The organism is Thermodesulfobium narugense DSM 14796 (genome assembly GCF_000212395.1).
Classification (GTDB): Bacteria; Thermodesulfobiota; Thermodesulfobiia; order Thermodesulfobiales; family Thermodesulfobiaceae; genus Thermodesulfobium; species Thermodesulfobium narugense.
The window spans coordinates 452,843-510,138 of record NC_015499.1 but is presented as its reverse complement, the minus strand read 5'-3'; the positions used below and the strand labels follow the sequence as shown (position 1 = coordinate 510,138).

Annotated in this window: 69 protein-coding genes, 1 tRNA gene, 1 pseudogene and 1 riboswitch (2 of these 72 running past the window's edge); of the genes and pseudogenes, 20 read left to right on the top strand and 51 right to left on the bottom strand. The window is 35.2% G+C overall.

Annotated elements, in window-relative coordinates; translation table 11 throughout:
• The 38 genes from rplN to xseA all read right to left on the bottom strand — a co-directional run.
• Positions 1-241, bottom strand: the 5' portion of a protein-coding gene (gene rplN, locus THENA_RS02595; RefSeq protein ID WP_013755882.1) for a 50S ribosomal protein L14. 128 nt of this gene lie to the left of the window's left edge; only the first 241 of its 369 coding nucleotides appear in the window; the start codon lies at positions 239-241; its stop codon lies off the left edge, out of view.
• Positions 216-491 carry a 30S ribosomal protein S17 gene (rpsQ, locus tag THENA_RS02590; RefSeq protein ID WP_013755881.1) on the bottom strand — a complete coding sequence of 92 codons (276 nt, stop codon included), beginning with the start codon at positions 489-491 and terminating at the stop codon, positions 216-218. Before rpsQ ends, rplN begins: the two co-directional genes overlap by 26 nt.
• Positions 491-706: a 50S ribosomal protein L29 gene (gene rpmC, locus THENA_RS02585; protein WP_013755880.1), complete on the bottom strand. Its 216-nt coding sequence runs from the start codon at positions 704-706 to the stop codon at positions 491-493. Before rpmC ends, rpsQ begins: the two co-directional genes overlap by 1 nt.
• On the bottom strand, positions 703-1,131 hold the full coding sequence (gene rplP, locus THENA_RS02580) for a 50S ribosomal protein L16 (protein WP_013755879.1): 429 nt from the start codon (positions 1,129-1,131) through the stop codon (positions 703-705). Before rplP ends, rpmC begins: the two co-directional genes overlap by 4 nt.
• Positions 1,118-1,855: a 30S ribosomal protein S3 gene (rpsC, locus tag THENA_RS02575; RefSeq protein WP_013755878.1), complete on the bottom strand. Its 738-nt coding sequence runs from the start codon at positions 1,853-1,855 to the stop codon at positions 1,118-1,120. The genes rplP and rpsC overlap by 14 nt, the downstream gene beginning before the upstream one ends.
• Positions 1,856-2,215 carry a 50S ribosomal protein L22 gene (gene rplV / locus THENA_RS02570; RefSeq protein WP_013755877.1) on the bottom strand — a complete coding sequence of 120 codons (360 nt, stop codon included), beginning with the start codon at positions 2,213-2,215 and terminating at the stop codon, positions 1,856-1,858. It lies immediately after the preceding gene.
• Between the two features lie 22 nt (positions 2,216-2,237).
• Positions 2,238-2,516 carry a 30S ribosomal protein S19 gene (rpsS, locus tag THENA_RS02565; RefSeq protein ID WP_013755876.1) on the bottom strand — a complete coding sequence of 93 codons (279 nt, stop codon included), beginning with the start codon at positions 2,514-2,516 and terminating at the stop codon, positions 2,238-2,240.
• A 25-nt stretch (positions 2,517-2,541) separates the two neighbouring features.
• Positions 2,542-3,372 carry a 50S ribosomal protein L2 gene (gene rplB, locus THENA_RS02560; protein WP_013755875.1) on the bottom strand — a complete coding sequence of 277 codons (831 nt, stop codon included), beginning with the start codon at positions 3,370-3,372 and terminating at the stop codon, positions 2,542-2,544.
• Between the two features lie 14 nt (positions 3,373-3,386).
• Positions 3,387-3,680 carry a 50S ribosomal protein L23 gene (gene rplW, locus THENA_RS02555; protein ID WP_013755874.1) on the bottom strand — a complete coding sequence of 98 codons (294 nt, stop codon included), beginning with the start codon at positions 3,678-3,680 and terminating at the stop codon, positions 3,387-3,389.
• A gap of 6 nt (positions 3,681-3,686) precedes the next feature.
• Complete coding sequence (rplD, locus tag THENA_RS02550; protein WP_013755873.1) at positions 3,687-4,298, bottom strand: 50S ribosomal protein L4; 612 nt, start codon at positions 4,296-4,298, stop codon at positions 3,687-3,689.
• Complete coding sequence (rplC, locus tag THENA_RS02545) at positions 4,295-4,921, bottom strand: 50S ribosomal protein L3 (protein WP_013755872.1); 627 nt, start codon at positions 4,919-4,921, stop codon at positions 4,295-4,297. The genes rplD and rplC overlap by 4 nt, the downstream gene beginning before the upstream one ends.
• A gap of 19 nt (positions 4,922-4,940) precedes the next feature.
• On the bottom strand, positions 4,941-5,249 hold the full coding sequence (gene rpsJ, locus THENA_RS02540; RefSeq protein WP_108310286.1) for a 30S ribosomal protein S10: 309 nt from the start codon (positions 5,247-5,249) through the stop codon (positions 4,941-4,943).
• 9 nt (positions 5,250-5,258) lie between these two features.
• Positions 5,259-6,476, bottom strand: a complete 1,218-nt coding sequence (gene tuf, locus THENA_RS02535; protein WP_013755870.1) for an elongation factor Tu — start codon at positions 6,474-6,476, stop codon at positions 5,259-5,261.
• A 78-nt stretch (positions 6,477-6,554) separates the two neighbouring features.
• Positions 6,555-8,633 (bottom strand): elongation factor G, encoded by a 2,079-nt coding sequence (fusA, locus tag THENA_RS02530; protein WP_013755869.1) that lies wholly within the window; start codon positions 8,631-8,633, stop codon positions 6,555-6,557.
• Between the two features lie 29 nt (positions 8,634-8,662).
• The gene (rpsG, locus tag THENA_RS02525; protein WP_013755868.1) at positions 8,663-9,133 is read right to left on the bottom strand and encodes a 30S ribosomal protein S7; all 471 of its coding nucleotides are present in this window, start codon (positions 9,131-9,133) and stop codon (positions 8,663-8,665) included.
• A 22-nt stretch (positions 9,134-9,155) separates the two neighbouring features.
• Positions 9,156-9,530: a 30S ribosomal protein S12 gene (gene rpsL, locus THENA_RS02520; RefSeq protein ID WP_013755867.1), complete on the bottom strand. Its 375-nt coding sequence runs from the start codon at positions 9,528-9,530 to the stop codon at positions 9,156-9,158.
• 153 nt (positions 9,531-9,683) lie between these two features.
• Positions 9,684-10,667 carry a thiamine-phosphate kinase gene (gene thiL / locus THENA_RS02515; protein ID WP_013755866.1) on the bottom strand — a complete coding sequence of 328 codons (984 nt, stop codon included), beginning with the start codon at positions 10,665-10,667 and terminating at the stop codon, positions 9,684-9,686.
• Positions 10,661-11,959 (bottom strand): phosphomethylpyrimidine synthase ThiC, encoded by a 1,299-nt coding sequence (gene thiC / locus THENA_RS02510; protein WP_013755865.1) that lies wholly within the window; start codon positions 11,957-11,959, stop codon positions 10,661-10,663. Before thiC ends, thiL begins: the two co-directional genes overlap by 7 nt.
• Positions 11,960-12,967, bottom strand: a complete 1,008-nt coding sequence (gene thiE, locus THENA_RS02505) for a thiamine phosphate synthase (RefSeq protein ID WP_013755864.1) — start codon at positions 12,965-12,967, stop codon at positions 11,960-11,962.
• 48 nt (positions 12,968-13,015) lie between these two features.
• Positions 13,016-13,119, bottom strand: a riboswitch (TPP riboswitch).
• 192 nt (positions 13,120-13,311) lie between these two features.
• Positions 13,312-14,295: a thiamine pyrophosphate-dependent enzyme gene (locus tag THENA_RS02500; protein ID WP_013755863.1), complete on the bottom strand. Its 984-nt coding sequence runs from the start codon at positions 14,293-14,295 to the stop codon at positions 13,312-13,314.
• Positions 14,296-14,310: 15 nt separating this feature from the next.
• A complete protein-coding gene (locus THENA_RS02495) occupies positions 14,311-15,498 on the bottom strand; it encodes a transketolase C-terminal domain-containing protein (protein WP_013755862.1) in 1,188 nt (395 codons plus the stop codon).
• Positions 15,499-15,509: 11 nt separating this feature from the next.
• The gene (locus THENA_RS02490; protein WP_013755861.1) at positions 15,510-15,869 is read right to left on the bottom strand and encodes a 4Fe-4S binding protein; all 360 of its coding nucleotides are present in this window, start codon (positions 15,867-15,869) and stop codon (positions 15,510-15,512) included.
• Positions 15,866-16,441, bottom strand: a complete 576-nt coding sequence (locus THENA_RS02485) for a 2-oxoacid:acceptor oxidoreductase family protein (RefSeq protein ID WP_013755860.1) — start codon at positions 16,439-16,441, stop codon at positions 15,866-15,868. Before THENA_RS02485 ends, THENA_RS02490 begins: the two co-directional genes overlap by 4 nt.
• Positions 16,442-16,636: 195 nt before the next feature.
• Positions 16,637-17,791 (bottom strand): homocitrate synthase/isopropylmalate synthase family protein, encoded by a 1,155-nt coding sequence (locus tag THENA_RS02480; RefSeq protein WP_013755859.1) that lies wholly within the window; start codon positions 17,789-17,791, stop codon positions 16,637-16,639.
• A gap of 1 nt (position 17,792) precedes the next feature.
• On the bottom strand, positions 17,793-18,809 hold the full coding sequence (locus THENA_RS02475) for a Gfo/Idh/MocA family protein (protein ID WP_041437910.1): 1,017 nt from the start codon (positions 18,807-18,809) through the stop codon (positions 17,793-17,795).
• A gap of 42 nt (positions 18,810-18,851) precedes the next feature.
• Positions 18,852-19,769 (bottom strand): AMIN domain-containing protein, encoded by a 918-nt coding sequence (locus tag THENA_RS02470; RefSeq protein ID WP_013755857.1) that lies wholly within the window; start codon positions 19,767-19,769, stop codon positions 18,852-18,854.
• Between the two features lie 378 nt (positions 19,770-20,147).
• Positions 20,148-21,104 (bottom strand): ABC transporter permease, encoded by a 957-nt coding sequence (locus THENA_RS02465; protein WP_013755856.1) that lies wholly within the window; start codon positions 21,102-21,104, stop codon positions 20,148-20,150.
• Positions 21,050-22,177: a DUF1385 domain-containing protein gene (locus THENA_RS02460; protein WP_013755855.1), complete on the bottom strand. Its 1,128-nt coding sequence runs from the start codon at positions 22,175-22,177 to the stop codon at positions 21,050-21,052. The genes THENA_RS02465 and THENA_RS02460 overlap by 55 nt, the downstream gene beginning before the upstream one ends.
• Complete coding sequence (gene argH / locus THENA_RS02455) at positions 22,155-23,615, bottom strand: argininosuccinate lyase (RefSeq protein WP_013755854.1); 1,461 nt, start codon at positions 23,613-23,615, stop codon at positions 22,155-22,157. Before argH ends, THENA_RS02460 begins: the two co-directional genes overlap by 23 nt.
• Positions 23,599-24,801 (bottom strand): argininosuccinate synthase, encoded by a 1,203-nt coding sequence (locus THENA_RS02450; RefSeq protein WP_013755853.1) that lies wholly within the window; start codon positions 24,799-24,801, stop codon positions 23,599-23,601. The genes argH and THENA_RS02450 overlap by 17 nt, the downstream gene beginning before the upstream one ends.
• Before the next feature lie 9 nt (positions 24,802-24,810).
• Positions 24,811-25,152: a S1 RNA-binding domain-containing protein gene (locus THENA_RS02445; RefSeq protein ID WP_013755852.1), complete on the bottom strand. Its 342-nt coding sequence runs from the start codon at positions 25,150-25,152 to the stop codon at positions 24,811-24,813.
• A 6-nt stretch (positions 25,153-25,158) separates the two neighbouring features.
• Entirely contained in the window at positions 25,159-25,422 is a 264-nt protein-coding gene (locus tag THENA_RS02440; RefSeq protein WP_041437908.1) for a hypothetical protein, read from the bottom strand.
• 34 nt (positions 25,423-25,456) lie between these two features.
• Positions 25,457-25,681, bottom strand: coding sequence for a S4 domain-containing protein (locus tag THENA_RS02435; RefSeq protein WP_013755850.1), 225 nt, complete (start codon positions 25,679-25,681; stop codon positions 25,457-25,459).
• A complete protein-coding gene (gene mazG / locus THENA_RS02430; protein ID WP_013755849.1) occupies positions 25,668-26,471 on the bottom strand; it encodes a nucleoside triphosphate pyrophosphohydrolase in 804 nt (267 codons plus the stop codon). The genes THENA_RS02435 and mazG overlap by 14 nt, the downstream gene beginning before the upstream one ends.
• 22 nt (positions 26,472-26,493) lie before the next feature.
• On the bottom strand, positions 26,494-27,723 hold the full coding sequence (locus tag THENA_RS02425) for a peptidyl-prolyl cis-trans isomerase (protein ID WP_013755848.1): 1,230 nt from the start codon (positions 27,721-27,723) through the stop codon (positions 26,494-26,496).
• Positions 27,724-27,832: 109 nt separating this feature from the next.
• Complete coding sequence (locus THENA_RS02420; RefSeq protein WP_013755847.1) at positions 27,833-28,735, bottom strand: manganese-dependent inorganic pyrophosphatase; 903 nt, start codon at positions 28,733-28,735, stop codon at positions 27,833-27,835.
• A 180-nt stretch (positions 28,736-28,915) separates the two neighbouring features.
• The gene (gene xseB / locus THENA_RS02415; RefSeq protein WP_013755846.1) at positions 28,916-29,113 is read right to left on the bottom strand and encodes an exodeoxyribonuclease VII small subunit; all 198 of its coding nucleotides are present in this window, start codon (positions 29,111-29,113) and stop codon (positions 28,916-28,918) included.
• Positions 29,106-30,485 (bottom strand): exodeoxyribonuclease VII large subunit, encoded by a 1,380-nt coding sequence (gene xseA, locus THENA_RS02410; RefSeq protein ID WP_013755845.1) that lies wholly within the window; start codon positions 30,483-30,485, stop codon positions 29,106-29,108. The genes xseB and xseA overlap by 8 nt, the downstream gene beginning before the upstream one ends.
• Before the next feature lie 94 nt (positions 30,486-30,579).
• Between xseA and pckA the strand changes: the two genes are divergently transcribed.
• Both pckA and THENA_RS02400 read left to right on the top strand, forming a co-directional pair.
• Positions 30,580-32,091: a phosphoenolpyruvate carboxykinase (ATP) gene (gene pckA / locus THENA_RS02405; protein WP_041438259.1), complete on the top strand. Its 1,512-nt coding sequence runs from the start codon at positions 30,580-30,582 to the stop codon at positions 32,089-32,091.
• Entirely contained in the window at positions 32,060-32,539 is a 480-nt protein-coding gene (locus THENA_RS02400; RefSeq protein ID WP_013755843.1) for a hypothetical protein, read from the top strand. The genes pckA and THENA_RS02400 overlap by 32 nt, the downstream gene beginning before the upstream one ends.
• Here the strand turns inward: THENA_RS02400 and THENA_RS02395 are convergent.
• The 6 genes from THENA_RS02395 to THENA_RS02370 all read right to left on the bottom strand — a co-directional run bounded on the left by THENA_RS02395 (position 32,532) and on the right by THENA_RS02370 (position 37,625).
• Positions 32,532-33,119 carry a hypothetical protein gene (locus THENA_RS02395; RefSeq protein WP_013755842.1) on the bottom strand — a complete coding sequence of 196 codons (588 nt, stop codon included), beginning with the start codon at positions 33,117-33,119 and terminating at the stop codon, positions 32,532-32,534. The genes THENA_RS02400 and THENA_RS02395 overlap by 8 nt on opposite strands.
• Positions 33,107-33,361 (bottom strand): FmdB family zinc ribbon protein, encoded by a 255-nt coding sequence (locus tag THENA_RS02390; RefSeq protein WP_013755841.1) that lies wholly within the window; start codon positions 33,359-33,361, stop codon positions 33,107-33,109. Before THENA_RS02390 ends, THENA_RS02395 begins: the two co-directional genes overlap by 13 nt.
• Positions 33,362-33,376: 15 nt before the next feature.
• On the bottom strand, positions 33,377-34,225 hold the full coding sequence (locus THENA_RS02385) for a fructose 1,6-bisphosphatase (protein ID WP_013755840.1): 849 nt from the start codon (positions 34,223-34,225) through the stop codon (positions 33,377-33,379).
• 58 nt (positions 34,226-34,283) lie between these two features.
• Positions 34,284-35,630, bottom strand: coding sequence for an SH3 domain-containing protein (locus tag THENA_RS02380; protein WP_013755839.1), 1,347 nt, complete (start codon positions 35,628-35,630; stop codon positions 34,284-34,286).
• Entirely contained in the window at positions 35,627-36,541 is a 915-nt protein-coding gene (locus THENA_RS02375; protein WP_013755838.1) for an NAD(P)/FAD-dependent oxidoreductase, read from the bottom strand. The genes THENA_RS02380 and THENA_RS02375 overlap by 4 nt, the downstream gene beginning before the upstream one ends.
• 76 nt (positions 36,542-36,617) lie before the next feature.
• On the bottom strand, positions 36,618-37,625 hold the full coding sequence (locus THENA_RS02370; RefSeq protein WP_013755837.1) for a M23 family metallopeptidase: 1,008 nt from the start codon (positions 37,623-37,625) through the stop codon (positions 36,618-36,620).
• A 65-nt stretch (positions 37,626-37,690) separates the two neighbouring features.
• Here THENA_RS02370 and THENA_RS02365 point away from each other — a divergent pair.
• From THENA_RS02365 to THENA_RS02310, 12 genes are all read left to right on the top strand, one after another.
• A tRNA-Arg gene (locus tag THENA_RS02365) sits at positions 37,691-37,767 on the top strand.
• A gap of 399 nt (positions 37,768-38,166) precedes the next feature.
• Complete coding sequence (locus THENA_RS02360) at positions 38,167-38,520, top strand: ArsR/SmtB family transcription factor (RefSeq protein WP_013755836.1); 354 nt, start codon at positions 38,167-38,169, stop codon at positions 38,518-38,520.
• Positions 38,521-38,539: 19 nt separating this feature from the next.
• On the top strand, positions 38,540-38,791 hold the full coding sequence (locus THENA_RS02355; protein WP_013755835.1) for a sulfurtransferase TusA family protein: 252 nt from the start codon (positions 38,540-38,542) through the stop codon (positions 38,789-38,791).
• 1 nt (position 38,792) lies between these two features.
• The gene (locus THENA_RS02350) at positions 38,793-39,188 is read left to right on the top strand and encodes a hydrogenase iron-sulfur subunit (RefSeq protein WP_013755834.1); all 396 of its coding nucleotides are present in this window, start codon (positions 38,793-38,795) and stop codon (positions 39,186-39,188) included.
• Positions 39,189-39,205: 17 nt separating this feature from the next.
• Positions 39,206-41,791, top strand: coding sequence for an FAD-dependent oxidoreductase (locus tag THENA_RS02345; protein WP_013755833.1), 2,586 nt, complete (start codon positions 39,206-39,208; stop codon positions 41,789-41,791).
• Positions 41,788-43,509 (top strand): CoB--CoM heterodisulfide reductase iron-sulfur subunit A family protein, encoded by a 1,722-nt coding sequence (locus tag THENA_RS02340; protein ID WP_013755832.1) that lies wholly within the window; start codon positions 41,788-41,790, stop codon positions 43,507-43,509. Before THENA_RS02345 ends, THENA_RS02340 begins: the two co-directional genes overlap by 4 nt.
• On the top strand, positions 43,509-43,751 hold the full coding sequence (locus THENA_RS02335) for a winged helix-turn-helix domain-containing protein (protein ID WP_013755831.1): 243 nt from the start codon (positions 43,509-43,511) through the stop codon (positions 43,749-43,751). Before THENA_RS02340 ends, THENA_RS02335 begins: the two co-directional genes overlap by 1 nt.
• Position 43,752: 1 nt before the next feature.
• Positions 43,753-44,055: a 4Fe-4S dicluster domain-containing protein gene (locus THENA_RS02330; RefSeq protein ID WP_013755830.1), complete on the top strand. Its 303-nt coding sequence runs from the start codon at positions 43,753-43,755 to the stop codon at positions 44,053-44,055.
• A gap of 4 nt (positions 44,056-44,059) precedes the next feature.
• Positions 44,060-45,022, top strand: a complete 963-nt coding sequence (locus THENA_RS02325; RefSeq protein WP_013755829.1) for a (Fe-S)-binding protein — start codon at positions 44,060-44,062, stop codon at positions 45,020-45,022.
• A gap of 24 nt (positions 45,023-45,046) precedes the next feature.
• Positions 45,047-45,409: a DsrE family protein gene (locus tag THENA_RS02320; RefSeq protein ID WP_013755828.1), complete on the top strand. Its 363-nt coding sequence runs from the start codon at positions 45,047-45,049 to the stop codon at positions 45,407-45,409.
• A gap of 34 nt (positions 45,410-45,443) precedes the next feature.
• Positions 45,444-45,806, top strand: coding sequence for a DsrE family protein (locus tag THENA_RS02315; RefSeq protein ID WP_013755827.1), 363 nt, complete (start codon positions 45,444-45,446; stop codon positions 45,804-45,806).
• A 45-nt stretch (positions 45,807-45,851) separates the two neighbouring features.
• The gene (locus tag THENA_RS02310) at positions 45,852-46,214 is read left to right on the top strand and encodes a DsrE family protein (protein ID WP_013755826.1); all 363 of its coding nucleotides are present in this window, start codon (positions 45,852-45,854) and stop codon (positions 46,212-46,214) included.
• Positions 46,215-46,269: 55 nt separating this feature from the next.
• On the opposite strand, the gene THENA_RS02305 is transcribed toward THENA_RS02310, so the two are convergent.
• Positions 46,270-47,439: an iron-containing alcohol dehydrogenase gene (locus tag THENA_RS02305; protein ID WP_013755825.1), complete on the bottom strand. Its 1,170-nt coding sequence runs from the start codon at positions 47,437-47,439 to the stop codon at positions 46,270-46,272.
• Positions 47,440-47,637: 198 nt separating this feature from the next.
• Here THENA_RS02305 and THENA_RS02300 point away from each other — a divergent pair, with 198 nt between their 5' ends.
• Positions 47,638-48,432, top strand: a complete 795-nt coding sequence (locus tag THENA_RS02300) for a COG4705 family protein (RefSeq protein WP_013755824.1) — start codon at positions 47,638-47,640, stop codon at positions 48,430-48,432.
• On the opposite strand, the gene THENA_RS09570 is transcribed toward THENA_RS02300, so the two are convergent.
• Complete coding sequence (locus THENA_RS09570; protein WP_013755823.1) at positions 48,413-49,513, bottom strand: geranylgeranyl reductase family protein; 1,101 nt, start codon at positions 49,511-49,513, stop codon at positions 48,413-48,415. The genes THENA_RS02300 and THENA_RS09570 overlap by 20 nt on opposite strands.
• Positions 49,514-49,919: 406 nt before the next feature.
• Here THENA_RS09570 and THENA_RS02290 point away from each other — a divergent pair, with 406 nt between their 5' ends.
• The 4 genes from THENA_RS02290 (at position 49,920) to rbr (ending at position 52,775) form a co-directional block, all read left to right on the top strand.
• A complete protein-coding gene (locus THENA_RS02290; RefSeq protein ID WP_013755822.1) occupies positions 49,920-50,348 on the top strand; it encodes a hypothetical protein in 429 nt (142 codons plus the stop codon).
• 7 nt (positions 50,349-50,355) lie between these two features.
• Positions 50,356-51,888 carry a Vgb family protein gene (locus THENA_RS02285; protein WP_013755821.1) on the top strand — a complete coding sequence of 511 codons (1,533 nt, stop codon included), beginning with the start codon at positions 50,356-50,358 and terminating at the stop codon, positions 51,886-51,888.
• A 140-nt stretch (positions 51,889-52,028) separates the two neighbouring features.
• Positions 52,029-52,190 carry a rubredoxin gene (gene rd / locus THENA_RS02280; protein ID WP_013755820.1) on the top strand — a complete coding sequence of 54 codons (162 nt, stop codon included), beginning with the start codon at positions 52,029-52,031 and terminating at the stop codon, positions 52,188-52,190.
• Positions 52,191-52,202: 12 nt separating this feature from the next.
• Positions 52,203-52,775: a rubrerythrin gene (rbr, locus tag THENA_RS02275; protein WP_013755819.1), complete on the top strand. Its 573-nt coding sequence runs from the start codon at positions 52,203-52,205 to the stop codon at positions 52,773-52,775.
• A 48-nt stretch (positions 52,776-52,823) separates the two neighbouring features.
• Here rbr and THENA_RS02270 read toward each other — a convergent pair whose 3' ends face one another.
• Positions 52,824-54,101 carry a diguanylate cyclase gene (locus tag THENA_RS02270; protein WP_169309407.1) on the bottom strand — a complete coding sequence of 426 codons (1,278 nt, stop codon included), beginning with the start codon at positions 54,099-54,101 and terminating at the stop codon, positions 52,824-52,826.
• 18 nt (positions 54,102-54,119) lie between these two features.
• Positions 54,120-54,617, bottom strand: coding sequence for a bacteriohemerythrin (locus tag THENA_RS02265; RefSeq protein WP_013755817.1), 498 nt, complete (start codon positions 54,615-54,617; stop codon positions 54,120-54,122).
• A 197-nt stretch (positions 54,618-54,814) separates the two neighbouring features.
• On the opposite strand from THENA_RS02265, the pseudogene THENA_RS02260 reads away from it, so the two are divergent.
• A pseudogene (locus tag THENA_RS02260) lies at positions 54,815-55,126 on the top strand (TrpB-like pyridoxal phosphate-dependent enzyme); the annotation flags it as partial.
• On the opposite strand, the gene THENA_RS02255 reads toward THENA_RS02260, so the two are convergent.
• The 3 genes in view from THENA_RS02255 to THENA_RS02245 are tightly spaced (each overlapping or abutting the next) and all read right to left on the bottom strand, a layout consistent with a single transcriptional unit that may run on beyond the window.
• Positions 55,123-55,908 (bottom strand): MBL fold metallo-hydrolase, encoded by a 786-nt coding sequence (locus tag THENA_RS02255; protein ID WP_013755816.1) that lies wholly within the window; start codon positions 55,906-55,908, stop codon positions 55,123-55,125. The pseudogene THENA_RS02260 and the gene THENA_RS02255 sit on opposite strands and share 4 nt — an antisense overlap.
• Positions 55,905-56,813: a ribonuclease HIII gene (locus THENA_RS02250; protein ID WP_013755815.1), complete on the bottom strand. Its 909-nt coding sequence runs from the start codon at positions 56,811-56,813 to the stop codon at positions 55,905-55,907. Before THENA_RS02250 ends, THENA_RS02255 begins: the two co-directional genes overlap by 4 nt.
• A protein-coding gene (locus THENA_RS02245) for a 4-vinyl reductase 4VR (protein WP_013755814.1) crosses the window boundary here: on the bottom strand, positions 56,813-57,296 show its 3' portion. It continues 56 nt past the right edge of the window; the window shows 484 of its 540 coding nt (coding positions 57-540); the start codon falls outside the window, past its right edge; it ends in the stop codon at positions 56,813-56,815. The genes THENA_RS02250 and THENA_RS02245 overlap by 1 nt, the downstream gene beginning before the upstream one ends.

Here is a 57,296-nt window from a genome sequence, read left to right as displayed (position 1 = left end):
CATCAAATCTTATTACAGAACCATCAGGTCTTTTAATCTCTTTATGAGTCCTCACAATAACAGCCTTAACAATATCAGACTTTTTAACCATACCATGAGGTTGAGCAACTTTTACCACACCAACTACTACATCTCCTACTCCAGCATATTTTCCCAAACTCTTTCCCATTATTCTTATAATCATAACCTTCTTGGCACCTGTATTATCAGCTACATTAAGTCTCGATTGAACGCAAAGCATCGTTATTTTCCTCCTTGCTCGAAACAATTTCAACGACACGCCAATGTTTTTCCTTACTAATTGGCCTACATTCCTCTATTACAACTGTATCTCCAACTTTGCAAGCATTAGTCTCATCGTGTGCTTTGAATTTAGCAAATACTTTAATGGTTTTCTTATAAAGTGGGTGTTTCTCATTTTCGATTACTTTTACTATTACAGTTTTGTCCATTTTATCTGAAATTACTTCACCTTTTAAACGTTTTTTCATTATCTGACACCTCTTTTCTTTTCGGCCAAGAGGGTTAAAATTCTTGCAATTCTTCTTTTTACGTCTTTTATTTTAGAAGTGCTAGTCAATTGTCTGGTTGCTTGTTGAAATCTAAAGTTAAACAACTCACGTCTTGCCTCTAAAAGTTTTTTCTCCAAAGTCTCAACATCCATAGAAGAGAGTTCTTTAATTTCTTCAGATTCTTTATAGCTCATGAGTTGTCACCACCTTTATCTGCCTCTATAATCTTAGTCCTTATAGATAATTTATATTGAGCTTGTTTAAGAGCTTCTTTAGCAACAGATGGTTCAACTCCTCCACCCACTTCAAACATAACTTTACCAGGATCTACTACAGCTACCCAAGTTTCAGGAGAACCTTTTCCTCCGCCCATCCTGACTTCTTCTGGTTTAGAGGTAACTGCCAACTGAGGAAATATTCTAATCCAAACCTTACCTACTTTTTTAAAGCTTCTAGCTAAAACCCTACGAGTTGCCTCAATTTGGTTAGCAGTGATAAAACCACCTTCTAAAGCAACCAAACCATAATCACCGTGCAACAATGTTTTGCCTCTTTTAGCCACTCTTCTAGGGTGAAAAAGATGAGGTTTTCTCCATTTTGTCCTTTTAGGCATCATCATGGCCAATTTCTCCTTCCTCTAAGGGCAAATTCTCATGTTTTACACTTGCAGGAACAGGTATTATAGGCGAGGCAAATTTTGCGTGTTCAGCAAAATCGTTAACATAAAGCCATACCTTAACTCCAATTATGCCATATATGGTGTGCGCCTCAGCAAAACCGTAATCTATATCAGCCCTTAGCGTCTGAAGGGGCACTCTTCCTTCTCTAAGCCACTCACTTCTTGCCACTTCAGCTCCGCCTAATCTACCGCCTACCATTATCTTTATTCCTTTGGCACCAGAACGCCTTGCTCTAAAAATAGCCTGTTTCATTGCCCTTCGAAAAGTTACACGCTTTTCTATTTGTGAAGCTACATTCTCAGCAATTAGCTGTGCATCAAGATCTGGTACTGGAATATCCTCCACGTCTACTTCTATGTTAGACTTGAATTCGTCAACAAGCTTTTTTCTCAATATTTCTCTGCCCTGTCCTCCACGACCAATTACCATACCTGGTCTTGCTGTTCTTACTATTACCTTTATTTTTTCTTGACCCTTAGAGCCTCTTCTCTCAATCAATACTTTAGAAACAAAGGCAGAGCTAAGCTCTTTTTTTATAAATTGTCTTATTTTAAAATCTTGTACAAGATCAGGACCAAAATTAGATTTTGGGGCAAACCAATGTGTAATATGATCCTTTGTTATTCCAACTCTTAACCCATTTGGATGTACCTTTTGACCCACTTATTGTTTGCCTCCTTTTTGTTTAGATTCAGCAGTAGCTACTACTACAGTAATATGTGAGGTTCTTTTCAATATTGGAAAAGCACGCCCATATGCTCTTGGGGTAAATCTTTTCATGCTTGGCCCTTTATCAGCAAAAGCTTTAGAAACTATTAAATCTTTCCTATCCAGATTGAAATTATTCTCTGCATTTGCTACAGCGGATTTTGTAACCTTATAAAGAATACGTGCAGCTTTATGAGGCATAACACTCAAACTATTCAAAGCAACGTCAACTTGCTTGCCAGGAAGCAGATGAATAATTTCTTGTACCTTCTTTGGTGATATTCGAACATATTTTGATACAGCTCGAACTTCCATAATTTCCTCCTATACCTAAATATCAAGAACGTTCTGCTGCACTATGACCAGGATGACCTTTAAAAGTTCTTGTTGGGACAAATTCTCCCAAACGATGACCAACCATAGCCTCAGTCAGATAAATCGGAACGTGTTTCTTTCCATTATGAACTGCAAAAGTATGACCAACCATTTCTGGAATAATAACAGAAGCTCTTGACCACACTTTTATAACCTTTTTTTCTCCTGTTCTGTTCATCTCATCCACTTTCTTCAAAAGCTTTGGGTGGACATAAGGACCTTTTTTACTTGAACGTCCCATAACTATCCTCTCCTTATATAAAACATTATTTATTTCTCCTGCGAAGGATATATTTGTCTGATGGTTTATGTCTTTTTCTTGTCTTATGGCCCAAAGTTGGCTTGCCCCATGGAGTTAATGGACCTGGATGCCCAATAGGAGCCTTGCCTTCTCCACCACCATGTGGGTGATCTACTGGGTTCATTGCCGATCCTCTATTATGAGGTCTTCTTCCTAACCATCTTTTTCTTCCTGCTTTGCCAATAGAAACGTTTTCATGATCCAAATTACCAACTTGTCCAATAGTAGCTTTACAATTGCTATTGACAAATCTTACTTCACCCGAAGGCATCCTTAAGCTAACTAGATTACCTTCTTTAGACATAATTTGTGCACCTGCTCCTGCAGAACGAACTAGCTGAGCGCCTTTCCCGGGATAAATTTCCACATTATGAACAATAGTACCAAGTGGGATATATTTCAGCGGAAGACAAGATCCTACTGTTATATCTGCTTCAGGACCAGAAAGCACAGTTTGTCCTACTTTTAGACCCTCAGGAGATATAATATATCTCTTTTCACCATCTTTATAACTCAGAAGAGCAATCCTTGCACTTCTGTTCGGATCGTATTCTATAGAAACTACCTTTGCCTCTATTCCATCTTTATCTCTTTTAAAATCGATCTGCCTATACAAACGTTTATGACCGCCACCACGGAACCTTGATGTAATTCTTCCAAAATTATTTCTCCCTCCGGTTTTGGTCAAACCCTTTATAAGCGATTTCTCTGGTCTATCTTTTGATAGGTCATCAAAAGAAGAAACAGTCATGAATCTTCTGCTTGCTGTATATGGTTTATAACTCTTAACAGGCATATTCCTTAACCTCCCTATTGAACGCCTTCAAAGATCTCAATCTTATTTCCCGGCATCAAAGTTATTATGGCTTTCTTAAAAGAAGAGGTTAAACCGACATTTCTTCCCATTCTTTTAGGTTTACCCTTGACGTTAATTATTTTAAGATCCTTTACCTTAACCTTGAAAATTTCTTCTATAGACATCTTAATAGACGTTTTATTAGCATCTTTACTAACAATAAAAGTATATTGATTGTATTTTCCAGCCAAATCCGTGCTCTTTTCGGTAACAACAGGCTTAATTACATAGCGATATGGGTCAAACATCTCTTATCACCTCCAGGTCTCTAGGCACTCTAAAGCCTCGGGAGTCAAAATTACTCTTTGAGACCAAAGAATGTCGGCTACCTTTAAATTATTGACGTCAACTATTTTAAAATTAGGGAGGTTTGCAAAAGCGCGCATAACGTTTTCGAAGTAATCGTCTATAACTATTAAACTTTTACAATTTTCTCCAGGAAGTTTTTTTACAAAATTAGAAGCAAACTTCGCTTTTGGTTCAATATTTGAAAGATTCTCCACTACAATAAATCTATCTTGATCAATAAGATTTTTAAGTGCAATGTTTCTGGAAAGCTTTATAACTTTTTTAGGCAGGGAAAAACTATATTTTCTGGGTTTTGGCCCAAATGTAATTCCGCCCTTTCTCCATATCGGAGATCGAATTGATCCATGTCTGGCTCTACCGGTATGTTTTTGTGCATAAGGTTTTTTCCCTCCGCCTCTTACCTCTCCGCGCGTCTTGGTGCAAGCGCTGCCAGATCTCATTCCTGCCAATTCTCTTACAACCTGCATATAAACAACGTGCGAATTGTCTTTAATACCAGTTAAATTGGATTCAATTTCTTTAACTTTATTTCCCTCTAAATCATATACAGAAATCATGCATTTCCTCCTTTGTACAGAATAACAAAGGAGTTTTTGTGTCCAGGAATAGAGCCTTTAAGAATTACCAGATAGTCTTCAGGCATAAGATCAACTACTGATATGTTCTTAACAGTTCTTTTAACATTGCCCATATGACCTGGCATTTTCTTTCCTTTTATTATCTTGCTCATTCCTGTCCCTACTCCTGTTGAACCGATTTTCCTAATGTTCTTCGAACCGTGGCTCATTGGCCCTCTTTGGAACTTCCACCTTTTGATAGTACCAGCAGTACCGAAACCTCTTGTAATTCCTGTAACGTTAATGCTGTCACCAACTGAAAACATAGATATATCTAAGGTATCTCCAACATTCAAATTGCTGTTCTGGAATTCTACAATCTTTTTATGAGGTTTTATAGAAGCTTTTTTAAAAAGTCCAAGCTCAGGTTTATTTATTTTTCTTTCAGAGCACTCTTGAAAAGCTACTCTAATTGCCTCATATCCATCCTTTTCAATCGTTCTTTTGTCAGCAACGGTTCCCTTTATAGCCTGCACAACTGTCACCGGTATTACGCCTGATGGTGTAATATAACTCGTCATGCCTATTTTCTTTCCAACTAAACCCATAAACATCTTACCCATTGCGAGTTTTCCTCCTCTCTTACACCTTAACCTCTATATCAACTCCTGCGGGTAGATCTAGGTCTCTTAAAGCGTCCATAGTCCTAGGTGTAGGATCAACTATATCGATTAGTCTTTTGTGAGTTAAAATTTCGAAGTGTTCTTGTGAATCCTTGTCTATATGAGGAGATCTAATCACACAAAACAGCTCGCGCCTTGTAGGAAGCGGAATTGGACCATGCACTACAGCTCCTGTTCTTTGAACAGTATCAACAATCCTTTTTACCGACTGGTCCAACGTTCTGTGATCGTATGACTTTATCTTAACTCTAATTTTTTGACGCATTATCATCACCAACTATTCGAGTGTCTTAGTGACAACGCCAGCACCTACAGTTCTGCCGCCTTCACGTATTGCAAAACGAAGTCCTTCTTCAATTGCTACTGGAGATATAAGCTCTACAAGCATGTTTATGTTGTCTCCAGGCATTACCATCTCTACGCCTTCTGGAAGTTTTATTGTACCTGTTACGTCTGTGGTTCTGAAGTAGAACTGTGGACGATATCCGTTGAAGAATGGGGTATGACGTCCGCCTTCTTCCTTTTTAAGGACGTATACCTCTGCGTTAAACTTTGTGAAGGGCTTGATTGAACCTGGCTTTGCAAGGACTTGTCCCCTTTCTACCTCGTCCTTGTCAATACCTCTTAGAAGACACCCTACATTGTCTCCTGCTATGCCTTCGTCTAATATCTTTCTAAACATCTCTACAGATGTACAGACTGTCTTTTTTGGTTGCATGGAAAATCCTACTATCTCTACTTCATCTCCTGGCTTTATGCGGCCTCTTTCAATACGGCCTGTTACTACTGTTCCTCTACCTGTGATTGTGAAGACGTCTTCAATTGCCATGATGAATGGCTTATCTATGTCTCTTTGTGGGTCTGGGATGTAGGAGTCTAGAGCATCTGCAAGCTCCCATATCTTGTCTACCCATTCATTTTGTCCTCTTTGAAGAGAGCTGTTTGCTTGAAGGGCTTCAATAGCTTTTAGTGCAGAACCTCTTATTATAGGTATTTCGTCTCCAGGAAATTCATAAGAAGAGAGAAGGTCTCTTGTTTCCATCTCTACTAGATCAAGGAGTTCAGGGTCATCTACCATATCAATCTTGTTCATAAAGACTATAATAGATGGCACTCCTACCTGTCTTGCAAGAAGAATATGTTCTCTTGTCTGAGGCATTGGCCCATCGTTTGCTGCTACTACAAGAACTGCTCCGTCCATCTGGGCTGCACCAGTAATCATGTTCTTGATGTAGTCCACGTGTCCTGGGCAGTCTACGTGTGCATAGTGTCTCTTTTCTGTTTCATACTCAACGTGAGCAATGTTAATCGTAATGCCTCTTGCCTTTTCCTCAGGAGCAGAGTCAATATCCTCATATCTCTTTGCCTGAGCCTTTCCTGCAGCAGCAAGAGTCATTGTAAGAGCTGCAGTCAAAGTAGTTTTTCCATGATCAATATGACCAATGGTACCAACGTTAAGGTGTGTCTTTGTTCGGTCAAATTTCGCTTTTGCCATTTCTTTACCCTCCAAAAACTTTTTTTATTAATTTTTATTTAAGTAATTTGAAACTCCACACATTAAAAAACTTAAAAACTATCCCTTTTTTGATGCAATAATTGCTTCGGCTACGTTCTTGGGAACCTCTTCGTAGTGATCGAATTCCATAGTATATGTTCCTCTACCCTGGGTCTTGGATCTCAAATCAGTTGCATAGCCAAACATTTCAGAAAGAGGTACAAGTGCGTTGATAATATGTACGCCATTTCTAGTAGTCATACCGTCAATCCTACCTCTTCGAGAATTAATATCTCCAAGAACTTCACCAAGATAATCATCTGGAACTACAATTTCAATGCTCATAATTGGCTCAAGCAAAACTGGTTTTGCTTTTGACATAGCTTCTTTAAATGCCATTGAACCAGCAATCTTGAATGCCATTTCAGAAGAGTCTACATCGTGATATGAACCATCAAAAATTGTAACCTTGAAATCTACAACAGGATATCCCGCCAAGACTCCAGATTGCATAGCTTCTCTTATTCCAGCCTCTACCGCAGGAATGTATTCCTTTGGAATCGCTCCGCCAACAATCTTGTTCTCACATACAAATTCAGAACCCTGCTCAGTAGGAGTTAGTTCTATCCAAACATGCCCATATTGACCTCTACCGCCAGACTGACGTATAAATTTTCCTTCAGCTTTGACGGGCTGCCTAATAGTTTCCCTATAAGAAACTTGCGGTTTTCCAATCTTTGCTTCTACTTTGAATTCTCTTAAGAGCCTATCGATAATTATTTCAAGGTGTAATTCTCCCATTCCCTGAATAATAGTTTGACCCGTCTCATGATCAATGCTCACCCTAAAGGTAGGATCTTCTTCGGATAACTTTTGGAGAGCTACGGAAAGCTTTTCTTGATCTGCTTTAGTCTTGGGCTCTATAGCTACCGATATAACAGGTTCTGGTACATGAATTGATTCCAAAATTATTGGCTTATCTTCTTGGGCAAGTGTATCACCGGTAACAGTATCCCTAAGACCCACTACCGCACAAAGGTCTCCAGCATAAACTGCAGGTATCTCTTCTCGATGGTTCGCGTGCATCTGAAGAAGCCTTGCGACCCTTTCTTTAGACCTTTTGTTAACATTGTAAATGTAAGAACCTGCTTTTATTTCGCCAGAGTATACCCTTATATATGTTAACCTGCCAACATACGGATCCGACACAATCTTGAAAGCAAGAGCTGCTATTGGCTCATCTTCCGATGGAAGTCTTATTTCGGTTTCTTCAGTTTTTGGATTGATTCCCTTGACAGGAGGTATATCACTTGGAGATGGCAAGTAGTCAACTACAGCATCCATAAGCTGCTGAATGCCTTTATTCTTAAACGCAGTTCCACATAAAACTGGTATAAGCTTATTTTCAATTGTAGATTTTCTGATACCAGTTTTAATCTCCTCAAGGGAAATCTCTTCACCGTTCATATATTTGTCCAGAAGAGCCTCGTCGTTTTCCACAACGTGTTCAACAAGTTTTTCTCTACAATCTTCTACTATTTTTTTGTATTCATCAGGCACATCGGAAACTTCATAATCTCTTCCACTTTTATCTCCAATCCACATATATGCCTTTCTTTCAATTATATCTATTACTCCTAAGAAATTATCCTCTGCTCCCATCGGAACTTGAATAGGAACCACTGGAGCCCTAAGCTTTTCTCTCATGTCAGCTACCACTCTGAAAAAATCCGCTCCTACCCTATCCATCTTGTTTACAAATACGATTCTTGGGACTTCATATCTAGTAGCTTGTCTCCATACAGTTTCAGATTGGGGTTGAACGCCCTCAACAGCAGACAGTACAACTACGACTCCGTCTAATACTCTTAGTGAACGTTCTACTTCGATGGTAAAGTCCACGTGGCCTGGAGTGTCAATAATATTAATTCTACAACCCTTCCATTCCACAGTAGTTACTGCCGAAGTTATCGTTATTCCTCTTTCTCTCTCCTGGGGCATCCAGTCCATAGTTGCAGTACCTTCATGAACTTCACCAACCTTGTGGATTCTGCCAGAATAAAACAGAATCCTTTCAGTTGTAGTAGTTTTGCCCGCATCTATATGCGCTGCAATACCAATATTTCTTAATTGTTCAATAGAAAAACCTCGTTTCATAAACACTCCATCCTTAATTTGTTAATTTATTACCACCTATAATGTGCAAAAGCCCTGTTTGCTTCTGCCATCTTATGCATATCTTCTCTCTTTTTAATACCTGTACCGGTACCTCTATATCCGTCTATAATCTCTTGAGCAAGATTTTCCTTCATAGACTTACCTGTTCTTGCTCTTGCAGCATCCACAATCCATCTAATTGCAAGAGCCAAACCTCTTCTCGGTTCTACTTCAATAGGTATTTGATATACAGCACCGCCAACACGCCTTGGTCGTACCTCTAAGATCGGGGTAATATTTTGTATTGCTTTTTCTAAAACCTGTACTCCAGGTTCTCCAATAGTTTTTTCTACTATATCAAGTGCTCCATACATTATACTTTCCGCTTTGCTCTTTTTCCCATCCCACATTATTTTATTAATAATTTTAGTTACAACTGTACTACCGGTAACAGGATCGGGCATAACTTGCCTAACTTTTACTCCTCCACGTCTAGGCATAACTTTTTATCTCCTTTTTAGCTTATTTCTTAGGTTTTTTAGAGCCATATTTTGAACGGCCCTGAGCTCTATTTTGAACACCGGCTGCATCTAAAGCCCCTCTTACAATATGGTAACGAACACCAGGAAGATCTTTTACACGACCTCCCCTTACCAAAACAACGGAATGTTCTTGTAAATTATGTCCAATACCAGGTATGTAAGCCGTTACTTCGTAACCATTAGTAAGTTTTACACGTGCGACCTTTCTTAGTGCAGAGTTAGGTTTTTTTGGCGTGGTAGTGTAAACCCTTGTACAAACCCCTCTTCTTTGAGGACAAGATTGCAAAGCTGGTGATTTTGATTTTTTAACTAGTTTTTCTCGTTCATATCGAACTAATTGATTAATTGTGGGCATACTATAGTCCCTCTTTTAGAGGTTCACCTCCTAATAAAAAATTTTTAAATTATAGACAAAATGCTATCATACCAATAAATAAAATATCTGTCAAATACTTAATCATTTGTAAAAGATAATTTTATCTTAATCTTTTAATTCTACTTTTAATTTTTAAAATTGAACATAGCCTGTTTTTTTTATTTCAAGAAAACTATTATCCAATCTCCTAAGAACTATCTTCCTTTCCTGAGTTATTTCTCCTATTATCTTTACATTATTATTAATCAGCGATTTTTCTAAAAAAGTAGACAAATCTAAAAAGCCATCTCTTCTTACAACTGCTACAAGTCCAAAATCTTCCCCCCCATTAAACACAAAATCAAGATAATCTCTATTTGTAATTTCTGCAATAGCCTTTAGTTTTTCGTCAAAAAGCTCTTCTTCAAAAAGAATAGCTCCAAAGCCGTTCTTAATAACCAAATTTTCAATACAACTAGCTAGACCGTCAGAATTATCCATCATTACGCGAACTAATTTTGAGTGTGCTAAAATACGTCCTGCAACAACCTGAGGATAAGGGTAAAGAAAAACTTTTGCCTGTTCATCAAAGCCGTCAAGCTTATTTTTAATTACCTCCAATCCTGCTCCAGAATAACCAAGGGGTCCTACAGAAACAATAAGGTCCCTATCTTCTATCTTTCCCTCTCTCTTTATTGCAACAGATTTCTCAACATAACCTATCAATGTAATAGATATAATTGTTTTATCAGATTTAATTGTATCTCCACCAGCTAGATTAGTATCAAATTGTTCAGCAAGATAGTTCAAACCTCTATATATATCTTTCACATAACCAAAATCTCTTTCGGGGTTTATGCCAAGAGATACAAAATAAAATTTCGGTATAGCTCCCATTGCTGCAATATCAGATAAATTTGCACACATAGATCTGTATCCAATAGCAAAAGGATCAGTATCAGCAAAAAAGTGAGAGCCTTCTACCAAAATATCTGTGGTAACAGCTATGTCGAATTCCTCATGGGGAGAAATTATTGCAGCATCATCTCCAATGCCTACTTTGAGATCGTCTACTGTTTTTCCTAGCTTTATACTATCTATAAAGCCAAATTCTCCAAGCTCTTTTATCTTTAGCATTTGTTAACTTCTACATCTAAATATTCAGAGACAATCTTCATTGCACAATACTTGCCACACATACTACAACCCTGTTCCTCAGATGATTTTCTGCTGTTATAAATCTTAGAAGACTTTTCTGGATCTACAGAAAGTTCAATTTGCTGTTTCCAATCAAGAGCTTTCCTTGCCTTAGCCATTTTTATATCCCAGTCAAGAGACCCTTTGACCCCTTTCGCAATGTCAGCTGCGTGCGCAGCTATTTTTGATGCAATCACTCCTTCCTTTACGTCTTCTAAGGTTGGCAAACCAAGGTGTTCTGCAGGAGTTACATAACACAAAAAGTCAGCTCCATACATACCTGCAATTGCCCCACCAATTGCTGAAGTTATGTGATCGTAACCTGGAGCAACGTCAGTTACTAAAGGCCCTAGTACATAAAATGGAGCTCCCTGGCACAGGGACTTCTGGATCTTTATATTGGTTTCTATTTGGTCAATTGGAACATGACCAGGTCCTTCTACCATTACTTGAACCCCATTGTCAAGAGCTGTTTTTGTTAGCTCTCCCAAAGTTATCAATTCTTCAATCTGACACCTGTCGGTTGCGTCTGCAAGGGCTCCCGGTCTCATTCCATCTCCCAAAGAAAGCGTCATGTCATATTTCTTTGCAATTTCCAATAATCTATCATAATTTTCATAAAGAGGATTTTCTCTGTCATTGTGTAAAATCCAAGCGGTTAAAAATGACCCGCCTCTACTTACTATATCTGCTATCCTTTTTTGTTTTTTTAACCTCTCAATAGAAGACCTGGTAACGCCGACGTGAACTGTTATAAAATCGACTCCTTGCTCGCCTTGTTTTTCTATAACTTCAAAAATGTCATCAACTTTCATCTTTACAATTGCACCATATTTCTCAAGAGCATTAACAGCAACTTCATATATAGGCACAGTACCAAATGGCACTCTGCACTTTGCCAAAAGTCTTTCTCTAATTTTTGTCAGATCGCCACCAGTTGAAAGATCCATTACCGCATCTGCACCACTTTTAATAGCAACTTCTAGTTTTGCAAGTTCTTCATCTATATTTGGATAATCACTTGAAGTTCCTATATTAGCATTTATTTTTGTTTTTAAACCTTTTCCAATTCCTCTATAAGACATAGACTTGTGATTTATGTTTGCAGGAATACAAACTGTTCCTAAAATAAGTTGTTCCATAATATATTCAACGCTTAAGCCTTCATACTCTGACACGCATTTTATAGCATCAGTAGCAATACCTTTTATAGCAAACTCCCTCTGGGTCATCTAATTTTCCTCCTCACTCGAAATGTGAATTAATCTTTTTATCTCTTCAATTCTATCCTTAGCATGCCAAAAACCGCTTCCCACACAAATTCCATCAGCACCAGCATTAAAAACTTCTTTAGCATTTTTTGAGTTTATACCGCCAATAGCATATATGAAAGTCGTAGTTAAAGCTCTTATTTTTTTTAAGAATTCTATACCGTTTAATTGACAATCTGGTTTAGTAGTAGAAGGATATATAGCGCCAACACCAATATAGTCTACTCCAGCTATCTGAGATAGTCTAAGATCTTCAACGTTATGAACTGTAGCTCCCACTACATTATTTCTCATTAAATCTCTCACAACATCAAATGGCAATTCGTCCTCTCCAACATGAACGCCGTAAGACTTTAATGCAAGTGCTACTTCAACTTTATCGTTAATTATCAGCTTTAGATGCGGAAAAAACTCAATTATCTTAAGTCCTAGTTCGTAGAGCTTTTTGGTAGAAAATTTTTTTGCTCTTAGTTGAACTATTCTCACATTATTATCTAAGAGAATTTTTAAACCGTCAAAAAGGTCCGATTCACTTTCTACTAGACCTACATCTGCTAATATATAGATTTTTTCAAGATCTTTATTAGATAATAGCCTCTTTTCTACTTCATAAAACCTAAATCTTATATTCATTATGCGATCGCTAATTGAAGTATCAATATATCTTGTAAACTCTTCTAAAACCCTCAGGCTTTCCTTAGTCCTTGATAAATTGGCTCTTAAAACTTGATCTATTCGAGTATAGGAGTTATGTAAATTATTTTTTCCTATATCAGAATTTACATCTCTTGCACCAACTATGTCAAAATCCAAAATTTTTGATATTTCGTGTCTGATATCTCTAATTGCAGAAGCATTAATTGAGTCATTTCTTATAAATCTTAAATAATCTTCAACAACCCTTAAACCTTCAATACACCTATTGCGATTAGCATCTATAACCCTATCAATCTCAGTTTTAAAAAACATTTTCCTTACCTCTCTAAATATTTAATAAAATAAAAAACTCCCGACCTTGGGAGTTATTAATTTCTCTCCCTTCGTCGGTATTACCCGATTCAGGTTCAGCGGGTCAGGCATATAGCCTTTCTCAGCCCTTTCGAGCTCCCCGGGAAAATTTATTCAGTTAAACAAAACTCATTTTTTTATAACTAAAATATATTTTAAACAAATTATAAGAAAAATACAAATTACAAACTCTAGACAAACTCATAAAAGTTTTATATTCGAACATATAGAAATATATATATAAAAAAGGGAACTGATTCTCTCAGTTCCCTTTAACTTTAAAACTTTTAGTAAATTAAAATAAGTTATACTTCCGGCAATGCACAGCGACCAAAAATGTTCATCTCACAACCCTTTGTAGCTTCTGCCATATGATTAATATAATTAAGTTTGTATTGTACAAGTTCTTTAATGTGTTCAATAACTTGTTTCCCTTCTTCTGATTTAAACAAATGAGCATATCTTCCCTGAGTCTTCAAAAATTCTTCCAAGGGCTTAAGTTCTCTTGGCTTAAAGGTAACATTCCATTGACCATTGTCTACTTCATAAAGTGGCCAAAAGCCTGTTTCTACTGCAAGTTTTGCAATGTTTACTGTCTCTGAGGCAGGAAATCTCCAACCCCTTGGGCAAGGCGCAAGTACTGTAATAAAACTTGGTCCATCATAAGAAAGAGCCTTTTGTACTTTTCTCATAAAATCATTCCAGTGCGACAAAGAAGCCTGAGCAGCATACGCAATATCATGAGCAGCCATTATAGCTACTATATCTTTCCTTAAGCTTGCACGCACGTTACCAGGTCTTACCTTTCCTACATGACAGGTTGTTGTCCAAGCTCCCAATGGAGTAGCGCCTGACCTTTGAATTCCTGTGTTCATGTATGCTTGGTTGTCCATGCAAATATAAAGCATTCTGTGTCCTCTTTCCATAGCACCAGAAAGCGCCTGAAAGCCTATATCATATGTTCCACCATCGCCACCAAAGGCTATAAAGTTGATTGGTTCCGTAACCTTACCTCTTTTAGAAAGCGCTTTATAAGCTGCTTCCATACCTGAGGTAATAGCAGCAGCGTTTTCAAAAGCATTATGATACCAGTTTACGTTCCAAGACGTATATGGGAAAATACAAGATGAAACTTCAAAGCAACCTGTAGCCTCACCAACGACAACTGGTTCATTTGACGCTAATATAGCTTGTTTTATTATCATGGGTTCAGGACAACCAGCACAAACTCTATGTCCTGAAGTTATTGGCAACTCTTTGCTTGGTAATTCAGTTAACTTTAAGGCCATATAATTATCCCTCCTTTATCCTTTCACGCCTATATACTGTCTCAAATCTTTTACCTCTCCTTTATTAACTTTAGCCACTATATCCTCAAAAATACTTTTCATATCTTTGATTTTTACGTCTCTTCCGCCCAAACCAATTACATAGTTGGCCATTAGAGGCATCTTCTTTTTATTTGCACAAGCACCAGACAATTCTGAAAAAATAGGTGCACATGCTGCTCCATAGGCATCTGCCCTTTCTACAACAGCTAAACCTTTCAAATTAGAAATAGCCTCATATAATTCATCAGCGGGAAATGGTCTAAAGAGTCTAAGTCTTATAACACCTGCTTTAATCCCCTTAGATCTCAGTTCATCAGCTGCAAGCATTGCAACGCCCGTTATTGATGACATAGCCAATATAGCATACTCGGCATCTTCCATCTTATAAGTTTCCATAATAGCAGGAACATTTCTTCCAAACTTCTTGTTATACTCTTCATGAATTTCTACAATTACCTTTTTTGAATTTTGGATAACCTCCTGAAGTTTTCTTCTTGCCTCCATATAGTAATCTGGCAAAAAGTAAGCACCCACACTTACTGGATATTTCAAATCCAAAAGCGAATAAGGTGGATTAAACTCTCCAACAAAGTCTTTTACCTCTTGATCATCTAAAAGTTCTATCCTTTCAGTGTTATGAGAAATGTTAAAAGCATCAAGACCTACAATAACTGGCAGGTAAACATTTGGATTTTCAGCAATTCTTGTTGCTATAATAGTTGAATCGTATGCCTCTTGGCCGTTGAAACAATAAAGATGAATCCAGCCAGCATCTCTTGAACCCATAGTATCGCTGTGATCGCCGTGAATGTTAATAGGAGCAGAAAGTGCTCTATTGACATCTACCATTACGATTGGATGTCTATTTCCTGCTGCTATATATAAAATTTCATGCATAAGAGCAAGACCCTGTGAAGATGTACAAGTCATTGTTCTAGCTCCAGCAGCCGACGCTCCACAACATGCTGAAAGTGCTGAATGTTCTGATTCTACAGGAACAAATTCAGTATGAACAATACCGTCAGCCACAAATTCTCCAAACTTTTCAACTATCAAAGTCTGAGGCGTAATAGGATAGACTGCAACTACATCTGGATCAATTTGTCTCATTGCTTCTGCTACTGCATAATCTCCAGTTAAACCAACACTTTTTCTCGCCATATGACCCTCCATTATCTCAAAAATGGCTTTTCAGTATTTTCAAAATCAGATCCTAATACCATTTCAATAGCATTTACAGGACAAACCTTACTACAAACTCCACAACCCTTACAGTGCACAGGATCAAATCCAAGCATCTCATATTTATTGTTCTTTTTTTCGACAACAATTGACATATCTGGACAAAAGAGCCAACAAGTCATGCAATTTGTACATTTCTCCTTATTTACTGTAGGATGTTGAACTCTCCAGGTGCCTGTTTTCAAACACTCAGAGTTAGCACCCCCTACTAAAGTATTTCCAAGGGGCATCTCTTCCCAAACTAACTTCTCTTCACATGGCACTTCAATTCTCTTTATATCTTTGTTCATCCCTGCTTCACCTCCTCATATGCTCTTCTAATAGCATTAACGTTGGCATCAATAATTTCTTGCTTGAACTTACCGCTAAAGCTTCTTATCATTTCATTCACAACATCTTCAAAATTGAGTATTCCTGTCGCCTTAACCAGTGCACCTGCCATAGTGGTATTGGTTATAGGCCTCTTTAATGTTTCCAAAGCTATCTTTGTTGCATCAACCGTAAAAACTTTTATCCCGGGAGGAATTTTTAACTCTTCCCTAAGCTGCTTAGGATCACCAGGATAATTGACTATTAAATATCCGTCACTCTTAAGACCGTTTAAAAAGTTTACCTGGGAAAATAAAGTAGGATCGAGAACTACCACAGCATCTGGTTCCTCTATTTGGGAATAATTTTTTATTGGCATATCAGAAATTTTAGTATACGCTACAATGGGAGCTCCTTCTCTTTCGGCTCCAAATTCAGGAAAGGATTGAAAATATTTATTAACGCTTAGTGCAGCTGATGCCAGAAATTGAGAGGCTGTCCATGCCCCCTGTCCTCCTCTTGCATGCCAACGAATTTCCCAATAACTTTTCATTATCAGACCTCCTTTTATATGTGAAAACAATTTAAAAAACTAAGCTAAATACTTAAGAATAACCTATAAACATTATAAATGTATTGTATTCAATTTTTTAAAAAAACAAGTATACCAAATGTTTTGAAATGTCAGAATAAATCAAATATTTAAATTAAATTAATAACCAAACGCTCACAAAAAGTTGAAGAAATATTAACTATTAAAAGTTTCCTTGTAGATCAACATTAATTCTTTGTCAAAAAGAGGTCTTGATAATTCTGAAACTTTACTTTTAATTTTCGGCAAGATAATATTTATCTGTTCGTCATTCAGTTGAATGCCAAATTCTTCAAATTTATTTTTCACTGCTTTAGGACCAGAATGTTTACCAATTACTAGTTGCTCTACCAACCCAAGATCTTGAGCTGAAAAAGCTGAAATCTTTTTGCCCATCTTTCTAGCATCCAATGAAATTCCAGATTCAGTACTAAAAAGCTTCTTGCCAATTATGGGTCTAAAATCAGGTATTTCGACGCCAGATTTCTTACTTACATAATTTGACAAAGAAATCATCTTTTTGAAGTCGAATCCCAGGTCTACTCCCCATAGAAACTTCAGCGCCGCAATAACTTCTTCCAAAGATGCGTTTCCAGCCATTTTTCCCAATCCTAAGACAGTAACGCTTGCAAATTCGCTGCCTGACGCAACACCAACAAGGGTATTTGCCGTAGCCATACCAAAGTCGTTATGCATGTGGACTTCTAAAGGTATACCTACTCTTTCAGACAAATAAGTTACCGTTTCATAAACTTTAAACGGGTCCATTACGCTCGAAGTGTCACAAATTCTAAGCCTATCAGAGCCGGATTCCTTTGCCATAAGAGCAAATCTTACCAAAAAATTTCTTGGAGCCCTCCCCGCATCTTCCATGTGAGTAGAAACATAAAGACCATGTTTTTTTGCATAATTTATTGCTTTATCAGTTAATTTTAGAGCCTCATCAAACTCTAACCCCAGTTTAAAGTGAAGGTGAATAGGAGAGATTGGACAGGAAATTCCAACAGAATCCACACCTGCTTTCAAAGACGTGTCAATATCAGACAAAACAGGTCTATTCCAGGACATTATCCTTGATTTCAAACCAAGTTTAGCAATAGCCGAAACGGCTTCAAACTCCTCCCCCATCATAGCAGGTATTCCCGCTTCAATTTGATAAACGCCTAAATCACTTAATTCTTTGGCAATTTTAACTTTATCCTGTTTATTGAAAATAACCCCCGCTGTTTGTTCCCCATCTCTCAAAGTCGAATCAACAATTTTGATGTTGTTTAAGATAGCTTCACTAGGACTTAAAGCATGAAAAAACACTTTATATTAGAACGCCCTTTTTAGATTTGTAGGACAACTTAACAGGAGCGCCTTTCTTTAATATTGATTCCTCTGCAGCCTCAAGAATTTCAAGAATTCTTAAACCCTGCATACCCTCAGTTATAGGATCCTTTTTGTATATAATTGACTCGATGAAAGACCTACACTCGTTTTTCAACGGTTCACTTTGTTCAAAGTCGACTATCTTCTCTCCACCAGAATTTAAAAACGGTTTACCATTAATGATTTTAGCTCCTTTATTGTAGAGAATCAGTTTATGAGGAGCCCTGTCATCAAATATAGCCATTTTCTTAGTCCCTATAACTACTGTTTGTTGAATTTTTCGAGGATGCAACCAAGAAACAAAAATATTTCCAAAAATATCTTTAAATTCAAGTGTTACATGGGCAATGTCTACCCTATCTTCGCTCAAAAAACTGTGTCCTGTACTAGATACTACAATATCCCCTTCAAGTCCAAGCAAGTAGAAGAATATCGACAAGTCATGCGGAGCCAAATTCCACAAAACTGACTCATCAAAAGAAACCTTTCCCAAATTCAATCTGCTCGAATGGATATAGTGTATATCTCCAAGCTCGCCTTCCATAACTAATCGGTGAAGAGTTTGAACGGCAGGATGATATAAAAGGACGTGACCTACCAACAATCTCAAATCCTTAGCTCTAGCTAACTCAACTAACTCCTCGCCTTCCTTTGCATTCAAAGCCATTGGTTTCTCTACAAAGACATGTTTTCCACTATTAAGAGCTTTTTTCGCCAATGAATAATGAAAAGACGAAGGGGTAGAGATCACAACAGCATCTATATCCTTAGAAGAAAATATTTCATCTGGATTTGTCACACAGTTTACACCTTTATACTGACTCTCTACTTTTATCAGCTTTTCGGGATCCAGATCACACACACTATGGAGATAACCTAATTCGAAAAAATTTCTAATTAAGTTTATACCCCAATCTCCTGCACCAATTACAGCAACATTTACACTCGTTTTAATTTCACCTCTCCAAACTATTATAGAATAATTATATTATATATATCAATTTTTGCCACTACTGACTGAAGTATTAGCTGCAGTGTTTAAACTATTAACATTTGTATCTTGACTAGTCTTTTCATTCTTTTTCAGGGTAGATTCAAGAGAAGGAACTTCAAAAGCTATTTCTAACTTTTTGGGGTCATCAGTTTTCAAAACTGTATACTTTGGGGCATCTGGAAAAGTCAAGACAATTCTTGAAGATTTTAGTATATCAGAATCAAAATTTTGAATTCTTACCATGTTTACATAGTTTAACCCCTGAGGATTAAATTGACCTGTCTTAACAGATTTATCTAGAAAGATATTTGGAATATCTATAATAACTTGATCTGGAAATGCATACTGCTTAATATCAGCTTGTGTAAAAGGAACCGTACTTTCTAAAAGAAGCACAACTTTTGTACCATCATTAAATAGTTTCACATTATCGATAAATTGATCTTTCATTAGATTTACTGGTGGATATTCTCCATCAGTAATTTTAACACATCCCGCAGAATTCAAAGGTACTCCAGTAGAACTTGAATTATTATTCTGTGCTCCTGTAGAAGTTGGATTATTAACCGCTTTGACACTCGTATTTTGTTTAGTTTCTTCTTGTTTGTTTGAAGTATTGGTTGGGATTGAAGCAGATGAATTGGACTTAACATTTGTAGAAGCAGCTTTACTAGAATTATTTGTGCTAGTTTGATTATTAGAAGAAAGAGAATTCAAAAGATTATCTACTTCACTGTTCCACTTTTGAAAATCAGCATTAGAACTATCAGTAGATGTAGTATTTTGTGTTTGTATACTACTGGACTTTGTATCTTTAGAACCAAATATTTGTGAAAATATAGAGGCGTTTGCTAAACTAGTAGAAAATAAAGTAAAGGTAAGAAGAAATAGTAGTACCACAAAACCCTTAACTTTATACAATTTAATAAATCCTCCTTTAAGTAATTGTTTAGTTAAAAACCTTAACTATCTATTATTGTAAAAGATTTTACCATACTTTTCTTAAATAAAAGCAGAAAATTTTTAATCTTCTTTTGCCCTTGGATTAAGTAAATTATTTAATTTATATTTAATTTATATTATCAAATTTCTTTAATACTTTCAAAATCTAAAATTTGTAAGATTTTCTAAAACAAATTTTTTTCTAAACCTATAAATTGCCAAATTCTATCAACATGTAATATATTACTCTTAATCAACATTATGTGGATAACACAATTTGGCTTATTTCTTATGAGGATATGATCAAGTTTAACAAGCTAAGCAAACTAGAGGAGTTGTTAAATTATAGAATATTTTTTAGTCTTCTGTTGTTCTTGGATCAAGTAACTTATTTATCACATCAGCTATCAAATTAGAAAGAATTACTAAAACAGAAGAAAAAACAACTATACCCATAATAACAGGATAATCTCTAGCAAATATTGCATTAACACCAAGTCTTCCTATACCCGGCCAGGCAAAAATTGTTTCTATAATGAAAGCCCCACCCAATATGTCAGGAAGAGATAACCCTAAGAGAGTAATTAGGGGTATTATAGCAACCCTTAAAACGTGAAAGACAATCCTTTTTTTTGGTAAACCTTTCGCTATTGCAAACTGAATATATTCTTCTTGGAACACTTCTATTGCTGCATTTCTTTGATACCTCATTACAGAAAAGATAATGCCAAGCGAAATAGTAAGAACTGGAAGAACAAGATGGGCTATGTGATTTGAAAAGAATTCTAAACTAGGATAGGGAATACCTACAGAAACATAGCCATTTACTGGAAACCATTTCAAACTTACAGCAAAAACTCTAATCAAAATAAGCGCAAGAAAGAATGATGGAACAGAAAGTCCAAAAAAGGAAATTATACTTGAAATAATATCAAACTTATATCTAAACAAAGCTGACATAATTCCCCACAAAATGCCAAGCGAAAAACCAATTAAATAAGCAGAACCCATTAATTCAAGAGTTGCAGGCAGGCGCTCCAATATCAAATCCAAAACAGGCCTCGAATCTACAAATGACCTGCCAAAATTTAGAGATAAAACGTTTTTGAACCAGATTAAAAACTGTACATAAATACTCTGGTTCAAACCTAAATTATTTCTGATTCTAACAAGATCTTCTGGCTTTACTCTGGGATCTATCAAAAGAGTGCTAGGATCGCCAGGAGCAAGATGGATAATAAAAAAGCTTACAGCAGAAATTATAAAAACAAGCGCAATAGTTGATAATAATCTCTTGGCAATATACCAAGCCATAACAGGCTCCACGCAAGAAAATTAATTACAAAAATTACAAAAAAGTAACCACTCAATATTTGAAATATTCCTGAATTATATATTTTCCTAAAAGAGCTGACCTTAACATTATTTACAACAACATCAAAATAATTTTTCATAAAGTCTCTACCAGCAAAAAGTGCATTGTTTATTTCCTTCTCACCTGGTTCTGAAGTAGTGATATAAAATTGGATCTTATTGCCCAAAGCCCTCCAGGCAAAAAGTGCAATAACACAAGCCAGGATCGGATTAATATAAATAACCATTACCTGTAAAAGAAGTAATAATATTAATAAGTTTGTGCCACACCTTTTATGAACTCTTGAATAAAAACCTACCGAATGACTAGAAAGAATGTCACCAGATTCAATAGCATGTGCAACTTTATGCTCTGCACCATGTAACTTTGATAGCCCAGTAAATTTTATTAAAAACAAAAAAATTATAAGGGGTAAAACTATAGAAAGAAGTGAAACTGTATAGGGATCAAAATCTACAAAAATATATTTTAATATTTCATAGAAAAAGTCGCCTGCTAAAAACATTATAATTGCAAAGAAAGAAAAGAGACTTCCAGTAAGAAACAGTTTTATATCGCTTATTCCACCTCTTGCAAGAGAGTTTGAGAAAAAAATCCCAAACGGGGTAGATATCCCAGACACCCTTGTCGGCATAGGATAACCGTTTAAAAAGGCCATTACATCCTGATAATACAATATTCCTACAGGAATGTTTCCGTGACCTAACACAACAACAGGTCTTTTATATTTTAGAGACAACTGAAAAAATTTATCTATAGAATCGCTTTCAGAAACAAACATCAAAGGTGATATACTTTTTCTAAGCAAAAGTTCGCTAACCAAATCGTCCCATCCAAAGCCAATAACGTCTTCATTCGATATTGCCCAGTAACCATCGTTTGTATACGTCAAAAAGATTTCACAACCGTGAGTTCTAAAGAACAATATAAGCCTGCCTACAGTATCAAACTGCGAAACAAAATTGATTTTCTTGTAGACAGGCCTTAAATCAGAAATCAAAAGGGTTCGCATCGATAGCTTGAAGATAAATATAAGCCTCTTTTTTCTTTTGGGTTTCAATAAAAGAATTAAAATCTTTCTTTATTTCAATAAACTGATCCCTCTGACACTTCACAGAACTATTTGATGTACCTCCATAAATGTTCCTTGCATTTACTGAGGATACAAAATCAAATTTTTTGTATACGTCAGGATCAATATCTTTAAGAACTTTCTTGACGTCCTCAAAATCCAGCTCAAAAATATTAACGCCTTTCTCCTCAGCTAACCTAACAAGAGATCCTACTCTAGAGTGGGCTTCTCTGAATGGAACACCATTTTTAGCAAGATAATCAGCAATATCTGTAGCAAGCAAACCCTGGTTAAGGCTTTGTTTTATTTTTCCAAAGTTTAAACTTATTTTTAAAACAAACTCAGGCAAAAGTGTAAGAATAGAAGAAACAATATCTAGTGAGCTAAATACAACAGTTTTATCTTCTTGAAGATCTCTGTGGTATCCTATTGAAAGCCCTTTCATAAGCGCTAAAAGCGAAATAAGATTTCCAATAACTATTGAACTCCTTCCCCTTATAAGTTCGAGAAAATCAGGATTTTTTTTCTGTGGCATTATTGATGAACCTGTACAAAATTCATCAGGCAAGCTTACAAAACCATATTCTGAAGTAGAAAAAGTAATAAGATCTTGTGAGAAAGAAGAAAGCTTAATTGAAATCATTGTCAAAACATAAAGGAAATCAAGCGCAAAGTCCCTGGATGAAATCGTTTCCATACTGTTAAAAGTTGGCGCTTCAAAGCCAAGCTTTTTTGCAAGTCTGAACCTATCCAGATTGAATGCGCTCCCAGCAATAGCTGCTGAACCTAAGGGTAACATCTTACAAGATTCATAAACTTCTATTAATTTTTTCACACACTCAAATAAGCCGTATAGATGGGCAAAGACCCAGTGAGAAAAAATAATTGGTTGAGCTTGTTGAGTATGAGTATATGCTGGCATTATTACATCTTCATATTTTTGAGAAATCTCAAGGAGCGAATCAAAGAGATTGTTTAGCTTAGTTAAGATGTTTAGAATTTCAATTCTTAAAAACATCTTAAAGTCTGTTATAACTTGATCGTTCCTGCTTTTTCCTGCATGCATCTTAAAAGCAACCTCGCCAATTCTTTCAGAAAGCAGTCTTTCTATAGCCATGTGAATATCTTCATCCAGACTGGAAAATTCAACATCGTTATTCAAATAAGCCTTGACAAGATCTTTAATGCCAGACTTTATAACTTTAAGCTCCTCTTTAGAAATAAGTCCTATCAAAGAGAGCTCTTCCGAGTACACAGAGTTCAAACATGAATCCTGTAAAAAAAATCTCCTATCGAGTTCTAAAGAAGAACTAAACTCTATAAGTTCTCTTTTAGTATCAGGAAGTCTTCCCTGCCAGGCTCTAAAACTTTTTCCCATGTCCTACCCTATGATAAACCCTGTTTGGCAAACTAAATATGTCTATAAAGCCTACTGCGCTGTTGTGTAAAAATGAGTCGTTTTGACCATAAGTTGCCAGATCATGTTGATACATACTAAAAGGCGAGCTTCTTCCAACCACAGTCAAATTCCCTTTAAAGAGTTTTATTTTTACCTTGCCTGTTACTCTTTCGCTAAAAGAGTCTATAAAAGAGTCAAGAGCTTTCTTTAAAGGCGAAAACCAAAGGCCATCATATATCAAACAAGAATATTTTTCATCAATTAAAGATTTAAAGTGAAACAAGTCCCTTGGCAAAACAAGGGATTCCAGATCTCTGTGCGCCTTTACCAAAACTGTAGCTGCAGGAGCTTCATAAACTTCTCTTGTTTTTATGCCCACCAATCTATTTTCAACCATATCAGAACGACCAACCCCATGAGAACCTGCAATCTTATTAAGTCTTTCTACAAGATCTTCTGGGTTCATCCTATTAGAGTTGAGTCCTACTGGAACATTGTTTTCAAACTCAATTTCAACGTATTCTGGTCTATCAGGTGCCTTTTCAGGAGATACGACTAATTGAAACGCTTCTTCAGGAGGTTCCTTTTCAATATCTTCTATTGGACCAGCTTCTATACTCCTGCCCCACAGATTCAAATCAATAGAAAAGGGACTTTTTTTGCCAACTGGTACTGGAATATTATTTCTTTGAGCATAATCAATTTCTTCTTCTCTTGTCATAACCCATTCTCTCATTGGCGCCCATATCGCAAGGTCTTCTTTAAGGGTTTTTATTGTCAAATCGAATCTTACCTGATCGTTTCCCTTAGCAGTACATCCATGGGATACTGCAGAGGCATTGTTTTCCTTAGCGAGCTTTACAAGGTATGATGCGATCAGCGGTCTGGAGAGAGCCGCAGAAAGATGATAATTGTATTCATAGGTACAATTAGCTCTAAGTGCCTTAAACGCATAATCAGTTAAAAACTCGCGCCTTAAATCTAAAGCAATTGCTTTTATAGCACCAACATTTCTTGCCTTTTCAACAATTGGTTCAATTTCCTCACCCTGCCCGATATCCACTGTGAGGGTTATAACTTCAGAATCGTATTTTTCCTGCAGCCACTTTATAGCTACAGATGTGTCCAATCCACCAGAGTAAGCCAATACTACTTTTTTCTTCACAATGACCTCCTATTTTTGCCTTTTTCCTTTTCGTTTTGATTCTAAACTTCTTTTCAAATCAAGAAGTCTCTCTTCACTTTGCTTTTTAAAGATATTCATTTTGTCTTCAAAACTTATTGCAGCCTGTTTGATCGAAAGTTCAATTTTGCCATCATTTTTGATAGATAATACCTTTACCCTTATTTTGTCACCTTTTTTTATTACCGTATCGACATCTTTTACATAATCATCTGACACCTCTGAAATGTGCACAAGACCTACTTCGCCAGAAGGAAGTTCAACAAAAGCTCCAAATTTTGCCGTTCCAATTACTACACCCTCATAAAATTCCCCGGGCATGATGTGAACCATAAAGTCTTAGCTACCTCCATCTTTTTTTATTATTATTAGTTTCTCGTCTTTATACAAAAAAGAATAGTTTTTCCTCAAATAAAAGTCTAGCCATACTGGATCGTTAAACTGCTTAATTCTTTTATCAAGAACGTTTATTTCATTTTCTAATCTCTTCTTTTTCTCTAAAAAAGAGGCCTTTTCTTTATTTAAAATAGCAACTTTATTCAGTCCATCTATAACCCACAAAGTCAATATAACTAATAGTATTATTAGTATAAAAAACCACAAAGTCCTTAAAGGCCCGTATTTATTAGGCCTTGCTCTAGGTCGAAATCTTGTATCCGAAACCTCTTTTCGGTAATTCATCCTCAACAATTACAGTTACTAACTTTGGGGAAACAATTTCAATTTTATCTCCTACCCTTACGCTATAATCTGGCTTTCCAATCCTTCCATTAACCAGAACAAATCCAGATTCGCACATTTCTTTAGCTATTGCTCTTCTCTTTATCAAACCTGTTACCTTAAGCCACTTATCTAGTCTCAAATTTTTTTGCTTTTTCCCAGTAAAAATCTAGTTTTTCAATGTTGAGATCCGAAATCTTCAAATTATCGTCTCTAATAATCCTTTCCATTAAAGCAAATCTTTTTATAAACTTCAAAGTTGAAAGTCTCAATGCATCTTCTGGATATATATCAAAAAACCTAGCCAAATTTACCACGCTAAAGAGAATATCTCCCATCTCATCTATCATTTTATCTCTATTATTAGAATTTACAGCATTTTTAAATTCATCAATCTCTTCTTTAATTTTTTCAACTATGCCCTCATGGCTGTCCCAATCAAAGCCAACATTTTTAGCTTTTCTTTGGGCCTTGTAAGCCAGTATAAGAGCTGGAAGAGCCGTAGTAAAGCCCGAAAAAATGCTTTCCTCACCAGTATTATTCTTAGACTTTAGTTTCAAATTTTCCCATCTTTTTAACACTTCTTCAGAATCTTTAACACAGACATCCCCAAAAACATGAGGATGTCTGTAAATTAATTTCTTTACTAAGTAGTCTATAACGTCATTAATGTCAAAAACATTTCTTTCAGCCTCCATCTGCGAGTGAAAAACCACTTGCAAAAGCAAATCCCCTAGTTCTTCTTTTAAGGAAGACATATTTTTTTTGTCAATCGCATCTATTACTTCATAGGCTTCTTCAATCAAGTTCGATTTTATGCTTTCGTGCGTTTGCTTTTTGTCCCAGGGACACCCCTTATCCGATCGAAGAATTTTTACAATCTCGATCAGATCAGAAAAGTTATAACGCTCTTTCGACAAAAAATCATCCATATTTTTTACTTTTTTATTTTATTTATTTTTGGGAGTTTTGTTGACCCTGAGAGCTTTGACCTTCACTTTGAGAATTCGTGCTAGGATTCGTTGTTGGCTGCGGCCCCTGAATTGGTTTTCCCTCTCTTGTCTTGTTCAACAAAGAAACCAACCAAAACTTAAACCTCTCCCATGCTGTTATCACTGGGTTATCCATAGGTGCAACTATTGGATTAGGGGTAATCTTTGATTGCTCTTTCTTTTCCTTAAACCACTTTTCCAAACTTTGAGCCTGTTTATTTCTGAGAAGTTGAGCAGTTAATGTGTTCTTAACCTCATCAAATGAGAGCTCCTTTGATGGTCTGGTACCCAGCTTCTCAATTATATGATACCCAAAAGGACTTTTTATTGGTTTAGAGAATTCGTTATCCTTGAGTTCATCTGCTGCCTTAGCTAAATCCGGAACTAGACTTGCTTTTGATATCCAGCCAAGGTCTCCTCCCTTATCTTTTGTAGGTGTATCAATTGAATACTCTTTTGCAAGAGTAGCAAAATCTTTACCCTGCTTAAGTTGCTCATAAATATTATTAGCTTCTTGTTCGGTTTTGACTAAAATATGTCTCAAGTGTATCTGTTCAGGCTGTACAAATTCCTTTTTGTGTTCTTCATAATAAGCCTTTACCTCAGCTTCTGATATGGTAACATTAGAAGTTAATTTCTTAAAGAGTGCTTCAGCAGTCAGTTGTTGCTCAATGATATTTCTCAGCTCGCCCATTGATATTTTTTGTTTAGCTAAAGCCTCATAAAAGTCTTTCTCTGAAGGAAAACTCTTTTTTATTTCATCAATTCTTGCATCTACTTCAGAAGGAGTGATTTTTATATTTTCCTTTTTAGCCTCTTGAGTAATTATCTTATTATCTATCATATGATTTAATACTTGCTTTTTTAACTCAAGGAAAAAAGAAGCCTCCTTCGGATCATAAAGATTTATTCCATATTGCTCATAATAACTAACAGCATCGCCTAAAGTCTTCTCATATTCATATCTTCTTATGGGCTCACCATTAACAGTTGCAACAGGTTGAAATTCAAATAGGGTATATGCACCCGAAACAGCCAAAACAACGATCAACACCCCTAGCCAAAATTTTATGTTCTTTAGAAAACCAAACCCAAATCTTTTACCTTTCTTCACATTTTGTGGGCTCTCTTGTTCTAGATTGCTAATCTCTTTCCTTTTTCTAATCGAAAACAATTTTCTGATTGAAAACAATGAAATTATTACCTCCTCAAAAATTTGCATTAATTATAACAAAAATATAAGAAAAAAAAATAAAACCCCCTCTAAAAAGTGAGGGGGAAATATTTTTATAATCCCTAAATTAGGATTTAAAAGCTTTTTCAAGAGGTGGTGCAATTTGTTTCTTTCTTGACATCACTCCAGGAAGCCACAAAGAATTCCCTTCTGGTTTCTTTCCAAAAGCCTTTTCAATTATCCCTGGATCTCCAGCAAAGAATAGCTCCGATCCTTCTTTCATAATATCTGTTGCAGCAAAGGCTACCATTTCATATCCACCAGAATTCTTTAACTCTTCTATAAACTTAATTATTTCATTCTTTCTATCATAAGCTTCATTGATATCAAGAATTTCAGTCTGGCCAATGCCAACCTTTTTCCCACCAAAATCAAAGTCTTTATAATCTTTCTTAACTACGCTATCAATTGGCTTGCCAATAATGCTGCCCTGCACTTTCTTTATCTCTATACCAAAAGCATTAATATCATCTATGCCAGCAATCTTTGCAAGCTCTTGAGCGATCTTTTTATCTTCTTCTGTTGTTGTTGGCGACTTAAAAATAACAGTATCGGAGAGAAGTGCACTCAACAAAAGACCTGCCAATTTAGGTTTGTCCTTGATCTTGTCCATATAATGCTTGGCCAAAATTGTACAGGTTGAACCAAGAGGTTCATTTAAGATGTAAATTGGGGTGTTGTTTACAAAGTTAAACTTGTGATGGTCGATTATTTCTATAACCATCGATGAATCTTCGCCACAAACCCTTTGTGAAGATTCATTGTGATCCACTAAAACAAGCTTTTTCCCTTCAACGTTTTCAAGTAGTTCAGGTTCTTTAAACCCAAACTTGTTTAAAACAAACTTTGTCTCATCGTTTAGTTCACCTGCTCTTGCGCTATTGTAACCCTTCAATTCAGCATAGACAATAGCAGAGCAAACGCTGTCGGTATCTGGTGCCTTGTGACCAACTACATAAACATCTGACATTAAGTAAATACCCCCTTAAGATATAATTTTGACTTATGGATAGTATAACAAAATTTATATCTAAATTCAACAACCCCCTTTCTTAGGTATTATATTCAGATCAACATTGATACTATCACAAAAGCTCAGCATTGAATTTAATAAATATTTATATATTAAAAAGCTTTTTTTATATGGCAATCAGGAGTTTAGTTCGTTGAACATCCCTTGGAGTTCATCTTCTGTTTTTTTTAACTTACTTTTACAAAGATTTACTAAAAACAAAGCCCTTTTCACAATATTAGAGAGCTCATCCATATCAATCTCGTCAGATTCAATCTTTTGAATAATAGAATTCAATTCATCTAAAGCTTCTTTATAACTTAATTCTTCACTCATCGGTTTTTACCTTCCTTTCTACTGTACTAAAAAGGTCAAAGTTTAAAAAATGCGTCAAAATATTTGAGCCTTCTTTAACATCCTCATAATTTTTAATTGTTTTCCCATTTAGGGTTGTAATAGAAAAACCTCTTTTCAAGATTTCTCTGGGATCCTTTAACCTTATTTCCTTTTCAAAATTCGTAACCAAATTTTTATTTTCTTGAAGCTTTGCAAAAGCTTCGTTCTTTAACCTATATTCCTTTCCTTGTAAAAATGAATACTCATTTCTTACTTTTTCATTTAGTTTCGAAAAGATATTGAAAAGAATTTTGTCGTTCTTTCTTTTTTCTTGACCAATTCTTCTCAAAAAGTCAGGAAAAATTCTATTACCTATATAGTTAATACTTGATTTTGAAACGCTCAAACTTTCAAGTGCCTTTTCTTTGATTCTGATAGATATCCTTTCTACTATTTTTGTTTCTTTGTCTACTTTTTCAGAACTCAAACTAAATATCTTATAGAGTCTGTCTTTAAGATCGTTTTCAAAGTCTTCTACCCTATTTATCAAAAAGTGCGCTACAGCAGTAGGATTTTTAAATCCTTCATAGGCAACAAAATCTAAAATTGTTTTATCTCTGTCGTGTCCGATTCCTACAAGAACTGGAATAGGAAATTTTGCAATCTTTTTTGCCAGATTATAACTGTTGAAACAATCTAGCTCTCCTACCGATCCTCCTCCTCTCACAATAACTACCACCTCAAAATTTCTGTATTCTGCTATAGCATCCAACGATCTTATTATTGAACTTTCAACATCCTTACCCTGCATCACAGATGGAAATAGCTTAACGTTAAAAGCATATCCCTTTTCGTTATAAATAAGATGTCTTATAAAGTCTTCGTAACCAGCCGCACTCTCAGATGAGATAAGCGCAATATTTTGGGGAGCAATTGAAAGTTCAAGAGCTTTGTTCAACTCAAGCAAACCTTCATTCTTAAGTTTACTTAGTATATTATTCTTTTTTAATTGCATTTCACCAATTGTATATGACGGATCTATGTTTAAAATATTCAAAGTCAAACCATAGGATGGATGATACAAAACTTTTACCTTCGCAAGAATCTTCATCCCCTCTGAAAGCTTCTCGCCCACTATCGTTTCAAAAACATCTATTATAAATTTCTTATCATTCCAAATAAGAGCACGATTTTTGGCAATTATTTGATCATCTTTTTTTTCTATTAACTCAATACTCACAAAACCGCTAGCATTATAAACTATTCTTGATATTTCAGCAGTCAAAAGTATATCACTCTCAAAATTATCTTTAATGACGTTTTGTATCAAAAGATTAAGTTCATATAAGGTAAGGAACCTATTATTGTTCATTAAAAAACCTCGCTATTTTTTTAATAATTTTATAACAATTGTGTTAAAATTAAATCGTTCATTTAGATAATTGCGGGGTGACGAATTGAAAACGATGTCAAACTTTATTCCAAAAAATGTTAGAAGTATCAAAAAAAACCTTAGCGTTCCAGAACTAATAGAAATAGCCATAAAGAATGGTGAGGGGGTATTAACCAGCAAGGGTTCTCTTTGTGTTAGAACGGGTAAGTTTACAGGAAGGTCGCCAAATGATAGATTTATAGTTTATGACGATATATCTAAAGATACTGTAGATTGGGGAAAAATAAACCTACCTCTACCAGAAGAAAACTACAAAATTATAAAGTCAAAAGCTTTAGCTTACATGCAAAATAAAGATATTTTAGAGTTTAGCGGCTGTGTAGGATCAGATCCAGATTATCAGTTTAACGTTCGCGTTTTTTGTGAATATGCATTTTCAGCCCTTTTTTCAAAATTTTTGTTTATAAACAGTGAAAACAAGATAACGAAAAATTCTTTCACAATGTTCGTCTTGCCAGGCTTTTCTGTAGACCCAGAAACAGACAAAACCAATTCCGACGCAGCAATAATTCTTAACCTAAAAGAAAAAACAATAATAATTTCTGGAAGTATGTATTGCGGTGAAATAAAAAAGGCAATATTTACTTGTATGAACTATTTTTTGCCAGAAAAAGAAGTTCTTCCAATGCATTGCAGCGCAAATATTGGGAAAAACAACGACGTAGCACTTTTTTTTGGACTTTCAGGCACAGGAAAAACTACCCTATCTAACGATCCAGAAAGAAGGTTAATCGGTGACGATGAACATGGATGGTCTGAAAACGGAATTTTCAATTTTGAAGGTGGTTGTTATGCAAAGTGCATTAACCTATCTCGTGAAAACGAACCTATAATCTACAACTCAATCAAATTTGGCAGTTTATTGGAAAACGTAATCCTTACCAAAGATAGAACTCCAGACTACACAGATTCGTCTATTACAGAAAATACAAGGGCTGCATATCCCATGAAAGCAGTCAGTATAGCTCACGATAAACTATATGGTCCACATCCAAAATGTATTGTTTTTCTCACAGCAGACGCTTTCGGTGTTATGCCGCCAGTTGCAAAATTAAGCCCCCAAGATGCTAGAGATTACTTCCTGTGCGGTTATACTAGCAAATTGGCTGGAACAGAAAGAGGAATAATTGAACCTCAAGCTACCTTTTCATATTGCTTTGGAGCTCCCTTTATGCCAAGAAAACCAATAGAGTATGCCTCACTTTTGGAAAGAAAAATAAAAGAGCAAAATGTGAGAATATACCTTTTGAATACTGGCTGGATTGGTGGATCGTTTGGCATTGGAAAAAGAATAGATATCAAAACCACAAGAAGAATAGTAAAACATATAATCGAAGGAACAATTGAAAACTCAAAATTTATAAAAGACAAATATTTTGGACTTACTATACCAGAATATCTCGAAGGTATCCCAGCAGAAATCTTAAATCCAATAAACTCTTGGGAAAACAAAGACGAATATGCAAAAAAGGCTCTTGAATTAGCCAAAAAGATTGAAAGTCAGATCAAAAAACACAAAGAATAGACAAGGCATAACTTTTTTCGAAGTTATAATTACTATACTAATTGTTTCTATTTGTCTATTTTCTTTATTACCAGCATACATAGAGAACATTATATTAAATTGGCAATTAGAAAATCAGGCCGATTTAATTGCCGAAGATCTAAGGATTATAAGAAATTCGGCTTTCAACGGAGAAACTAATAATTCAATTTTATTTGATATCGGTCAAAATTCATATTATATCTTTTCCAATAATGGCAAACAATCCTCAAAATTTGATCTTCCAAACAAAATAACCTTTAAGAATGCCTATTGTGGATCATCTAATAGATGTAGTTTTAGTATCCATGGAGTTCCTAATGAAGGCGGCGGAAAAATTTCTCTGTTATGCAAACAGATTAACAAAGAAATAGATATTATAATAGGTACTGCTACAGGAAGAATATGGATTAATAAAAACATTAATTAATTTCAATTGATACTGTAGGCAACCACATAACAGGGATTTTCCAGATGTGAATCACAGAGTTCTCAACGGAGAGTTGCTTTGTATTTATGTTGTATGAAATCTTATTAGCAGTAAATGGGCTTCCAAGTGCCACTCCATCTATATCCTGCAAATTTAAAACCATTCCAGAAGAAGTTCTTTCAAGATCTGCATCCTTTCCAAGAAAGAAGAAATCTCTTCCCTCTACAAGAACTTCGCCCCTTGCATGGGCTGTTTTTTCAAAAGGGTTATATTCAATCTCTTTTGTATATAGATTAAAGTCCTTATCGCTGATGTGAACGTTATTGTCTAAAATTACATTAGTCTTTTTAAAAGAAATCAGATCGCTAAGATCTAATTTTCCCAGTCCCCCACCCCCACTATCAACTTTTAAACCATCAAAGTTGAAGTTAAAGATACTTTTAGGTGTTAATTGTTTCTTTTCCAGATCAAAAGTATGTCTTTTGTTAGAAACCTCAAGATTGTTCAAATAAAAAACACCTACAAAAGTTGCAAAAAAAAGCGCTACTATTAAAAAGAAATTTTTGTTTAAAAACCACAAGAGCTACAATCTCCTCCAGAACACCCTGCGCAAGAAGAGCTAGAAGCAGTTGAACTAATATCAATCGAGTTATCGCTATTACTGGATGATTTTGGCCTTGATACCATAGGTCTTGAAATTACTCTCTTTACATTTGAAGAACCACACTTCGGACAACTTGCTGCCTCATCCTTTTTATCAACGCTTCTTAATAGAGTGAACACATTATTACAATCGCCGCACTTATACTCATAAAAAGGCATTATGAAAACCTCCTATCAATAATTTTTTTCATAGAATTTACTTCTTAAAGATTCGTAAAAAGAGTCATCAAATAGATCAACAGGGCCAAAAAGTTTTCCATTTTGGAGAGTGAAACCCACAGCCAATGACTTGGGAAAAGCTAAAGCGTTAGATGAATCATAGAAAGTCACAGGCAAAGTATTTTCAACTAAAGCTCTTAAAATAAGGTTTATATGAAAAAATGGCTCAGACACCCTCCACAAGGAAACGCTTCCATCTTCAAGAGATGCCATCACGGGCTCAGAATTTTGACTCTCAATTGATTGAACAAAAAATTTTAAATTCGATTTCTTCATATCCTTTACTAATTTAAAAAGATCTTTAAATTGAATATAAGATTTCAAGCGCTCATTAAATTGCAAATTGATGGTATATAGTTTAGAAATATCAGCTTTAAAGATATTCACATTTGTAAAAGGATCGAACAATAGCTTCAATATTGCTATATTGTGAGATACAACTTCAACATTAGTTGAAAAGAATATTAATATACCCTCATTTTTTCTTTCTGTGAAAAAGAAATTTTTAAATTGTTTAATGCTAGATTTTTCAAGCGTAAAATTAAAATCAGCCTTTTCTATATTTTCTATTACACTGTACAAAATCTTATCAATGTCATTGGCTTCTTTGAACCTTTCGGCATCCGTAACCACTATTATTAAAACTTTGTTCGCAAGAGCCAATACGTTGTAGTCAAGAACTTCATTTTCACTAACTAAATTTGAGAAAAAGCACTCCAACTTCTCAACCACTACAGGATGCACGCTTATGTTATCAACATAACCTGACACGTCAAACTTAAGGATGTCTAACCTAATTTTCAAGAGAAACTCCTGCCTTATTTTTAAATAAATTTTCTAATTTCATCTTAACAACTAAATTTTACTTTCCTACATTGTATCTGGTTATACCTTGAGGACCACCAATCCATAGGGTATTGCCATATACTGCAAGAGCTTTGATATCGTTATCTAACAAGCCATCCGCTTTTGTAATCTTTCCAAAATCGCCTGTAGCTTCGTTATAGGTCAATACGCCTTTAGGACTCATCATATATAGCTTACCATTTTGGTAAGCAAAGCCATATATTGAGTCTGAATAGATTTTTGGCACATAATAATCTTGAAATTTGTTGCCCTTACTGATGTAGTGAACTACACCATATCCCGTTATGAGAGTGGACTGATCCTGAAACACGCTAAACCATGCCCCGTCATCGGTTACTATGCCCTTTTCTATCCATGGATAAGAGGTTATCCCCGGCGGATAATCAGCAGGCAGATAGTTTATCCACTTATGAGTTTTCTTATCATAAATATTCAAAGCACAAGAAATGTTTAAACCCAGCATATTAGTTTCTCTGGAAACAGCATAAATTCTGTCTTTATCACCAAGTATTAGGGTAAAAGCACCCATTATTAAATGATTCTTTTCCGAATAAGTAATAATCTTGTTTGTCTTAAGGTCTAGCATATAAAGTCCCTTTTCGGTTCCAACCCAAAGATCATTAGAATCCCTGTAAATGCTAAGAACCGAACTAAAAGCGTGGTATTCCTTTTCTGGGAAAGAGGAAACTAACTTTGGTCCTTTAAGATCCCAGAGTTCAATTCCATTCTTTCCGCCAAGCCAAAAGTAAGAATCGCCTTGATAGTACACAGTACTGTATTCAAATTTTGTATCTAGACCTACCCACTTTTTGTCTTTCAAGTACATAATTTTTCTATCGTTATCACCTTTTTTGAAGAGGGCATAGACGTTTTTGTTATCAAAATAAAATTTTTCAACCTCATATCCCAAAGGATATCCGTCGTTGTAAGGTATAACTTTCGTAGCAGATTCTATTAAAAAGATTCCAAAGCTTGTAGCAGCCCAGACGTCGTTGTCATCTTGAATACCTAGAGCTTTAATATCTTTTAACTTATCAAAAGTTATAATAGAGCCAGGTGCTTGCTTGGTTAGAGCCACAAAGTAACCTATAACCCAACCCTCTGAATTATCCTGAAATTTTACTTTATACCAATCTCCCTGCTTTTCTACCGATTGAATGGGTGTAGTCTGGTTAATTATTTTGATGATCTTAAAACTTGTACCAGGACCATCCCTTACTGGTATATTATTTCCTACAAGATTCCCATCAGGAGTAAAAGCAGCTGCATATGCACTAGAAACCAAAAATACCCACAATGCTAAAAATAGAATAATCCTTTTAATATTGATCATGTTAGTCATCTTCTGTCCTTTCTATTTCTTATTTCATGAATAATTTCAAGGGCAGCAATTGCGCCCTCTCCTACAGCAGTAGAAACCTGATAAGGTTCACCGGTGCAATCGCCAGCGGCATATATTCCTGGGATGTTAGTCTTCATTGATCTGTCTACCACAATCGATTTTGTCTTTTCGTTAATTTCTAACCCTAAAAATCTAGCTATGTCAAGCGACCCCATATTTCCCAAAGCAAAGAAAACGCCGTCGGTAGTTATCTTACTTCCATCATCCAGCAAAACTCCTGTAACTTTTTCTCCATCGCCAAGCACTTCAATTGCCTTTCCCGTTCTCAATTCAACGTTATTTTGTTTCAGCTTATTCAGAAAGTTTTCAGAGATCTCAAAATCCTTTGCATGAGAAATCAAAGTTATTTTCGAAGCGAATTCAACAAGGTCAAGAGTTTCTCTTGCAGCTAAATCTTTGTTGCCTATCACCACTACAGGCCTATCTTTATAAAAAAACCCATCACAAGTGCTGCAGTAAGAAACTCCTTTTCCAATATACTCTACTTCATTTTTTACCCCAGAGGGCTTTACGTTCAAGCCCAGTGCCAGAATCAAATAATCAGCCTCAAAACGATTTTCTTTGTTAGTTTCAACGTAGTAACCGCCATTTTCAGAATAGTTAGCCGCAATAACTTCTTCTTCTAAAATTATTGCGCCAAATTTTTTTGCTTGAGCCACAGACCTTTCTTTAAATTCTTTACCAGAAATTCCCTCAGGAAATCCCAGATAGTTTTCAATGTTGTGAGCCCAAGAAGCCCTTGAGCCATCAGGCAAACCTATCACAAGAGATGAAATATTAGCTCTCGCTATATAAACCGCAGCAGATAAACCAGCAGGTCCTGCTCCCAAAATAATTACATCATATCTCAACTTTTATACCTCCAAAAATGATTTAATCATTATAAACCATTGTTGCAGATAATATAAAATAATACAATTAGAAGTTCTATCTAGGCAAATAATTTAGAGGGTTTACATATCTTCCGTCAACTTTTACTTCAAAGAGCACGTGTGGTCCTGTAGACCAACCAGTGCTACCAGCATAAGCTATTACTTGACCCTGACTAACTCTTTGCCCCACAGAGACAACTATTGAGCTATTATGTGAATAGGAAGTACTAATGCCATCTCCATGATTAATGGTAACAATTTCACCATAACCGTGTTCCCAACCAGCATAGGTAACTATTCCCCTATCTGCAGCCCTAACTGGAGTACCATAGGGCACTCCAATATCAATTCCTGTATGAAACTCGGGAGTACCGAAAATTGGATGAATTCTCCAACCAAAGCCAGAAGTAATAGGACCATCTACAGGCCATATAAAGTTACCAGGAAATCCTCTACCTCTATAAGATAGAGCAATACGTTCATATCCATTGTTGCTACTGTCTGAAGTCCACTTATTTACTACTTCAGACACTACATCAAGCCCAGGTATAAATATATCCTGCCCTATCTGAAGTTCTTGAGGATTGGGTATATTATTGGACTTCAAAATTCTTTCCTGACTAACTCCATATATTTCACAGATCTCACTCAACGTGTCTCCGGGTTGAACAGTGTAAATAACGCCGTTCATGTTAGGAATTTTTAACTTTTGACCAATTTTAAGATAGCTTTCATCCTTAATACCATTCAGCAACTTAATAGTCTGATAACTAATGCTGAACTTTTGAGCTATGCTTTCAAGTGTATCTCCTGGCTGAACAGTGTAATCCTGAATCTGAAATTTTGGTTCACTTGAAACCTTTTTGACATCTTCTTTAGAAACATTTTGAACAGGATAAATTGAAAAATTAGCGTTTTTTGGATTTAAATTAGCACTATTTGTAATTATTAACCCCCCTACAATCAGAGGAATAATGGGAAAAAAGTAGCAAATTTCTTTTTTGTATCTCACTAAAAATTGCTTGATAGAGCCTAATTTAAATTTTTTAAAAAAATTACCCAATAAAATCACCTCTCAAAGTCAAATTTTTAATTTGATTAAAAATTTATGATATAATCAAATACGTTGTGCCCGTAGCTCAGTTGGATAGAGCGTTGGACTACGAATCCAAAGGTCACAGGTTCGAATCCTGTCGGGCACGCCACTTAAAGACTTCAATCACCTTTAAAAGTACAATCATATCTTTTACCTCCTAAAAAAGATCCTTACCCTTTACCCCTTTTAAAACTCATTAGAAAAATAAATTAATTTCATTAGATTTAAATTAAATTAGATCTCAAACAACTTCAAAAGTATAGTTATTTAAGAGAAATATGTCAAACATTTTTGTCGTATAAACTATTTATATTATCCTTTTCTAAAAAAATTGTAAAAAAAAATAAGCAAATTAAAGGATAAATTGAAAAACAAAATTAGATAAAATTTGTAACAGAAGCAATTCAGTTATCTTTAAAATTTCCTAAATTGACAAAATCGAAAAAAATATATATACTTATTTTCGAATGTTCGAATATATGTATAAAAAGAGGTGATTATAATTAATTTGCTGCAGCTCTTTGAAGCCCATGCAGAGCTTTGCAAAAGCCTTTCCAACCCAAAAAGGCTTATGATAATAGCAATGCTTGCTGAAGGAGAGGCAAACGTAACAGAAATTGCAAAGACAATTGACGCTAGGCCATCAACAGTTAGCCAGCACCTAGCTCTTCTTAGAGCACACAATTTAGTAGAAACCAGAAAAGAGGGCAAAACAATTTACTACTCGCTCTCAGACAAAAGATTAGGTGAAGCCTGCAATCTTATTAGACAAATCCTCTATGAAACAATGAAAAAGAAGGGCAATTTTGCAAAGGAAATGAGTTTAGAAAGCAATCTGCTTTGCTTTAAAATAAAAAATTAAATATTTAGGAGGATGTATCATGAGTTTAGACCTGAAAAATTTGAAAGTAGACAAAACAGTAGATGCAAGAGGAAGTGCCTGCCCTGGTCCACTACTTGCAGCCAAAAGGGAAATCGTCTCAATACCTATTGGGGGAATAATGGAAGTTCTATCCTCTGATGAAGGGACAAACGAAGACCTCCCGCTGTGGGCAGAAAAGGTTGGACACGAATTTTTGGGAAATATTGAAGAAGCTGGGTATTGGAAACTTTATGTAAAAAGAGGAAAATAAAGTGTCTGCTAATAATCCAAAAATCTTAGTTTTTTCAACGAACAATATCTCAGATCCTGGCATTGACCTTGCGGGAGCGTCTCATATGGACTATCCAGAATCAGTTAAAGTTATAACAGTTCCTTGTTCTAGTGGCATAAGCCCAAAATGGATTTTAAATGCAATAAAAAGTGGTTTTGATGGAGTATTCATAGCTGCTGATGGAACAGATTGTCCTTATTTAACTAACTGCACAGATAGAACTGCAAAGGTCGTAGAGAAATCACAAGAACTCCTCACAGCAAACAACCTAGATCCAAGAAGAGTAAAAATGGCTGCAATATGTTCCGTATGTGCTGAATCATTTGTCTCACATATCAAAAAGTTTCATAAAGCATTAAGCGAATTGAATAACTAAACTATAAGGAGCAGGCGATGAGCGACTATAAAAAGTTTGACGCATTAGTAATAGGTGGCGGAATTGCTGGAATGGAATCTTCTATATTGCTTGGTGATATGGGATTCAAAGTGCTTCTTGTAGAAAAAGAATCCAGTATTGGCGGAAAAATGATACTACTTAGCAAAGTATTTCCCACTCTTGATTGTTCTAGTTGCATATCCACACCTAAAATGGCTGCTACAGCTGCTCACAATAATATCACAATATTAAATTACAGCGAAGTTGAAGAGATAAAGAAGGAAAAGAATTCTTTTATAGCTAAAATTCTTAAAAAGGCCACATTTGTTGACCCAGCCAAGTGTACAGGATGCGGACAGTGCGAGCTTGCTTGCACTGTCCCTTTGCTTGACCAGTTCAATTGCGATCTTATTCCCAGAAGAGCAGCATACATTGCATTTCCACAAGCAGTTCCAAAAAAAGCAGTAATAGAGAGGTTTGGCACCTCACCTTGTACTTTTGTATGCCCCGTTGGCGTAAAGGCACACGGGCTTGTTTCGCTTTCAAGATCTGGAAAATTTGAAGAAGCATATCGCTTACATCTTGAAGATTCTCCTTTCGTCTCAACTCTTAGCAGAATATGTTCTGCCCCCTGCGAAAAAAGATGCACCAGAAACCAATTGGAAGGTTCTATCCCTATCAGAAACATAAAACGATACATTGCAGACAAGCACTTTGAAAATTCCCCTACCCCTCAGAAAATAGAACTAAAAGACCTATCAGACAAGAGAGTTGCAATTGTTGGTTCTGGCCCATCAGGATTGAGCGCTGCGTACTATCTTGCCAAAAAGGGCTACAGAGTAACTATTTTCGAATCATCAGATAAACTGGGGGGCAAACTTAGATTAATCCCTGGTTACTTGCTTCCAAAGAATTTACTAGACAGAGACATTGAAGAAATAACATCATATCAAAACATTGAAGTAAAGCTAAACACGAAGATCTTTTCTCTAAATACATTAAAAGAAAGCGGATTTGACGCAGTATTGCTGTCAACTGGAACTAGCTATAATGAGAAGGATTATCCAGAAACTCTAAAGCAAAAGAATGTCATTGACGCTATCAAATTCCTGCAAGACAAAGATATTCACTCTACTCTAAATTCGAAAAACGTCGTTGTAATTGGTGGAAACAACATTGCTATGCACTGCGCCAGAGTAGCATTAAGATACAAAGCAAACGTTTCAATACATTTTGAAAAGGACAGAGTTGACATGAGCGCTACAAAAAAAGAAATCGATGATGCAACAAACGAAGGAGTCAAATTGGTTCTTAATTCAAAATTAGATGAAATAGATAAAGCAGATATTATTATTTATGCAATGGATCCAAGGCCTGAGCAATTAGTCTTTGATGAGTCTAACCCGAACATATCTGAATTAAAAGTTAATGAATTCTATCAGACCCAAATCCCTTGGGTATTTAGTTGTGGCGACAATGTGCACGGACACTCAAATATACTTAAAGCTATTTCCAGTGCAAAAAAAGCGGCTTTTTATCTTGATCTATTTTTAAACAATTTGGATTTTGGCTCAGAAAAATTTGATGACAGACTTCCTGCTGTAAAGCCAAACGAAATAAAAGATCGCTACAATTCAAACTTTCCAAAACACATGAAATTTGAGCCACATCTTAGAACAAAAGATTTCAATTTTGAGGAAATAGAACAAACTATCTCAGAAGAAGAAGTAAAGAAATATGCCACAGGTTGCCTGGATTGTGGCGGTTGTAGCGAATGCCACCAATGTGTAAACATTTGTCCTGCTAATGCAATAGATTTTTCAATTAGAGATACAAGATACGAAATAGAAGTAGATACTGTAATTGTTTCTACAGGATTCAATTTGTTTAACGCTAGCAAAAAGGAAATATTTGGGTTTGGCAGATTCCCAAACGTTATCGATGCAATGCAAATGGACAGAATACTTGCTCCTACCAGACCATACAACGCTGTAATAAGGCCATCTGATGGCAAGGTGCCATCAAATATTGCAATGATATTGTGTGTGGGCTCGCGAGATAGAAAGGTAGACAACAACATATGTTCAAGAGTTTGCTGTATGTATTCTCTAAAACAGGCACAACTTATAATGGGGGCTCTACCTACTGCTGATCTGACTATATATTACATTGATATAAGGGCATTCGGCAAAGGATATGAAGAGTTTTATCACCAGGCTAAAGAAATGGGCATAAGATTTGTAAAAGGGAAGGTAGCAAGAATAGAAGAAGACGAAGAAAACAATCTAAATCTGTTTTACGAAGACATGGAAGAAGACGGACAAATAAAGGTTGCCAATCACGATATGGTAATACTATCAGTCGGACTATTGTCAAACACAACTGCATTCAAGCCGTTCAAAGATATGAAACTGGATTCGGACAATCACATGTTCGTAAGAGAAGTAGAAGAGAACACAGAACCGGCAAAGACTTCAATAGAAGGAATATTTGTTGCTGGCACTTCAAGTTCCATAAAGGATATCCCCGATTCTGTTGTACACGCTGGAGCTGCTGCAGCTCAAGCAGCAGGATACATTACTAAGATGAGGAGGGGGCTATGAGCGGTAGAATTGGCGTTTTTGTATGTTATTGTGGTGGAAACATATCAGACTATGTGGACGTAGAGAAGGTAAAAGATGCAGTAGCAAATGATGAAGGCGTAGCATATGCAAAGACCAATATGTTTACGTGTTCTGACAGCGCTCAGACAGAAATGATAAACGCAATAAAAGAAAAGAATCTAGACGGAATTGTAATAGCTTCTTGCTCTCCAAAACTTCATTTGAAGACCTTTCAAAATATGGCACAGAGGGCAGGACTTAACCCTTACCAATATACTCAGGTAAATATTAGAGAGCAGTGTTCATGGGCACACACTCACAACAAAGAAGCAGCAACTGCAAAGGCAATTGACTTAGTAAGAGCAGGTATTGCAAAAACTAGAAATTCCGTCCCACTCACTCCATTAAGGGTAAACACTGTTAATCAGGCTTTAATAGTAGGAGGAGGCATATCAGGCTTAAGGTGCGCTTTAGCATTATCCGATATGGGAATCTTTGCCCACGTAATAGAGAAAGAATCCAAAATAGGTGGTAACCTAAAGGACATAGGCGTTGTCTTTCCTGACAACAAAAATGGTTCTGAACTAATAGAGGAACTTGAAAAAGAGATCAAAAAAAGAAATAACATCAACATTTATACCAATGCAAAACTAATAAAAAAACAAGGCAGCGTGGGAAATTTTGAATGTGACATAATGTCTGGAGACGAAAAATTAACTCTAAACGTCGGTTCAATAATTTTAACAACAGGATTTAAACCCTATACTCCTAAACCAAATGAATTTGGTTATGGACATCCAAATGTAATAACTTTGGTAGATTTTAAGAAGTTGTTAGCCAATAACGTTAAAAAGGGCGAACTGGTCTTTAATGGTCAAAAAATTAGAGAGATAGCCTATATTTACTGTGTTGGCTCACGAGAAAATAACAAAGAAAACGGCAACAAATACTGTTCCAGATATTGCTGCAGCGCTGTTAACTACGCTTCTCTTTTAGCATTTGACATCGATAAGAATTTGAAGCAATATCACATCTACAGAGATATAAGAACATACGGAAAATATGAAGAATATTATGAAGAAAATCTCAGGCGCGGAGCTTTATACTTCAAGTATGACGAAGAAACCCCCCCAGATATTAGTCTAAAAGGCGAAAGAATAAAAATTATTGTAAAGGATAGACTGTTAGCCAAGGAAGATATCTTAATTCCCTGCGACTTGCTTGTGCTTGTAAATGGTATGGTGGCAAATGAGAACTCAGAACTAAACGATATTTTAAAAACTCCAATTGGTAAAGACAAATTTTATAACGAAATACATCCAAAACTAAGACCTGTAGAAACTGTAATAGATGGCATATTTATTGCAGGAGCATCACAAGGCCCAAAAAATATTTCAGAAAGCGTAGCTAGTTCAATGGCTGCTGCATCGAAAACGGCATCACTTCTTATTAAAGGCTATGTAGACATTGAGCCCACTGTTGCACACGTAATAGAAGAAAAGTGTACGGGTTGCAAACTATGCGAAAATTCATGCCCATACGAAGCAATATCTTTTGTAAACAGAAACGATAAAGTAATTGCAAGCATAAATCCTGCAATTTGTAAAGGATGTGGCGGCTGTGTTCCTGATTGTCCTGAAGATGCTCTGGAAGTTCTTGGCTACACTCACGCTCAAATAAATTCCATGATAAATTCTATGCTTTTGGAGGCAAAATAATGCTAAAAAAATTTATTAAGCCACCTTTACACGTTATAAAAAGCGAAATGTATTTCCACGAAAAGATAATCTCTTTGCTCAAAAGTGAACCAAAAACAATACCAGAAATTTCAAAGGAGCTAAATATACCAACCTATGAGGCTACCATGCACCTAATGGCAATGCGTAGATACAACCTTGTAGAAGAGCTTCCGAAAAAGAGGCGAGACGATTATTACAAATACGCTCTCAAGGAGAAATAAGATGATAAAAGTCAATTCTGGATTGATAGATAAAATTAAGATAAGTGAGGATTTCAACGCATCAGCATGCTTTAACTGTGGGACTTGCTCGGCACTGTGCCCAGTAGGCTTTGATATTTTACCCAGAAAACTTTTTAGATATGTTCTCTTAGGCGAAGAGGAAAAAATTCTTGAGAGCACCGATCAGATATTTTCATGCCTTTTATGTAGGATGTGCGAAGAGCAATGCCCACATGATGTTAACATAACAGAAAACATAAGACTTATCAGAAATTATCTTGCCAAGAGCAAGCTTGGAGTGTGAAAAAATGAGCAAAGTAGGAGCTGTTTTAGGGATATTAAACGATAACTTTGAAAAGAGAAAGACTGTCTTTAGCGTTCCAGAAAAAAGCCTTGTCTCATGGGCAAAGGATTTAAACATAAAAAAGGGCACAGAAACAATAATTTATACCGGGCATATGTATCAACTTATGCCAATCACAAAGTCAGCAACCAATCTATATGAAAACCTGGAAGAATCCACTCTGATGAAACTAGCTCCAGTAGGAAGAATAGTTAATAAGTTTATTGACCTATCTTCAATGTCCAAATTTGCCGCAAAACCTGACAAAAGCGAAGAAGAACGATCAAATAGATGCTTGCAAAATATCTACAAGCTTTTAAAGTATGCTGGAGTAGAAGCAGGATATTTATACGAAGATGAACTCTATGTCGGTACCCTTTTATACGACAACGGCATAGATGAACCCCTAATTAATCAGGCAAAGATATTAAATAAAATCCTTAAAGAAAACAACGTAAAAAATATTATTACAGTTGACCCTCACACCACACATATGCTTAGAAAGGTTTATAAAAAAATCTTGCCAGAATTTGATTATGAGGTGAAAAATTACATCGAAGTATTGTATGAAAAAAAGATCAAACCTCAAAACAAACTGGACATGATTGTAGCCATCCACGATTCCTGTGTCCTGGCAAGATATGAAGAAGTAATCGAAGAACCAAGAGCTCTTTTAAAAAATGCAGGAATAAATTATGTAGAACCAGAACTTTCAAGAAAGCTCACTCACTGTTGTGGTGGCCCAATTGAATCGCTTTTCCCAAAAAAGGCAAAAGAAATTGCCTCAAAAAGAGCAAACGATTTATTAACCTGTTCAAACGTAGTAACTACAATGTGTCCAATTTGTTTATTAAACCTAAAAGAAAGCACTCCTTTAAAGGATAGTTTTTTGGATCTGTCAGAAATTTTAGCGAAAGCTTATTTATAGAGTCCATAAAAGTGGAGGAAAAGGATGGCAAAGAAGGCGTTTATTGCCCTTACGTCAGGTCCAGATAATCCAGAAAAAGTCATAGGTGCTTTTATTATGGCAAACGCTGCTTTTGCAATGGACTATGAAGTAACTATGTGGCTTCAAAGCGGAGGAGTTTTTACAGCTGTCAAGGGCATGTTTGAAAGAATAACATATAAAGATTACGATCCATTAGAAATTTATGTAAAAAATTTTATAGAACAAGGCGGTAAATTTTATTTGTGTGTTTGTGCAAGCAAAGCCAGAAACATAACTGAAAAAGACCTTGTTAGTAATGCACAAATAGTTGGAGCAGGAAGAGCAATGTTAGACATCTCAGAGTCAGACTTAGTAATGTTTTATTAATTATCAACTCAAAAAAATTTAATCGGAGGTAGAAATGAGTGAAAAACTTGTAATTACCTTATCTTCTGGACCAGAAAACCCAGAAAAGGCAACTCTTGCATACGTAATGGCTAACGCAGCCCTTGCAATGGACGCTGAGGTATTAATGGTTCTCCAATCAAATGGAGTCTACACGGTAACAAAAGGTGTTTACGAACACATAAAAGCTCCCGGACACGATCCTATAAAAAAGCATGTTGAGAATTTTCTTTCAAATGGAGGAAAATTTTACGTTTGCATACCTTGCTGCCAGGAAAGAGACATTTCTCAAGATCAGATACTTGAAGGCTGTGAGATGGCCAAATCTGGCAAAGCAATGAAAGCTATATTAGAAGCAAAAACCACATTAAATTATTAATCTTTACGTCACAAACAAAGAAGAATTTTAAGGAGGACGATCAAAATGAACGAAAAAGTTGTAGTCATGTCAACAAGTGGGCCTGAAGATCCAGAAAAGGCAACTCTTGCATACGTAATGGCTAACGCAGCCCTTGCAATGGACGCTGAGGTAATAGTTTGTTTGCAGGCAAGCGGCGTATATACAGTAACGAAAGGTGTTTACGAACACATAAAAGCTCCCGGACACGATCCTATAAAAAAGCATGTTGAGAATTTTCTTTCAAATGGAGGAAAGATATTCCTTTGCATTCCATGTTGTGAAGAAAGAGGAATTACTAAAGAAATGATAGTTGATGGCTGCGAACTAACAAAGGCAGGAAAGGCTATCAAAGAAATATTAGAAGCTAATTCAGTATTAAATTATTAATTTTTTCTAAACGCTGCCCCGCCTCTAAATACCAGAGACGGGGCTTTGTATGGTCCTACAAGCACATCCTGTATATTTTTTCAACGTCTTCTTCAGTCAATGGTTTATATCCGCTCAAAACCCCACCCCTACAGGCTTTATGTGCCATAATTTTGAAATTCTTATCATCGATGCCAACTTCACTAAGAGTGCTTTTAAGACCTAATTTATTAAACAAAAAGTCGCTCAATGATGATATTGCTTTTCTTGCAATTTCCATATCGGGCAGTTTAGGATCGATTCCAAAGACATTAATTCCAAATTTTTTAAATTGTGAGACATTTGACTCATCAAGGATATATTCCATCCAACGAGGTGTAAGTATAGCAAGACCCAAGCCATGAGTAATGTCATAAAAAGCAGAAAGTTCATGTTCCATTGCATGACAGGGAGCATGAAATTCGCCGCCTGTTTGCAAAAATCCATTCAAAGCCCAACTTGATGCCCACATTAGGTTTGCTCTTGCCTGATAGTTAGTAGGCTCTTTTATTGCAATTGGAGCATATTTAATAACAGTTTTTATAACGTCTTCCATAACTCGCTCTACCATATCCATCTTTTCTGCTTTATTAAAATAAAACACATCAAAAACATGAGACAAAATATCAGCACTACCGCAAGCAGTTTGGTATGCGCTTACAGAATACGTATTTGTAGGGTCAAGAAAAGAAACCTTTGGTTGAAGCAATGGATGAATAAGGCCATATTTCTCATTGGTTTGTATATTACTAATAACAGCTCCCGAATTCATTTCAGACCCTGTAGCAGCTAGGGTTAATATTGTACATACTGGCAAAGCTTTTGTAACTGGCGCTTTGTGGGTTACAAGATCCCAACTATCTCCATCATAAAAAGTTGCAGCTGCAATTAACTTAGTGCAGTCTATTGTAGAACCACCACCAACAGCAAGCAGTACATCAATCTTTTCCTTTTTGCATATATCTCTGCCTTTGTTGACAGTTGTATGTCTGGGGTTTGGCTCAATACCAGACAACTCAAACACTGTAAGATCAGCCTTTTTTAGCTCATCCATAACCTTATCATAAAGGCCAATCTTCTTAATCGTACCTCCTCCATATGTAAGAAGCACTCTTTTACCAAATTGTTTTAACTCCTCGCCTAAGTGAGAAAGCTGATTTGGTCCAAAGTAAACTTTTGTTGTGTTCTGAAATACAAAATTGTACATAATCAAACCTCCTTTTTTGCGTTAAGATTTATTTCATAATTCATTCTAAATATTTTAAGAAAAAATATATCACTTGGAGTTAACTCAAAGTAAAGTATAATAATATTCTAAAAAAACCTTAAATTTATCCTAATTTTTTTTAGCTATCATTAAGTCATAAAAATAAATTCAAACTCTTTTAAAGTTTTTTGCTGACAAATGGAAAAAGATCTAAAAAATATATTTTTTAATGAAAGCAACCTCTTGAAAGTACCAAAAATAACAATTTACTTTTGGGTTGCAAAACTTCTCTCTACTGCTATGGGAGAAGCCACTTCAGATTATTTGGTTTTTCATACAAATCCATATTTAGCAGTAATTGCATGCAGTTTAATCTTCGTTGGTTCAATATGGCTACAAATGAAAAGCAATAGATATTATGCGCATTACTATTGGTTCGCAGTAATAATGGTTAGCATATTTGGAACTCAAATAGCCGACGTAATACATGTAGTTTTGGGTGTCCCATACAGTTTTTCTACTCTATTTTTTCTCATAACACTAATTCTAACTTTAGCAGCCTGGAAATCCAAAGAAAAAACTCTTTCTATACACAGCATATATACCTCACGACGAGAAGCATTTTATTGGGCGACCATTGTTATAACATTTGCCCTTGGAACAGCAGCCGGAGATATGACTGCCTTTACTCTCAATCTTGGATATTTTGAATCAGGGTTGCTTTTTACAGTAATGTTCTCCATTCCAATAATTGCATATTTCATGTTTGATTTTAATGAAATAGCTGCATTTTGGATTGCATATATAATGACCAGACCTCTTGGAGCCTCATTTGCTGATTGGGCCGATAAACCTATAAGATTTGGTGGACTTGGTTTTGGATCATTTACAGTAAGCCTAATATTAACCCTTGCAATTTTGGTAGTAATACTTTTCTTAATTGTCTTCAAAATTGATGATCCTAACCAGTTTCTTAAGAGGGCTCGTGAATAAAATCAAGTATTTTGTCTCTAAACACGATCAACTGAACTAAAAGAAAGATTTTTATAAAAAGCCTAAACTTTGTGCCAAAAACAATGTTTCTATACCTTTTTCTATTCCTCAAATCTTTAAGCATCTTATCTAAAAACCGTTCATAGTTAATTTCAGCAAAAAGCTTATTTTTCTCAGAAATTAAAATTGCATCAGTTGCCACTTGGCCAGTTCTAACAGCATAATATATGCCCTCACCTGTTATAGGATCTACAAAACCACCCGCATCACCTACTAACAAAATATTATTGAAACCAACTCTATTCGGAATCCAACCTGTAGGTATTAGATGAGAAAAAACTTTTGTTGGCTCTTTATATCCAATTGAGTTTAAAAAATTATTGAACTGCTTTTTTATCAAACCATTGTTTTTGCTTATTAGCGCTCCCATTCCAACAATAGTTCTTTCTTTATTAGGAAAAATCCATCCATAGCCAAATTTTGTAAATCCAAAATATAAAGAAGCCCGATCAGTTGTAAATTTATAATCATAAAATTCCATAGCAAGAGTCAAATTATCTTTATACTCACGGATATCTATAATTTCATTTTTTACCAAAGAGCTTCTTATAATGCTATTCACACCGTCAGCAGCAACAATATATCTCCCCTTAAAAGTATTGTTATTTGTAAATACCAACAAATTGTTTACATCTATATCTACAACCTTAGTTTTTTCAAAAAAATAAGCTCCAGATTCTATTGCCTTCTTTAAAATTGCAAAATCAAATTTTTTTCTATCGACATAGAGAAATAACTTTTTTGAAAATGATGATATTATTTTTGTTCTCCCATAATAAACCTCGAATCTATTGGAAAAAAATTCAGTTTCTTGTCGTAAAAAATTAATTCCAAATATTGAATCAATTAAGTTATAAGATTTTTTTGTTAATAATCCCCCGCAAAGCTTATCTCTAGGAAAAACTTCTTTATCAATCAATGCTACTCTTAAACCTTTTTTTGCCAACAAAAAGGCCGCTGTAGATCCAGCAGGCCCTGCACCACAAATAATTACATCAAATTCTAATATTCTATTGTTCATATAAATTTATTATTATATAAGATAAGGTCAAGAGAATTAAGAATTAATTATAAAGAAAAAGATAATCTTTATCAAATAATAAATTTTACTTATCAAGATAAATTAATTTATATCTAAACAAAATTTAAAAAAATGATAGAATTTAATTAAATATTTTATTTCCTTACCACACATTTACTAAACTCTTCCACTCTCAAACCCACTTTTAGTCTAAAGATTCAATAAAAAATAAATATTCTTCGGTATACCAACTACGGATTTCAAATTGTTTTTCAAAGTTAGAGATTTTTTAGTATTCATTAAATATGCAAAGAAAGGGGGCGATAATAAGTTAGTTAACGTTATAAAAAACATAAGCTATTAAAAGTTATTTATGTGAAAGAAAAACTATTGAAGGAGGAGGACAATGAGACGCACGTTAATATCTTCATTAATAATTTTAGTTTTCACACTTTTTAGCTATAACCTTGCTCAAGCCCAAAACTGTTTCTTGCAAGACTCTTTGATAGGATATCAAATTTTTCAAAATATTGCCGCCAATGGTTTTAATAGTGTGCAACTTACAGGAGAATGCTTTGGATGTATAAATGAACCAGTTGCAACTTGTACTTGGAAGGGGCAGGACATACCTCTTCAACACATTCAAAATGTAACAGTGGAAGGCTTTAGAGATGCCCAACTTGTAGGTCAATGTCAACTTCACGCTCCTGGCTCCTGTCTTAACGGAGAATTTATTAATGTTTTTAGGGCTGAAAACGAATATCCAGGCAAATTACTAGTACACAACGGCCTTCAGGGTCCACAATGCACATATCAGACATGGATTATGGAATAAAAACAAAATGAAAAAATATTGGTCAAAGATATTAATCATTGCAGTTAGCTTTGTAATTATTATCTCTATAATCTTTGTAATCAATTTTAAACCCTCTAAAACTTTGTCCAATAGTTCCAAAATTTCTGATGATTCGAATACCTATCTTTTTTACAAATGTAATCCAAATGGTGAACTTGAATTTAAAAATTTATATTTCTATACCCAAAATGAACAAGACAAAAAAATTAGCACCATAGAATCGCTTCAACAAGCCGGTTATAAAAATCTAGGAGGACCAGATGAGCTTTTAATAAAAGACAGCAGAGGGTTCGTAACCTCAACAAAAACTATAAATTTATCTTGCAAAATTAGGGACTTCACATATAACATCACTGTTGGTGCAATGACGGGAAATCCTAATCCTGTGGGCCAATGTGGTGCCTTTAGCAGCCATTGGATAGAAATAGAAAAAGGAAACAGCACAATTTTGCCAAAAACTGTGTTACAAACATGTAATTCACAAAGCGCTATTTCAAAGATTACAATTAATTCAGCCGGTCAAATCCAGGTCTATAAAACAAATCCCTATTCTCAATCAGGATCTGCTAATCCTATGGATACTAATAAAAAGCGAACAATTTATGTAGGGCAAACCCCAGATGCAATAGCTACAGATAATTTTGGAAATATTTGGGTTTCAAATTATCAAAGTCAAAATATTGCAAAAATTAATCAAGATGGAGAGGTAGATCTTTTTAATCTAAAAGGTAGCCCAACAAATATTGCAGTAGATAGTTATGGCAATGTCTTTGTTATTGTTGAAGACAGTATAATAAAGCTTACTCAAGAGGGGAAAATAATTGGTACTTACAAAATAGCAGATGGTCTGAATTACATCTTTATAGATCCGCAAAATAACGTTTGGGTAGATGACTGGAAAGATGGGAAAATTTTTAAACTTAATGAGAATGGAAACATAACAAAAACCTATCAAGCAAGTTACGGCGCATATCAAATAATAATGGATAAGTCCAACAATCTATGGGTTGCTTCAAGTTATGGGCCCTTAATACTACTTTATCCAAATGGACACATAAAAGAATGCTCTCAATGTTGCGTAAATAAGATTACTACAGCTAATAATACAGCGTGGATTACTACAGGCAAGCTTTTAGATAATAGCATTATGTTAAGACACATAAACGCAAATTGTGAAATCTTGCCTCAAAGTTACAAATTGAATATCCAACCTACAGGAATAGCAATAGATAATAAAGACAATATATGGATTTCTGGAAACAAAAAAGAGGGTGAAGGAGTCCTAGAAGAAATAAGTGAATCAGAAATGCACGTATATTTACTTGGAAAATTCCCAGGTCCTTTAGTCATCGACAAATATAATAACATATGGGTAATAAGTGGAACAAATACTGTAACAGAATTTTATAAATTAGCAAATAATGCACAAACAAAATCAAGTGAAAACCCAACTTCTGGTCTTAATCCTCATCTTCCAATAGCAATTCATCATACTTTCCCAGAAAATATTGGAAAGTGAACATAATTATGCTTAAATAAAAAATTATTAAAATTTAATTTTCTAATAAGTTTTATTTATCAAGATTTAGAACCTTTAGCGATAAAAAATGCTAAAAAATATAATATAATAATAGATATTATTTATAGGAGGACACTAGAATGGATAAATATGTTTGCACAATTTGTGGTTATGTATACGATCCAGCCGTTGGAGACCCAGATGGTGGAATAGCACCAAACACTCCTTTCGAACAAATACCTGATGACTGGCAATGCCCTGTATGTGGAGCTTCAAAGTCTGATTTTAAAAAACAGGACTAGGAGGTAAACTAGATGAGTGTAAAGGGCACCAAAACAGAAAAAAATCTTCTTGCTTCGTTTGCAGGCGAATCCCAGGCAAGAACAAGGTATACTTTTTTTGCTTCACAGGCGAAAAAGGAAGGGTACGAGCAAATTGCTGCAATTTTTTTGGAAACTGCAGAAAATGAGAAAGAGCACGCCAAGAGATTTTTTAGCTTCCTTGAGGGCGGCGATGTTGAAATTACAGCTTCTTACCCAGCTGGTGTAATAGGCACTACACTAGAGAACCTCAAAGCCGCAGCAGAAGGAGAACACCTAGAACATACAGTATTATATCCTCAGGCAGCAGAAGTTGCAGAAAAGGAAGGTTTCCCTGAAATAGCTACGTTATTTAGGAATATAGCCAAAGTTGAGGCAGCCCATGAAAGAAGATATAGAAAACTCTACACAAACGTTCAAAACAATGAAGTCTTCAAGAAAACAGTAAAAACTGTTTGGAAATGTAGAAATTGCGGCTATCTTCACGAAGGAATCGAAGCACCACAAACTTGTCCAAGCTGCTTACACCCACAAGCTTATTTCGAACTCTTTTCAGAACCCTATTAATATTTTCCCATATTGCTCTAAGGTGTTCATAAAGCGCCTTAGAGCAATTTAGTAATTAATTGGTACCAGTATTGTTTCTATGTTCTTTCCGCCGCTTTGTTTGGATTTATTCCACGCTTCTATTGCTCTTTGTACAAATATATCAATATCTTCTTGTGGTTGATATTGAGTTACGCCAAGGGTGCATTCAAGATTTTCCCCATGCGAAAAGGTTTCAGATGTTATCATAGTTCTAATTCTCTTAGCAACGAACAGTGCACCAAAGACATCTGTTTCAGGGCAAAGTATAGTAAACTTATTTTTCGAATAACTACAAAACAAGTCAAGACTTCTTATCGAATCGTTAATCCTGTTGCAAAACTCTCTCAAGACTCTGTGGGCTATTTCTTTGCCAAATTTAGAGTAAATGCTATTGTAATTGTCGTTAGACAAGAAAATTAAACTAAGAGGTCTCTTATATCTTATTGATCTTTGAGTTTCCTTCTTTAATTCTTCAAGGAAGACCTTTTTGTCGTACAGGTTGGTGATAGGGTTTCTCACTCTTTTAATAATTTTAAAGTTCCTATATTTATCCAAGTTTGACATTCTGAACAAAGAAATAACTACTATTTCGCCATCTTTTATCTCTGAATAATCCAACCAAAAGGGTTCAATAGAAAATTCTTTTAACAAAACGCTATTTTTCAAAAAAACAACGTTTTCATTTTTCTTATTGCCCCTATTTCTAATACTTACAAGCCATTCCTTCAACCCCTCGCCTTTATATAAACTTTTTTCCTCAGGATAGAAAAAGTCATATATATCGAGATTTTTTTCGTTAAATTCACTTAAACTTGAAAGACCAATATAATTTAGGAGATTTTTATTCATAAAAACAATTTCATCAAATTGACAGACAAAAACAAAATTTTGGATATTAAAAGAGATTTCTTTATAGAATTTTAGATCAGAGACTATCATCTTCTGTTGATTAATTTCTTTGGCAAGGTTAAAGAAAAAGTCCAAAAAGGTTAGTTGATTGAAGTTTTCATCCACATAGTAAAAGCTAATATTAGTGCTAAATTTTAAATTAATTCCTCTTCCAAGAAGCAATAACAAAAAGATATCAGGAAAATCCTTTTTAATTTTATTTACAATAATCGGAATTTCTGAATTATTTTTCGACCTAAATATTACCAGATCTGGTCTAAATTCACCTATTTTTATGAAAATATCTTGAGATTTTGTGCACGTTTCAAGAGTCTCAACGTTGTTTGCAACCAAATTAGATATCTGAACATTAAAAGTTTTAGTTAAATCAATATATAAAACTTTTAAAGGTAGCAACATAACTAATCACGTAAATTAACTGTGTACAATTTCTGGAAATCTCATCAAATAAATCCCCAACCTCTTATCTTCACCGCCTATATGATACTTTAACCAATCAATAACAAAATGCTTTATTAATAAAAGAAAGCTATCGCTTATACCATTTTTCAAAAATTCCCTCTTGAGACCATTCATATCAATAATAAACCTATCGTGAAGCATCCTGTGTTGGTAGTAGTTTGGATACCTATACTTAATCATAAGATCTTCCTCTGTGCCAAAGTGAAATATTACGTATTTCTCTAAAAAGTTAAATATCTTAATTACTCCCTCTTTTGCCTCACCCTTCTCACATGAATCTAATAATTCATTTATGTTTTCAAAAAGCTTTTTGTGCTGGGCATCAATAATTTCTATGCCTGTTTCAAAATCAGGGGTCCACTCTACTCTCATATTTTCATCATCCATCAAAACACCCCTATCATTAAGTTCTCCCATAAATCTATATCTAAACTTTTTTATAGCCTTCATAATAATTTATTAAAATTTATTATAATATAAAATTCAAAATATCAATAAAATTAAACTAAAAGCAATTTAAAATTGTAATTTGCTAATTTTATCATGGAATGTTATATTACTTTTAATCAACATAGAGTTAATTTATAAAGTTATCTTCAAGACAAAAGTTAAATGCTGATAAGGTATAATAGGTAATAGTTTAATATTTTGTTCCTCTTCCAATTCATGCAGGAGGATTAAGATATCATGGAATGGCTCCAATAATCAGCAATCTTTACAAAAACAAAATAATTGAAGCGTGTCACTACGATCAAAGAAGCATATTTGAGGCCGCAAAGATCTTTGCCAAAACAGAAGGGATAACTCCTGCCCCCGAATCTGCTCATGCAATAAAAAAAGCTATAGATGAAGCTATCAAAGCAAAAGAGGAGAAAAAGGAAAAAAACATTGTATTTCTATTATCAGGACATGGCTTTTTAGACCTAAGTGCCTATGAAAAAAATAGAGAAATAAGCTAATAGGGCGGCAAGTTGACCTTTAATCCAACTATATCTCTTGGCCTTGCAATCTTAATTCTAAAGGGTAATTTTGTCTTTCCCAAAATTTCTCTATAAGTCTTTTTCAAAATTTCAAGAGAGTTGTTCTTTTCGCTCAAGTGAGCAAGCACGATATTTCTCTTTTTTATCTTAGAATTCAAAAGTGCAAGTGCTGCATCCTTATTGGACAAGTGTCCGTTTGAAGAAAGAATTCTTTTTTTCAGATAATAAGGATAGGATCCGTTTTTCAACATTTCAATATCATGGTTTGACTCAAGAACTAAAAGATCAGATTTATCAATTGCACACTTTACGTCAGACGTAACTTCACCAAGATCGGTAATATAAGAAAAGCAAAAATCCCTGCAAGAAAACTCATAGCCAATTGGGTCTATTGCGTCGTGAGGCGTTGAAAAGAAGGAAACTTTTACATTGTCAAACTTTACCTCGTCAGTCAATATTTGAAAACAATTCCTGCTTTCAACTCTTTTTAAAACTTCATTAAAGCACTTTTCTCTAATAAAAACAGGAATATTACAATAATTTCTGGCAAAAACTTCCAACCCTCTTACGTGATCAGCATGCTCGTGGGTAATAAATACTGCGTCAATATCTTCAACTCTAAGATGTAAACTTTCTAAGGACCTTTTAAGATAAGAGCAGTTAACCCCTATATCTATCAAAAAAGTATAACCACCCATTCTTAATAAAGTAGAATTGCCACTACTAGAACTTGCTAGTACGTTTAATTCAACGGTTTTCAAAGTTTTAGTTCCCTTGTAATCTTAAAATGTAATTTTGCAACCTTTTTCAAGCCATTTAAACCATATTGTTCAACAATTTTTTGCGCAATATCTTTAACGTTTACGCTCCCCCTTTTTAGTTTGACCCCCACTTCATCAGAAAGTCTTTTCATCTGTCTCAAAAACTCTGCACGAGCCAAAATTGAGGCGGCAGCCACAAACAAAAATTCGCTTTCAGCCCTCACTACCTCAAAAAATTTTACGTTCTTATATTTTAAAAATTTCTTTTCTAACCCGCTATTGACAGAAAATTTATCCACCACCACTTTAAAACTACTCTTTTCATCCAGAAAATAACTTATTGTTTCAAAATGAAGCCTTGCAAGAATATCATTCAAATTTGCATTTTTAGATTTGTAAAATTCGTACATGTTATTATATTTCTCGGGCAACAAAGTTATTCTTTTATATAAAACTTTAGAGTTAATAATTTCAGATTCAAGACAAAAAATCCTCTCCTCATTTAATGCTTTACTATCTTTAATGCCGCTACTTTCTAAAGATCTCAGATTGTCACCTGTCATTTCTACCCCAGCAACAACCAGTGGCCCAAAGTAATCCCCTTTTCCGCTTTCATCAGATCCGATATAAAAGTCAAACTTATCGTCCAATTTTTGAAATATTAAACTTTGTCTGACCACATTCCCAAAACAAGATTTAACTTTATTTCTTAATTCATCGCTTTTTATTAAAGACGTATCCAGTTTTAAGCCAGCTTTCTTGCTCCCATAAAACCTTACCACTGCCTCTTCTTCTCCAAACAGAACTTTTAACTGAACTCCGTACTGGATTGTTTTGGTATCTTTAATCAAAAAGCCACAGAGTTTAAGCTTTTCTATTATCCTCTCAAGTTCTATATCAAGCATTAAGAAGTTTTTTTCAGTTTCTTTGGTTTCAACTCAAAAGTACTTTTTGGATTAGTTCCAGTCCACGCCTCTAATTCTTTGGCCTCAAAAATTCTTTTGAAATAAAAACTAAATATCCCAGCCAAAAACCCCTCGCACATGCTGCAAACAAAGCGATCAGAATGTTCAACTCCAGAACAATAAACATCTTCTAAAATACTTATCTCAAAGTACAAAGAATTCAAATCCATATCCTCTAATTGCAATACCCCAAGCCTTTGTTCCTTGAAAGCTGTCTGCAAAGATACTAAAAACTTTTTTACGTCACCTTCGCTAGAAATAAATGTTTCACAAAATTCATTTCCAGCCAAAAATCCTGCATCGAACAAAATCCTATCAGCTTCGCTTTGCCCAAATCTCTCCTTTAGTTTCTCCTGAATAGAAATAAAGAAAAACCTATACATAAATACAGGCATCAAAAGTCCAAGATTTGGTCTCCCAGCG

Coding starts and splice junctions, on each gene's coding strand:
- rpsQ (WP_013755881.1), bottom strand. CDS start 491: ATGAAAAAACGTTTAAAAGGTGAAGTAATTTCAGATAAAATGGACAAA.
- rpmC (WP_013755880.1), bottom strand. CDS start 706: ATGAGCTATAAAGAATCTGAAGAAATTAAAGAACTCTCTTCTATGGAT.
- rplP (WP_013755879.1), bottom strand. CDS start 1,131: ATGATGATGCCTAAAAGGACAAAATGGAGAAAACCTCATCTTTTTCAC.
- rplV (WP_013755877.1), bottom strand. CDS start 2,215: ATGGAAGTTCGAGCTGTATCAAAATATGTTCGAATATCACCAAAGAAG.
- rpsS (WP_013755876.1), bottom strand. CDS start 2,516: ATGGGACGTTCAAGTAAAAAAGGTCCTTATGTCCACCCAAAGCTTTTG.
- rplB (WP_013755875.1), bottom strand. CDS start 3,372: ATGCCTGTTAAGAGTTATAAACCATATACAGCAAGCAGAAGATTCATG.
- rplW (WP_013755874.1), bottom strand. CDS start 3,680: ATGTTTGACCCATATCGCTATGTAATTAAGCCTGTTGTTACCGAAAAG.
- rplD (WP_013755873.1), bottom strand. CDS start 4,298: ATGATTTCTGTATATGATTTAGAGGGAAATAAAGTTAAAGAAATTGAA.
- rplC (WP_013755872.1), bottom strand. CDS start 4,921: ATGGGTAAGATGTTTATGGGTTTAGTTGGAAAGAAAATAGGCATGACG.
- tuf (WP_013755870.1), bottom strand. CDS start 6,476: ATGGCAAAAGCGAAATTTGACCGAACAAAGACACACCTTAACGTTGGT.
- fusA (WP_013755869.1), bottom strand. CDS start 8,633: ATGAAACGAGGTTTTTCTATTGAACAATTAAGAAATATTGGTATTGCA.
- rpsG (WP_013755868.1), bottom strand. CDS start 9,133: ATGCCTAGACGTGGAGGAGTAAAAGTTAGGCAAGTTATGCCCGATCCT.
- rpsL (WP_013755867.1), bottom strand. CDS start 9,530: ATGCCCACAATTAATCAATTAGTTCGATATGAACGAGAAAAACTAGTT.
- thiL (WP_013755866.1), bottom strand. CDS start 10,667: ATGCTAAAGATAAAAGAGCTTGGAGAATTTGGCTTTATAGATAGTATA.
- thiC (WP_013755865.1), bottom strand. CDS start 11,959: ATGACCCAGAGGGAGTTTGCTATAAAAGGTATTGCTACTGATGCTATA.
- thiE (WP_013755864.1), bottom strand. CDS start 12,967: ATGTTTTTTAAAACTGAGATTGATAGGGTTATAGATGCTAATCGCAAT.
- THENA_RS02500 (WP_013755863.1), bottom strand. CDS start 14,295: ATGGCCTTAAAGTTAACTGAATTACCAAGCAAAGAGTTGCCAATAACT.
- THENA_RS02495 (WP_013755862.1), bottom strand. CDS start 15,498: ATGGCGAGAAAAAGTGTTGGTTTAACTGGAGATTATGCAGTAGCAGAA.
- THENA_RS02490 (WP_013755861.1), bottom strand. CDS start 15,869: ATGAACAAAGATATAAAGAGAATTGAAGTGCCATGTGAAGAGAAGTTA.
- THENA_RS02485 (WP_013755860.1), bottom strand. CDS start 16,441: ATGAAAAGTTATTGGGAAATTCGTTGGCATGCAAGAGGAGGACAGGGG.
- THENA_RS02465 (WP_013755856.1), bottom strand. CDS start 21,104: ATGGCTTGGTATATTGCCAAGAGATTATTATCAACTATTGCGCTTGTT.
- THENA_RS02460 (WP_013755855.1), bottom strand. CDS start 22,177: ATGCGAACCCTTTTGATTTCTGATTTAAGGCCTGTCTACAAGAAAATC.
- argH (WP_013755854.1), bottom strand. CDS start 23,615: ATGGGAAAAAGTTTTAGAGCCTGGCAGGGAAGACTTCCTGATACTAAA.
- THENA_RS02445 (WP_013755852.1), bottom strand. CDS start 25,152: ATGGTTCACATCATGCCCGGGGAATTTTATGAGGGTGTAGTAATTGGA.
- mazG (WP_013755849.1), bottom strand. CDS start 26,471: ATGGATGATTTTTTGTCGAAAGAGCGTTATAACTTTTCTGATCTGATC.
- THENA_RS02420 (WP_013755847.1), bottom strand. CDS start 28,735: ATGTCAGATGTTTATGTAGTTGGTCACAAGGCACCAGATACCGACAGC.
- xseB (WP_013755846.1), bottom strand. CDS start 29,113: ATGAGTGAAGAATTAAGTTATAAAGAAGCTTTAGATGAATTGAATTCT.
- xseA (WP_013755845.1), bottom strand. CDS start 30,485: ATGAACAATAATAGGTTCCTTACCTTATATGAACTTAATCTTTTGATA.
- pckA (WP_041438259.1), top strand. CDS start 30,580: ATGTCAAACTTTATTCCAAAAAATGTTAGAAGTATCAAAAAAAACCTT.
- THENA_RS02390 (WP_013755841.1), bottom strand. CDS start 33,361: ATGCCTTTTTATGAGTATAAGTGCGGCGATTGTAATAATGTGTTCACT.
- THENA_RS02380 (WP_013755839.1), bottom strand. CDS start 35,630: ATGACTAACATGATCAATATTAAAAGGATTATTCTATTTTTAGCATTG.
- THENA_RS02355 (WP_013755835.1), top strand. CDS start 38,540: ATGAGTTTAGACCTGAAAAATTTGAAAGTAGACAAAACAGTAGATGCA.
- THENA_RS02345 (WP_013755833.1), top strand. CDS start 39,206: ATGAGCGACTATAAAAAGTTTGACGCATTAGTAATAGGTGGCGGAATT.
- THENA_RS02340 (WP_013755832.1), top strand. CDS start 41,788: ATGAGCGGTAGAATTGGCGTTTTTGTATGTTATTGTGGTGGAAACATA.
- THENA_RS02335 (WP_013755831.1), top strand. CDS start 43,509: ATGCTAAAAAAATTTATTAAGCCACCTTTACACGTTATAAAAAGCGAA.
- THENA_RS02330 (WP_013755830.1), top strand. CDS start 43,753: ATGATAAAAGTCAATTCTGGATTGATAGATAAAATTAAGATAAGTGAG.
- THENA_RS02325 (WP_013755829.1), top strand. CDS start 44,060: ATGAGCAAAGTAGGAGCTGTTTTAGGGATATTAAACGATAACTTTGAA.
- THENA_RS02320 (WP_013755828.1), top strand. CDS start 45,047: ATGGCAAAGAAGGCGTTTATTGCCCTTACGTCAGGTCCAGATAATCCA.
- THENA_RS02315 (WP_013755827.1), top strand. CDS start 45,444: ATGAGTGAAAAACTTGTAATTACCTTATCTTCTGGACCAGAAAACCCA.
- THENA_RS02310 (WP_013755826.1), top strand. CDS start 45,852: ATGAACGAAAAAGTTGTAGTCATGTCAACAAGTGGGCCTGAAGATCCA.
- THENA_RS02305 (WP_013755825.1), bottom strand. CDS start 47,439: ATGTACAATTTTGTATTTCAGAACACAACAAAAGTTTACTTTGGACCA.
- THENA_RS02300 (WP_013755824.1), top strand. CDS start 47,638: ATGGAAAAAGATCTAAAAAATATATTTTTTAATGAAAGCAACCTCTTG.
- THENA_RS09570 (WP_013755823.1), bottom strand. CDS start 49,513: ATGAACAATAGAATATTAGAATTTGATGTAATTATTTGTGGTGCAGGG.
- THENA_RS02290 (WP_013755822.1), top strand. CDS start 49,920: ATGAGACGCACGTTAATATCTTCATTAATAATTTTAGTTTTCACACTT.
- THENA_RS02285 (WP_013755821.1), top strand. CDS start 50,356: ATGAAAAAATATTGGTCAAAGATATTAATCATTGCAGTTAGCTTTGTA.
- rd (WP_013755820.1), top strand. CDS start 52,029: ATGGATAAATATGTTTGCACAATTTGTGGTTATGTATACGATCCAGCC.
- rbr (WP_013755819.1), top strand. CDS start 52,203: ATGAGTGTAAAGGGCACCAAAACAGAAAAAAATCTTCTTGCTTCGTTT.
- THENA_RS02265 (WP_013755817.1), bottom strand. CDS start 54,617: ATGAAGGCTATAAAAAAGTTTAGATATAGATTTATGGGAGAACTTAAT.
- THENA_RS02250 (WP_013755815.1), bottom strand. CDS start 56,813: ATGCTTGATATAGAACTTGAGAGGATAATAGAAAAGCTTAAACTCTGT.